We start from the raw sequence: 57,671 nt of genomic DNA on the forward strand, positions 1-57,671 counted from the left end.
ACCACCTAAAACGCCAGATTCACCAAAAGCCGCAGCTCCTGCTCCAGCCTCTGCCAAGGCCGTACCAGCCCCTGTACCCGTTCCTAAAGCTGAAGTCGCCAAAGATAAAGCCCCTGTGCCCGCACCGGCTAAAGCTAATGCTGTCCCACAAGGTGAAACAACCGTTCGTGTTGATACGGCGCGTTTAGATCAAATTATGAATATGGTCGGCGAATTGGTATTGGTGCGTAATCGTCTGGTCAGTTTAGGCATTACTCGTGAAGACGAAGAAATGTCAAAAGCACTGGCTAACCTTGATCTTGTCACCGCAGACTTGCAAGGCGCGGTAATGAAAACCCGCATGCAGCCAATTAAGAAAGTGTTTGGCCGCTTCCCAAGGGTTGTTCGAGATTTAGCTCGAACGTTAAATAAAGAAATTGATCTGATCATGATTGGTGAAGAAACTGATCTTGATAAAAATTTGGTTGAGGCGTTAGCCGATCCATTAGTTCACTTAGTGCGAAACTCGGTAGACCACGGTATTGAAATGCCGATCACTCGTGAAGCCAATGGCAAACCTCGAACAGGCACCATTACGCTTTCTGCGAGTCAAGAAGGTGACCATATCCTGCTTAAAATTGAGGATGATGGAGCAGGGATGGACCCTGAAAAGCTGAAACAAATTGCAATCACTCGTGGTGTGCTCGATGAAGATGCCGCATCGAGAATGACGGATAACGAAGCTTATAATCTGATTTTTGCGCCTGGCTTCTCAACCAAAGTCGAGATTTCTGATATTTCTGGGCGTGGTGTGGGTATGGATGTGGTTAAAACCCGCATCAATCAATTAAACGGTACTGTTCACATTGATTCAATGAAAGGCAAAGGCACCGTTCTTGAGATTAAAGTACCGCTAACCTTGGCGATTATGCCAACACTAATGGTCGATGTGTCAAAGCAAGTCTTTGCGTTACCGTTGTCGAGTGTGAATGAAATCTTTAATTTAGATTTATCTAAAACCAATATAGTTGATGGTCAATTAACGGTTATTTTCCGGAATAAAGCCGTACCATTGTTTTATCTTGAGCACTGGTTACACAGCAAAAAAACCAAATTTAAGCATGGTGATAAAAAGCACGGACATGTTGTCATTGTACAACTTGGCACGATGCAAATTGGCTTTGTGGTCGATGCACTTATTGGTCAAGAAGAAGTGGTCATTAAACCGTTAGGCAGTATGTTGCAAGGCACGCCTGGTATGGCTGGTGCGACCATTACTTCAGACGGTGGTATTGCGCTTATTTTAGATATTCCTGGTTTACTTAAGCATTACGCCAAAAACAAAAAATAAAAATAAAAGTTCCATAAGTTAAGGAATTAAATGGCCATAAAAGTACTAGTTGTAGACGATTCTAGCTTTTTTCGACGTCGAGTCAGTGAGATTGTTAATCAAGATCCTGATCTCGAAGTCGTTGCTGTTGCTGTCAATGGTAAAGAAGCGGTTGAGATGGCTGCAAAATTAAACCCTCAAGTGATCACGATGGATATCGAAATGCCGGTTATGGACGGCATTAGTGCTGTCCGTGAGATCATGGCTAACAATCCTACGCCTATTTTGATGTTTTCTTCTTTAACCCATGACGGGGCTAAAGCGACACTCGATGCGCTAGAAGCTGGCGCACTCGACTTTCTGCCAAAACGTTTTGAAGACATTGCAACCAATAAAGACGAAGCAATCAATTTGTTGCAACAGCGCATAAAAGCGTTGGGGCGCAGACGCATGTATCGGCCAAGTACTTTATCGACGCGAGATACACTCACGAGTAGCACACTAGACGCCCGTCGCTCTACTAGCGTATCAGACAGCGGTTTAGCCACACAGCGTCGACCATTAGGCTCAAGACTTAACTCAAACATTGCCACCGCTGCAAATGCCTCATTACCCGTTCGCGGTGGGTTAACGTCGTCTGCAATTGAGCGACAATCAACCTCGACTGTGCCATCCGTAACGACTATCAGAGCCAGTGGTAAACAATATAAAGTATTGCTAATCGGCACATCCACAGGTGGGCCGGTTGCACTGCAAAAAGTATTAACGGCATTCCCTGCCAATTACCCACATCCTATTGTGCTCATTCAACATATGCCGGCCGCTTTTACGCCAGCTTTTGCTGCTCGTTTAAACTCGTTATGTAAAATTGAAGTGAAAGAAGCGCAAAATGGCGATGTTATGCGGGCTGGTTGTGCGTATCTTGCCCCTGGTGGAATGCAATTAATGTTAGAGCGAGCAGGGATGACCGCACGCTTAAAAGTGTTGGCTGGAAATGCCGACATGAACTATAAGCCATCTGTAGATATAACCTTTGCGTCAGCCTCTAAAGCATATGGTGGTGACGTACTGGCCGTGGTATTAACCGGGATGGGCGCTGATGGCCGCGAAGGTGCCAGAATGCTTAAATCTGCTGGGGCGACTATTTGGGCTCAAGATGAAGCCAGTTGTGTAGTATATGGCATGCCACAAGCTGTAGCTTCTGCTGGCCTTGCTACGCATTCTATTGCACTTGATAATATGGCTGATGCGATATTAAAAGAGACCAGTCGTGGCTAATTCTGCGACAGCATTAATAACCAAGCTAACGTTAGGCATTTTTTTGTGCTTTGTTGCCATCCTTGTGTTAGGCAGTTTATATGTCGATTCACAGCGTAAAATGACTTTACTCTCCAAAGAGATTGAGCAACTCAAAGCCTCGCAAGTGTTATTAATGGTACCTGAAGATCAAGCGGAAAACATTGCCAATTGGCTGTTAACGCATCCTGAGCAAACCCAAGCCATGATTAGTAAAACGGGTAAGGATGAGGCAAAAAGTGTGTTAATTGGTCCAGGGGCCGATGCGAGTAATCATGACAAATTGTCATCACCGACTGACAGCTCACAGACATTGCCGACACAAGAAGTTATAGTCTCTGAGAATGCCCAGGGCGTTAAAGTGATTAGCCTGCCTAATGGTGGTATTCGAGTCACGACTCGAGAAGATAAGCAACAAAAACAACAATGAGCATTCCATCGGATAATGATAAGTTGAGAGGCTTTTTTTGAAAGTATGGACAGTAGCAAATCAAAAAGGTGGCGTGGGTAAAACCACCACAGTTGCCAGTTTGGCTGGAGCATTAGCTAAACGTGGCAAACGTGTGTTGCTGATAGATACCGATCCTCATGCTTCATTGGGCTATTACTTGGGTATTGATTCCGAGGAAGTGCCCGGGTCGCTTTATGATGTGTTTTTAAATCATCAAGCATTAACCCAAGAGTTGATTATGCAAAATGTCATACCCACTCAAATCGAAGGCTTAGATATTATTCCTGCCAACATGGCATTAGCAACGTTAGATCGTTCGTTAGGGCATCAAGAAGGAATGGGACTAGTATTACGTAATTTATTGTCATTAGTTGAACACAAATACGATGTCGCCATTATAGATTGCCCGCCAGTGCTGGGGGTATTAATGGTTAATGCATTAGCGGCGAGCCAACATATTATTATTCCGGTGCAGACTGAGTTCTTAGCGATAAAAGGTTTAGAGAGAATGGTGAAAACCATGGAGATTATGGGCCGTTCTAAAAAGACCCGTTACAGCTACACTGTGTTACCCACAATGTACGATAAGCGCACTAAAGCTTCACCGATTGCGTTGCAGTTTTTACAAGACAAATACGGACAAACATTGTGGCCTAATGATGTGATCCCAGTCGATACCAAATTTAGAGATGCCAGTTTGGCGCATTTACCTGCATCACATTATTCTGCGACAAGTCGTGGGGTAAAAGCATATAATCGGTTGCTCGATTTTTTATACGCCCGGGAGTTTACCCATGTCAAAATCGGTTGATGAAACTGTTTTTGATTATTTCAGTCTTTTATTACAGGAGCCGGCAGCAGCCCAACCTGAAATAACACCTGAAATTAAAGCAGATACTGCTCCTACCTCGAGTCATCCTAGTGCGTTAGAAAACAGTAAGCCCGAGCTAGATAATACCATTACACCGCGTCAATCTGTGCCTTCGGTTGCGTCTAAAACACCGCTGTCAAAAACAGCAGGCATCAGAAGTTTTGCTGAACCCGCAACGCAGGTTGATAAACTGGCATTAGAGAAGCTACTGTCTGCAGTATCACATGCAGACAAAGGCACCGACATAAAGCTGCAAATCAAAGCCAGTGCCGAAAGAGTACGACAAGCTATCGCCCAAACAGAGACGACACCTGTTGAGCAACCCGCGTCAAAAAGCACAAATATACAAAAAACGTCACTAACGGATAAAGAAATCAAATCGTTAGTCGATATAAAAACTGATAATAGTGCACTAGCTGAATTAAAAGACGCTATTATTAAACATGACAAGCTCGCTGAAGAGAAAGCAGCACAACAAGTGTTGCAGACGCAAACTGGCGCGACACCGCCGAGTATTACTCAAAATTTACAAGAAGTATTAGATGATGAGTTTCAGGTATTATTCTTTAATGTTGCAGGCTTAACCTTAGCCGTGCCATTAGTTAGTTTAGGTGGCATTATAAAGATAGAGAAAATTAACCATCTCATTGGTAGGCCGTCATGGTTTAAAGGAGTGCAAACTCACCGCGACAGTAAAATTAATGTGGTTGATACGTGTGCCTGGGTAATGCCAGAAAAATATACACCGGCGCTGGCAGAAACAGTAAACTATCAATATCTTGTTATGCTAGAAAACAGTGCTTGGGGGTTAACCTGTGAGTCATTGGTTAATGCCGTGAAGATAGACAAATCACACGTCAACTGGCGTGAAAAACCGGGCAAGCGTCCTTGGCTTGCTGGGGTGGTAAAACAACAAATGTGTGGCATTTTGCATGTACAAGCATTGATTGAAATGCTTGATGCAGGTTTAGGTTGTCAGGATTCGATTGACCGAGGTTAACTATGAGCGATTCTAGAAGTGTAGCAGCGGTTGCTGCGGGTAAAGACGATGCAGTTTTACAATGGGTAACATTTAAGTTAGACCATGAAACCTATGGCATTAATGTAATGCAAGTTCAAGAAGTGTTGCGTTATACCGAAATAGCCCCTGTACCGGGCGCGCCTGATTACGTACTCGGTATTATTAATCTTCGTGGCAACGTTGTGACCGTGATTGACACGCGTTCACGTTTTGGTTTGCAGTCAGCTGAGCTTGATGATTCAACCCGTATTGTGATTATCGAAGCCGAAAAACAAGTGATTGGTATTTTGGTAGACAGTGTTGCAGAAGTGGTTTACTTACGTCGCTCAGAAATTGATAATGCACCTAATGTGGGAACCGAAGAAAGCGCTAAGTTTATTCAAGGCGTGAGTAATCGTGATAATGAATTATTGATTTTAGTCGACCTAGATAAGTTATTGTCAGACGACGAGTGGGTTGAATTAACACAGCTTTAATTTTTAATTTGTAATCCTAAAGCCAACCATTGATTGTTGGCTTTTTATTTTGCTTTTAGTAATTGCAATGTAGGTATGTTAATGGGTGATGAATTGTTAATTGCTGCGCTAGTTTCTGTGGTTGCCTGCCTTGGCTTGGTGCTTTACTTACAAAAACAATCACGCAAATTAAAGACCAAAGTTGACGCATTAACCGTGCTGGTAAAAGAAAGTGATCGCCAACGCGAAGCGGTTAAACGTGAGTTACAAGAATTACGCAGCGGCACAATTGGTGTAGGCCGTCGAGTGGTTGAACTAGAAAAAAAGCTTGCTCAACAATCAGATATGATTGAAGAGTCCAGCCAACAAGACCCGCAAGCTAAGTTGTATTCTCGTGCCGTTAAAATGGTTGCACTAGGGGCGGGTATTGAAGAGTTAATTCAAGAATGTGAACTACCTAAAGCCGAAGCAGAACTCATTTTAAGATTGCATCGAAAGTAATACTAATACGGATTCAGAGTCATTACTTATTAAAACGAAATAATATAAAAAAACGCCATCAAACTTGATGGCGTTTTTGTTTTTACTGATAATTAGACTAACTAACATAGGCTAGAAGTCGCGCTTATTTTCGGCGCATTTTAGCAACGAACATACCGTCACTGTCTGCCTGTTGCGGCCATACAGTGAGCATGTTGCATAACTCACCAGTAAAAGGATGGATAACAGGCAATAGTTCAAACTCATTGGTTTGTGCTAAAAAAGCTTCTACAACGTGTTCGTTCTCACTTGGTGACAGTGAACATGTGGCATAAACCAGCTGTCCGCCAGCTTTAACGGCAGCAGCACTGCGCGTTAAAATATCCAGCTGCAGCGCGCGCTTATCACTAACAGCACTAACATCGTCTAACCAGCGCATATCAGGGTTACGTCGCCAGGTACCTGTACAACTGCAAGGCGCATCAACTAACACACCATCAAATATGCCTTCACTAACTGGTAAGGTATCAGATTTCCAAGGTGCGACACTAATGTTGTTAAAGCCGGCGCGTTTAGCTCGCTTACTCAGTTCTTCTAATGGTTTATTTCTGATATCGGATGCGGTAATCGTGCCAGTGCTTTTTGAGTTTTGTTGTAACATCAACGAGCGTAACTGTAAGGTTTTACCCCCTGCGCCACTGCATGCATCCCACCATATTTGATCAGCTCCTGGTTGACAGATTTGGCCAATCACTTGTGAAGCTAAATCCTGGATCTCGATATGCCCTTGCTTGTAGCTGTCAACTTCATTGAGGTTAATGCTTTTATGACCCAGGCTAATGGCATCAGTAAAGTATTGGCTTGCAACTGCCTCTATACCCGCTTTGCTTAGTTGACTGATGGCCGTTGGCGTTTTGATGCTTTGCACGCGTGCCCAAATGGGGGGGCGAGTGGTCATTGCTTCAACGACGGCAAGTTGTTCTGATGGTGCAACAGGGCAAGTTTGCCAAAACCAGCTCGGCAATAAATCGCTAGGTTGGCAGTCTGCTAGCCCAGATAACGACTGAAACAGTGCCAGTTTATCATTGAGACTGTTACTGTTCGCGGGAGGGTGTTCTGTTGTCGGCCATGCCGCTATGTTGTCCCATGCTTGAGTGATATCTTGCCAGGCATGTTGCTCAAGTGCTGCACATGCACTTAACTGTTTAAACCAGGTTACGTGTGGCTGCTCGCTTTGTAATTGGCTTAACCAGCCCCACCAACGGAACAGTGCAAATAAACTCTCGCGGATCACGCGTCTGTCTTTTGAACCATGCTTTTTGTGCTCACGAAAATATTGACCAATAATTCTATCGGCAGGCATTCTACTGTTCATCACCTGGTTAAACAGCATTTCAATGGTGGTGGCATAACTCAGCGCACGTTTTTGCGCGGGGGTAATAGCATCTATTACAACGCTGTCATTAAATACTGAAGGTAAGGGTTTAGCAGAACGTATTTGACTCATGAAATAACCTGATATGACTATAGCGCAACGGTGTTGGTGCAACTTAATGCAATATGGCGGTAGTTTACCATGTCTTGAGGCGAAAACAGCATAGGCCAACGGAGTTAGTTAGCCTTTACCGGCTTGAGTTTGCGTTTAGTGTATTAGATGTTAAAAGTCTAGCGACAACGCAAAGCACAAATAAGCCATTAATGAGCGAGTGTGCTCAAATTCTTTTGTACAAAACTCGACAAAGTCGTCACTGCATACTTGCTCAATCGATACCGGTTTTATGGCAATAAAGTCTTTACGTTTGAGTTCATCAATTAATGGATGTTGACTATCAAACCCTCGTGGAGGCCTCACCAGGCTATCACCAGTGAGTGTAAAACCAGCTTGAGTTAATGTGGCTAATGCTTTTTTATAGCCGTTTGGGTTTTCATCTATGCACTGTCTAATGGCATTTAATGCTTTGGCTTCTGGATGCCAAATGCCTGCAGCAATAAAGCATTCATCATTGGCGACATGCACATAAAACCCAGGTGCATGGACATCCTTTGCTTGAAAATGGCGAAACTGAATTCCCACATTGGTTTTATAAGGAGTTTTATCTTTGCTAAAGCGGCTATCGCGTTGCGGGCGCATTAAGCTGCCACCGACTTTTTTCGGCACCGCAGTAAAACGAGGCGATAATGCTAAAATCGACCCTTGCATCGCTTCGATATATTGCAGTGCCGGGGTTCTTACTTGATCTTCATAATCATTTTGATTGGCTTTAAACCACTCTCTATCGTTGTTGTTGGCCAGCTGATGTAAAAAATCAAAACTTTGTAGGCTAAACATAACAATACCTTTTAAACGGATTTACCTAAATAGAAACTCAACCATCATAATCAATGTGACAGACGAGTGAAACCAAGATCAAATGTCGAGGTCATAATTAAACCATTTAAGGGTGAGTGATATTTCACCTTTTTAAATTTTTCTTAGTAAATTTAAGGTGATTATCTCAAGTTAATGTGTGTTTTTGGTTATTTTATTGTCAAGTCTGAACGATGTAACTTACTGAGTTGATGTTTTATTTTTTCTAAACATTAATGTTAGTTTGATATAAATAAAGCGTTAGTGTTAAAATTGATTCAAAGGTTGTTTTATCCCAGTCTTGTTGTTTTTATTTGTCGTATTGCATCTTGTTAACTCTTTCCTAATTTGTATTCATTCATAATGACTCATCCATCCGCTGGATTAACATGTTAATGTAATGAGTACGACTTGCTGAGGTTAAAAATCAGTCAGTCTTTAGTCAATCAGTTGGTAAGAATATATTGAACGATGTCACATTGATGGCAACAAAGTCACAGATTGACGATAGAACAGTACATAATCATACATAGATTTTATTGATAGATTACACTTTGGAATGAAAATTCCTCTACAAGAAAGGATTGACCATGACTGAACACTCCCTCGGTATTGTGGGTTGGCGAGAGTGGGGCACTTTTCCTGAAATTGGCAACGAAAGAGTCAAAATCAAAGTGGATACTGGCGCAAAAACGTCCTGTTTACATGCGTTTAAAATTAAACCGTTTCAAAAAAATAAACAAAAGTGGGTCCGAGTCTGGCTTCATCCAGAGCAAGAGTCAGACCGTGAAGTAGTGTGCGAATTCCCTGTATTTGATCGTCGAGCTGTGAGTGACTCTGGCGGACATGTGACTAACCGCTACGTGATAAATACGCCGATTATTATCGGCGACCAACAATTTGACATCGAACTGACCTTAACAAACAGAGATAACATGAAATTTAGAATGTTACTTGGTAGGCGCGCATTAGAAGGGCGTTTTTTGGTTAATTCAGCAGAATCGTTTTTAGCAGGAGAATAGCAAAATGCAAATCGCCATTATGTCGAGAAACCGCAATCTTTACTCGACAAGTCGTCTTAAAGAAGCCGCCGAAGCTCGTGGTCATACAATTAAAATTGTTGATCCATTAAAGTGTTATATGAACATTAATATGAATGCACCTAGCATCCATGTTCGTGGCGAAGAGTTGCCAAAATTTGATGCGGTTATTCCGCGTATTGGTGCTTCAGTGACTTTTTACGGCACCGCTGTTTTACGTCAGTTTGAAATGATGGGTACTCATCCATTAAATGAGTCTGTGGCTATTACACGTTCACGCGATAAACTGCGTTCTTTGCAACTTTTATCTCGCAAAAGTATTGGTTTACCTGTTACAGGCTTTGCTAACCAACCTGCTGACGTACCCGATTTACTCGACATGGTCGGCGGCGCACCTTGCGTGATTAAGTTACTTGAGGGAACTCAAGGCATTGGTGTTGTGCTTGCCGAAACACGTAAAGCTGCTGAATCGGTTATCGAAGCCTTTATGGGCTTAAAAGCCAACATTATGGTGCAAGAATACATCGCTGAAGCTGGCGGTGCAGATATTCGTTGTTTTGTGATTGGCGACAAAGTGATTGCCGCCATGAAACGCCAGGCATTACCGGGCGAGTTCCGCTCTAATTTACACCGTGGTGGTTCGGCGAGCATTGTTAAATTAACCCCAGAAGAGCGCTCTACGGCACTTCGTGCGGCTAAAACAATGGGCCTAAACGTTGCTGGTGTAGATATTTTACGTTCTAAGCACGGTCCATTGGTGATGGAAGTGAACTCATCGCCTGGCCTTGAAGGCATCGAAAAAGCCACTGGCATTGATGTGGCAGAAAAAATTATTCAATTTATTGAAAAAAATGTGAAGCCTACTAGCTCGAAGACTAAAGGAGTCGGTTAATGGCAAAAAAGCACGAACCGTTTGTTATTGGTGATGTTAGCGTAGCGGCAGGTACACAGCTTAGTGTGAAACTGCCCGCAGCAAAACTGTATAACGATACGCCAATGGATTTGCATGTAGAAGTGTTTCACGGTACTAAACCGGGTCCCACTCTGTTAGTGTGCGCAGCTATCCATGGCGATGAGTTAAATGGCATTGAGATATGTCGACGCTTGCTCGGTCGTGTGAATGCTAAAACCTTAACTGGCACCTTATTAGTGGTTCCGATTGTTAACGTATTTGGCTTTATTCAGCAATCGCGTTACCTACCAGATCGCCGCGATTTAAATCGCTGCTTTCCGGGTAGCGCTAAAGGTGCCCTTGCCAGTCGTTTGGCGCACTTGTTTAGCAGCATGTTAGTTAAGCGTGCAACGCATATTGTCGATTTGCACACAGGTGCTATCCATCGCGAAAATTTGCCGCAAATTCGCTGTGATACCGATGATGAAACCATGCTTGCGATGGCCAATGCCTTTGGTGCGCCGGTGGTGATGTCATCAAAAGCACGCGAAGGCTCTATGCGTGGTTACGCCAACAGCCTTGATATTCCGTGTATTTTATACGAAGCGGGCGAGGCATTACGCTTCAGCGACATGTCGATTAAGTCAGGCCTTAATGGCGTGATTAATGTGATGCGCTGTATTGGCATGCTTAAAGGCAAAGTTAAAGCCACAACCAGTGTTAACGCCAGCCGCAGCTATTGGGTGCGCAGTGAAGCTGATGGCCTGGTTAACATTAAGCTAAAGCTGGGCGAGCGTGTATCAAAAGGTCAGGTATTGGCTAATATCGTTAACCCTTTAGGGGGCGAACCGTGTCCGCTATTAGCACCGTCTGATGGCATTATTATTGGTAACAGTAATATCCCGGTAACTAATGAAGGTGAAGCCTTGTTCCACATCGCCCAATTTAGTGGCGATGAGATTGAAATCATCAATGATAACCTGGATGATTTTATGCAGGAATATGCATAGCTCGACGAGTCACTCGTTTGACGAATTAACAGCTTGATTAGATTAAAAAATGGCGTGGAATCGTATTCCACGCCATTTTTTTATTCTGTAGTTTATCCCCAGGTGATGTTTGAATCATATGTAATACCATGGTCATTGCCAAATAATATTAACGTTTATCGTTCGATAGGGCTGAGGTTTTAATTGTTATTTATTTGACAAATTTCAAGTGGATACCATAATTAAACTTACAAAAAATATGGTTATGTGTTTTAACCGTTTAACGCTATATTATTCATCATTAATTAAGCTTTTTCTTATAATCTTTTGAACAGCTAGATTGCCGCTTTAGTTAGTGGTGTTAAAAATGTGCAAAAGATTAAACCTTCACTACTCTCTAAGACAAGGATGTCCGTGCCTATGCGCAATAATCAACCCGTTACACAAAAACAATATCATTTTGATGATGATTTACGCCTCATTTCTGGTACCGATTTACGTGGTCATATCACCTATTGCAATGATGCGTTTGTTGAGGTCAGTGGTTTTGATAAAAGCGAGTTGATTGGTAAACCGCATAACCTTGTGCGTCATCCAGATATGCCAAGTGATGTGTTTAAAGAAATGTGGGCATGCATTGCTGCGGGAAAAGTGTGGATGGGATTAGTCAAAAACAGACGTAAAAATGGCGACCACTATTGGGTAAGTGCATTTGTCACGCCTATTTTTGAACACAACAAAGTGGTGGGTTTTGAGTCTGTGCGTATCGTCGCATTACCCAGTGAAATCGCCCGTGCAGAAACGGCTTATACCCGGATTAGAAATAATAAATCACCTAAACCCCTAACTGCCAAGCTAAAACATCATGCTATTAAGCTGTTACCTTCGTGGTTACCCATGCTTGTTCTTAGTTTTGTGTTATTTGAGCTTTGGGGGAGTGGGGCCGGTGCTGTTGGTTTGTTGACATTGGTTATTTCGACAGCGTGGAGCGGCTATAAACAACAACAAGATTGGTTCGAAGTGGTTAAGCTTAACCCTAATTCATTTACCGACTTAACCGTTGCTGAAACGTATTTTGATGACTTTGGTGCGAAAGCACAGGCTAAATTAGCGCTAGGATGTGAAATTGCTCGTTGTCGTACAGCAATGACACGCATTGAAGATGCGGCTAAGTCATTAGATGGCATTGTTGAACACACTCAAATCGAAGCTGAATCGTCTGCAAAAGCAGTTGCACATCAAAGCCTTGCTACGCAACAAATTGCGTCGGCCATTACGCAAATGTCGACGGCGATTCAAGAAGTTTCAACCAATGTTGAACGCAATGCCGACAGCGCCAAAAATGCTTTAGACAACGTCAATGAAGGCGCAATGCTTGCTGATCAAGCAAAACATTCCATTGATGAACTCAATATTTCAGTTGCTGATATTGCCACTACGGTGCGCGAATTATCTGCGTCGACAGTTGAGATTGGCCAAGCAGCGAGCTTGATTTCCAGTATTGCCGACCAAACCAATCTACTTGCATTAAATGCAGCTATTGAAGCGGCTAGAGCAGGCGACCAGGGGCGCGGATTCAGTGTTGTTGCCGATGAAGTGCGTTCTTTAGCGGTAAAAACACGTGAGTCGACAGACAAAATTCACGGCATTGTCAATGTGCTAACCAAACGAGCTGAGAATGCGGTGCAAGTGTCGGTTAAAGGCGAGCAAGCTGCAATGAATGGTGTAGATATTGTTGATAAAACCCGCAATGCTTTAGCTTCGATTAATCAATCTGTTCAACAGATTACACAATTAACGTTAGACATGTCTGCCGCGGTTGAGCAACAAAGCGCAGTGGCGGAACACATTAATCAGCAAATTATCGATATTGCCGATTCTGCCGAAATTACCAAAGAGTCGTCACAAAAGTCATTGCTTAATAGCAACGAGCTAGGGAAGTCTGTGTTAATGGTACGTTCGATTATTCGCCGTTTTGCAGTCGGGACCTTAGGTAAAAAATAAGATTTTAAGTTATTGAACGTTAAAAAAGGCCCGGCATTAATCTGTCGGGCCTTTTTATTGTGGTTATTTTAGCCGGCTGCTTGTGGGTATTTGTTCATCAAAATACTGCCTTAAGAGCTTATTAATGCAGACCGTCTACCGTCTACCGTCTACCGTCTACCGTCTACCGTCTACCGTCTACCGTCTACCGTCTACCGTCTACCGTATACCGTCTACCGTCTACCGTCTACCGTCTACCGTCTACCGTCTACCGTATACCGTCTACCGTTTACCATCTACTGACTGCCGCCTAGCATCTAACCCTCTAGCACCTTGGTCATTAAAGCTTAAATCGTTCCACTGAGGTCGTTAAAGAATGAGCCAGTTGATTTAGCTGCTCACTACGTTGCGCCATGGTGGTCGACTCTTCGGCATTTTGCGTGGCGGCCTTTGCGGTTTCTGTCATGGTTTGTTCTATTTGTTGGCTGTAACTCACTTGCTGATCTGCGGCCTGGGTAATACTTTGACTCATGCCATTAATAATTCCTAATGCTGCTTCTATTTGTACAATCGCATCATGTAAAGACAGACTTTGCGCGACGCATTCATTGGCCTGATTTTGGCCCTGAGATATCGCATTGACCGCGTTAGTGGTTTCTTGTTGCAGCGCGCTAATCATGTTTTGAATTTCAGCGGTTGATAACTGAGTACGTGAAGCAAGAGATCGCACCTCATCGGCCACAACGGCAAATCCGCGACCGTGTTCGCCCGCTCTAGCCGCTTCAATGGCTGCATTTAATGCAAGTAGATTGGTTTGGTCGGCAATTGCACTGATGGTGGTCAAAATGCCGCCAATATTATCGCTGTGCTGACTGAGCTTAGTCATAATACTCACCGAGTCACCCAACCCCTTTGACAAAGCATCAATCCGATTACGGTTATCATTGGCGATGATTTTGACCTGAGCACCCTGGGCTGAGGCTAATTTAACGTGTTGCTCGGATTCTAATGCTTGTTCATTGACGGTCATTGAGCTGTGATGTATCTGTTCTGCCAGTTGTTTCGCTTGCTCAATTTGACTAATTTGCCCTAATGCTGATGTCGATATTTTTTGACTTTGATCTTGCGATCGAATTGCCGCGTCATCCAGTAAGTGGGCGTCGTGGTTGATGTCTTGTAATAAATCAGTAAGATCATCTGTTAATTTATTGATGTTATCCATGAGTTCCCCAAACTCATCGTCATTGCGTTTTGTTAAGCGCCGCGATAAATCGCCACTGGCAATGCGTGACAATGCACGATTACTGGCCTTTAACGGCCCTAACATAGCGTTAGATGTGAAGTAATAAATAAAGCCTGCCATCAATACAAACACAACGGCCATTAATATGGCTAACGTTTTAGCGATAGTCACCTCATCGATAGCGAGCATTTGCATATCGTTAAAGCCCTGGTTGGCTAATTGCACCAGCTGATCTAATTGTTGGTTTGTTGATTCAAATAGTTGATTTGATAGTGTATAACTTGATTCAGCTTGCTGAAATTGCTTTACCACTTTCATTTGTGCGTTATACAAGTCACCTGGATTATCAACTAACACCAAGATCTTTTCTAAATTGGCATCAAAGTCGGCTAACAATTGTGCCACTGGGAGTGAAGATGCTTGTTGTTTCAGGTAGTTTGTATTGGTGGTGATATTACCAAGCAACATTGCCACATCTTGCTTATGGACTTCAACGGCATCTGCCGTGGTTAAGCGACCCAGTTCGGTGACTGTGTTGCCCAGGGTAAATAACATGTCATCAATGCGAACACCTGAGCCAATAACGGCTTCTAGTAATTGCGCTTCTGAGGCGGGGGCTTCAACAATTTCTAGATCGATCATGTTGTTACTGGCATCAATTTTAAGATTATCAAATTGATTTTTGAGTGTACTGAAATCATTTTTACTTTGTTCGATGGCCAGCTTGGCACTAAACATGGTTTGCGACGCTTCGGCATATTGCAGGTAAACGTTTTTAGCCTGGTTGAGTGCTTGATTCATTTGAGGATGATTGGCCACTTTGGCAGATAAATCCGCTAAAGCACTCGAAAAATCTTGCTGCAACGCAGTAAATTGCTTAAAACTGATCGTAATATTGTTGTTGTCACTTTGCGAGTAGGCCAAGCTTTCTGTTTTGGCCATTTTCAGTAGGGTAATTTGTAAGGCATTTGATTGGTTTTGAACGGGTACCGCTAACACTTCAATGTTGTTGTTTGCTGTTTGAATTTGGTTGAGCGAACGGTAAAAGAAACTGCTTCCTGCAAGCAATAATATGCCAATAGAAGCAAACCCCAGTGCCACTTTTTGTTTAATTGTTAATGTTAGCATCGTCATGAGTGTCTCTTGTTGTTTTAGTGCTGTGCTGACAGCTATTTTCTTGAAGGCTTTATAATTGTTTTTGTTAATTAAATGTAAATGTAGTTTCGGGGTAATGCAATCGTGTTACGGTATTTATTGCCCGGCTTTAATAGCGAGCCGTTTAAGTGAGTGATATGGCAAGCGATGATAAAAAAGAGAAGGCAGAGAAACACTCCTGGCATATTTGAGATTAATACGAGGTTAATGTGAGTTCACACAGTGTTTTACTAAAGCAGCAAGCTGACGAGATAGCAATTTCACCATCAAAAATTGTCTGTATTGGGCGTAATTATGTAGATCATATTCATGAACTGGGCAATGACGTGCCAGATGAAATGGTGGTGTTTTTAAAGCCGAGTTCTGCTATTACTGACACTTTACATAGTGAGGTGGGTGAAACGCTGCATTATGAAGCCGAGCTGTGTTTTATGGTTAAGTATGGTCGATTTAGCGCGGTAGGCGTTGGGCTTGATATGACCAAGCGTGAGTTGCAGGGCAAACTCAAAAAGCAGGGCTTACCGTGGGAGCGCAGTAAAGCGTTTGACGGCTCAGCGTTGTTTAGCGAGTTTATTCCAATGACGTCGGCGCAACAAGATTGGTGTTTTCAATTGACCATTGATAACGTAATGACTCAACTTGGGCATCAGCAATTAATGACCTATCAACCCAACGCCATGTTTGCTGCCATCACTGAGTTTATGAGCTTAAATGACGGTGATATTGTGATGACTGGTACCCCAAAAGGGGTTGGCGCTGTTTCTGCTAATACTTCGTTTGAAATCAGCCTGTGGCCAAATGTACCCTTTGAAATATTTGAAACGGCACTGTCTGGTGAAAAATCAATGACCCAGCTTTGTGGCCCAGCGATGTTAGTTAAACAGTGGCAAGCAGTTTGAGTGAAGGAGTGTTAAAAGCAAAAAGACCCACTTAGCTAAGAGGGTCTTTTTATTCATAATCCAAATCAGTTTGGGTTATTTCATTAACGCGACGGCTTCCATATCGAGCTCAATATCAGTACAGCCTTTAGCGCAATAAATACCAGGCGCTTTCGCATTTGGCTTGGCATTTTTATTGTTGGGCGGCAATTGCAATGTCAGTGGTTTATTGCAGTCGGTACATGTGGCGCTGTTGCCTTTTAGCATGCGTTTAATCAGGTTTTTCTGCTGGTTAAATGACGCCAATGTTGGGCCATTTACCGCTGAAAAATCGAGTTTTTGTGTGTCGCTCATCATTGTTCCTATGCTGGCTATTTAACTTGATCTGCCGGGCGCCAACGTTGTAATGCAACGGGTAGGCTAACACCCTGTGCCGTTAATAGATTCACTCGGGCCAAATAAGCGGCACCGTGCATTAAATGTTTGGCCAAGTCTACTGCATGGCGCTGGGTGTAGTCATCTAAATAACTGCCTTTTGCCCAGGCGTTAAATGCGCCAAGTGCAGGGCCTGCCCAGATTTGATAATCCATTTCTCGGCCACTTTCACCAGTATTTGACCAACGGCTTGATAAGCCAAGGTACCAGCGGAAAATTAACGCCATTTTACGTTTAGGGTTATCTTTAGCTCGCTCTATTTGTTTTGGGTCGCGCTCATTAAAATGCGCCACTGTGCCGGCCCAAATGTCATCTAGGCTTGAGCGAAACACTTGTTTTTCAAGCTTTTCACGCTCATCAGCCGGAATGGCTTCTATTGAATCATAACGAGTATAAATTTCGTATAACTTGTTAGCGCGCATCGGGAAAAGGGTGCCGCGCTTAACCACTTGCAACTTAACGCCCATTTCGAACATATCAGCTGCTGGTGCCATGGTGACATCGGCCATTTCTGTGGTGGCTAATAATTTACGAGTATGTTCACTGGCGCCAGCTTCTACGCAAGCCTGGTTAATTGACCCGGTGACAATAAACGCCGCGCCCATATTGAAGGTCGCAAGAGCGGCATCGGGCGTACCCACGCCACCGCCCGCGCCGACGCGAATAGGGGTTTTGTAGTTGTATTGTGCCTGGACTTCATCTTTTAGCGCCAAAATCGTTGGCAACAAGGTCACTAATGGACGGTTGTCTGTGTGCCCGCCAGAATCGGCTTCGGCGGTTATGTCATCAGCCATCGGAACTAATTGGGCTAATTCCATTTGCTCGGAGTTGATCAAGCCATCATCAAGCAGTTGTTGCAGCATTTTTACCGGTGCGGGCTGCATAAATTTAATCGCCACTTCGGTGCGGCTAATTTTTGCGATGACTTTGTTGTCTATTTGAATTTCACCATGTGCATCACGGCTTAACCCTGCTGCGCGGTAATAGACAATTTGCGGCGTTAAGCCCAAAAAGGCCGAGGCTTCAACGGTGCGCACTTTGTGTTTTAAAAATAGCTCTACGCTACCACGCTCAAGTGCTGGCTCACTTGGGCTATGGATTAAGTTAAAAGCATAAGGCCCATTTGGCAGGGCGCTTTGAATGCGCTTAATAGCTTGCTCAACGCGTGACGGAATGAGTCCCGCTGCGCCAAATGAACATAAAATACCTGCCTGGCCTAATGCGATAACCAGTTCTTCAGACGCAATACCGTTGGCCATTGCGCCAGCGTAATAAGCGTATTTAACCCCATGTACGCGGCGAAAGTTACTGTCACCTAAACTTTGGGTGCCAAGGGCTGGGGCAAAAGCGCTGACAGGTAGTTCATTGGCAGCCGTAATTACATCGGTTACCACTTGTGCTTGTTGCGCGACGCCAAGGCCTTGTTGGTTATCATTAACCACATAACAGGCTTGCGATAAGTCTTTAAGCTTTTTGTTCATTCCTGCAGGGTCAAAACTGACGTGCTGCTGGCTGACTTGCCAAGGCCATGGAGAAAGCTTTTCGTTTTTTAATTGGGTTGTCATTATATTTTTCCTTGAAAAGCTAGGCTTCTTCAATACAAATAGCGATGTCTTTTACTTCGTAAATGCGTAAACCATCTTTACTTAAATTGGCATCACCCACGATGATGCGTTTACCGTTTTCGTCTTTCACTGCACTGATGTGCACATCTAAAGACATTTGTTTATTGAGCGGATTAATTTGGCCGCGGTATTTCCATTTTATATCCGACAAAATCTGGCCGAACTTAGGATTGGTAAAGCCAGCGCCTAAATCGTTAGTAATCGCGTAAGTTTGCATTAACTCGATGATAGCTTCAACGCCTAATGAACCTGGCATTACCGGATCTTGATGGAAATGGAATTGGAAGAACCAATCACTTGGGTCAATGGTGCGTGATGCTGCTAAATAGCCCTGCTTATACTTGCCACCGTTATTGACGATCTCTGCCGTATCGATAAAGTTAAGCTGACCACCGGCTAAGCGGTAATGTGGCTGATGTGCAGGCGCATTAAACACTCGTGACTGCTTATCGAGCAAGTTGATAATGCTGTCGGCTGCGACATTATTGTCGACATGCCAGGGTTGGGTAATTTTACCGTTATCAATGCCAAGCTGGTTTTTAAGCGCATCACCTTTAAAGTAGCCAAACACTGCGCCGCCGGTATAAAACGGTTCGCCATCGACACTTAAATCAAAGGTAAAGTTCTGAATAATATTGCTGCCTGCAATCACGGTCGACAATAAACGCGAATCGTTAACGATGGTTTTGCCGCGTAAATCGACATGACGCAATAAGGTGCCGTGACCGTCGAGGTTACGGAAAAACAATTCTTGCCCCGGAAAGCCTAACGTTGTGCCCATATAGCCAGAAATAAAGCCATTGGGTTGCAATGATATTTCCATTAACACCGAATATGGCATTACCGCCTGATGGCTGTTTTTGGCAAAATACCATGCATCTGTTGGTACTTCATATTCAGCAATACACGATGACGGTTTTTTCAGTTCGCCACGCTTACCGTTAATGTCGATAACGCGGGTGGTTAATTGCAAATCACCGCAAGGTGTACGCGGCGGGATCAGCCCTTTATAGATGTTAAAGTCTGGCCCAAAGCATTTTTCGATATCACCAGTAGCAAATTCAAACATATGATACGGCGTAAAAGGCACAGTATCGGGCACGCGGTTAGCGTATTTAGAATCAGCGCTGACTTGCGGTGCTGCAACGTGTTTAAGCGGGATAACGCCTTTATTGGTTGCTGCATTAGTGTCGGCTATTTTCGCCATTAACGGGGCGACATCTTTCTGGCTGGCTGAGTTGTTTAAGCCAGTTGGTGTTTGATTTGTTGTGTCCACCGTTGATTTTGTACTTGTATTAGCCGTTGAGTCGCCAAGGTAACGGGTGCATTGCGCTTCTTCTTTGATCATCACCCCGAGGTTTTGGAAATCGACAACTACTTTGCCATTAAGCAAAATATCAATATTGGCTTTAGCATATGGACGTGGCGAAATACCGATTTCGGTGACTTCCATACGGTAAGTTAACTCGCCGTGTTGCGGTAACACCTGGCCGCGACAACGCACTTTTTGAGAGGCATTTTCCAGCGGTTGAAAACGGCCGTTTTCAACTAACGTATGCATACCAATATGCAACATAAAGAATTGCAGTAATTGGCCACAGCCTTCAGCCATTAATGAGCCGGCCATCACCTGGTCGCCTTTAAAATGACACGGGAAATACCAATGGTCTGGCGCTAATTGTTTGTGGCCTTCAACTAACCCTAGGCCCCATGTGCCGCCGCCCACTTGTAAGTTGCTTACGCGCTCAATCATTAAGAACTTTTCAGACGCAAAACACAGCGATTTTTGCATGCCAGTTTGCAGCTGGTGGCCAACGTGTTCGCCGCCAAAGCAGCTGCCAATATCGCCGGTTAATAAATGGTGGATTTGGCCATAATCAAAGGCTGATTGTGCGCAGTGTAGTAACGGTGCAAATGTCGGTTTATTTGGGTTGTTAAGCACTTGCTGACGCAGTTTAATTTCATCTTCGGTTTGGATAACGCCTTTACCATCAGACAATTCTTTATCGGTAAAGAAGCCGGCACATCCGCCGTCCATTTTCAAAATCATCTTGTCGCCAACGAAACATTCGTACGAGAAGAAAAACAATAAGGTGTCGCCATTGCGGGCAAAGTTATTGATTTTAATGTCATAACGTAGGGTGTCGCCGCCACGCGGTAAATCACCAAGGAAGGTTAGGGTGCAATCGAGTAGGCGATAAACGCGCTCGCCTTTGTTTTCAAAATCGATGCCTAAGTAGCTAATTAACATTAAATCGCACTGGCCTGACTCAACCGCGACTGCCCAGGGAATTTGCCCGTCAACCAGATACGGCGCATCAACTGGGATGTCGTACTCTGTGGTCATTGAGCAAGGTTTGTATTGATTCATGCTGGCATCAAGTTTGGTTACGCGAGATACCAATAAGTAGTCGGTAGTGGGTAAGCGCACACGGCGTGAATAGCTGTCGATGATGGCATAATCTGGGCCAAATACTTTGCCGATATCACCTTCGGCATATTCCACTAAATCGGCGTAGTTCCAAATGCACGGTTTATCTGCCGGAATGGGGGCTGTGTAGGCCGGAACCTGCGCATGATTAGGTTTACGCTCTGCAAGTACCGGTTGAGCTTCAACGTAATGCTGAGTTTGCGCATTGGTTGTTATCGTTGGTGCTATTGTTTGCGCTGTTGCGGCAGACGTCATCGAAGCCAGTTGTGATTTTAACAAGCTGTCGGCAACTTTTAACCCTGCCTCACGACTGGCTAAAAACGCTAAGTGGGCTTGTTGTGCTAGCCATTGATTTTGCTGAAAAGCGGTTAAGTGTGAAGGTGGTATTGCCGAGCTAATCCCTTGAGTTGGATTAGTGTGATGTGCTGTTTGCGGCTGTGTATCTGGAATCTGTGCTGAATGGCTTGCAGGCATAGTGGGCTCGTTTATATTCATTTTTGTTGGGGCTTGTTCCACTGAAACGGGTTTAATCGATGCGCATTGGCTAACAATGTTATCGATAGCAGCAACTGGGCTGTCGACGATATGTTGATAAATATCGCGGCCACCTAAACTGACTTGTTTAATTAAACTCAACTTGGCACTTTTGGTTAGCTGTTCTGTAAGTGGCTGACTTAAGCGACTTGCAAGCGCCTGCTGCTGAAGTTGATTGAGCGATAAACCAATGCGTGAGTATTGGTTTTCACTGGCGCTTATCACCTGTGCATTAACGTCCGCTTGTTGCAATTGCTGACTTTGGATCAGTGCATTAAGCAAGCTTGCCATGCCAGAGGCGGCAAAGGTATGGCCTAACACATGCTGGGCACTTGTAATGCTATTTGGCTTAGCCATTTGAGTTAACTGACTCGTTAACTGCAGGCCAAAATCGGACGGTTGGCAAAGCGGGGCAATATTGAGTTCGTTAATATCGCAGGTTTGCTCGAGTTTGAGCTGCTCTTGCTTGGCAAACTGCACGGTATCAATGCTAGCAAAGCTATCGGTTGGATGATCTTGCTGTAATACAATAGCTCCAGCACCTTCACCTAAGTGGATTGTGCTTGTCTGCATTCCTGCTGCTTGCAGATGTGCATTGTTGAGTAAGCAGTTTTCAATACTGCCAGATAAATCAACCGCAGCAATAATCACCGCATCGAGCGGTTCTTGTAACGAGCCCATGGCAAATAAGTTTTGCGCCACATCAATGCAGCGATTAACCGATTGTTCAGCAGCCGAAATCGTAAAGGCGGGGCCGTTGAAGTCCCATAGCGATGAAATCCGCGACGCCATAATATTGCCAATAAAACTGGTGTACTGGTTTAATTTGGCGGCATCGAGCACGCTGTCCATAGCGATGGCTTCAAGGGCCTGGTATTCATCGTCACTGAGCTTAACACCTTGAGCGGCCAGGCTTTGCGCAAGCTGGCTGTGCAAGTTTACTCGGCCACGGAATTGATGTAATTCTAGCTCGGTTTCCATGGCCACTAATACGGCCACTTTGCTGCCGGGTTTAAGGTTGGCATTCACAATGGCTTCGTCGGCGACTTTGATCAGTAACAACTGCTGCGATATTAATCGGTCGTCTTCATTCGGCGGCACTTTAAAGCGTAAAAAGTCAAAGTCGAACTGATCAATGTAAGCGCCATGAGGCGCCTGCTCAATACCGTATTTGGCCAACAATTCTGGATGTTTGTTAATGCCTTTCCAGCGCAGAGTGGGCAATGGGGTAAATAGATTCTGTTTGGCGCGAATACGTTCTGCCAGTTGGTTGATGCTACTGCATTGACCAAAATGGGCTGCCATCCCAGTAATGTGCATCGGTTTTTCGCTGGCGTTGATCACCTGAGTCGGTTGTTGCGATGTTGCCGTTGTTTCGGAGTACGACTCTAATAACAGGTGAGCATTACACCCACCAAAACCAAAGACTGACACGCCAGCATGACGGGCGTTATTGCCGGCTTTAACTGGCCAAGGTAGCACTTCATTGGGCAAGGTCGCCTGACCAAATAAGCCATTAGGAGAGGCGATAGGTGCGCTGATATTAATACTCGGTGGTAACACACCTTCACGCATGGCAAAAATCATTTTCATGATGCCTGGCATGCCTGCTGCGGTGAGTAAGTGGCCCAAATTAGATTTAGCTGAGCCAATCAGTGGCGTGGCACTGCCATTGAGTTTGTCTTCAAAAAAGCGCTCCATTGAGGTTAACTCAACTTTGTCGCCTAATGGCGTCCCCGTGGCATGGCATTCAATCACTTCAATGCTGGCAGGGGTAATGCTTGAGTCTAATGAGGCGGCTTCACGATATGCTCGTTCGAATGCTTGCACTTGGCCTTTACTGTTTGGGCTAAGCACAAACTGGCCTTTACCGTCGTTTGATAAACCAATGCCGCTGACGAGGGCATAAATATGGTCGCCATCACGCTGGGCATCTTCAAGACGTTTTAGCACTAAGACGCCAGCACCTTCACCGGCAAACAAGCCTTTGCTGTTGCTGTCAAACGGCGCTGAAATGCCGTGGTCTGGATAGGCATGAAAAATCGAAAAGCCCATGTTGATAAAAAAGGGGTCAGCGCCCGATACCGCGCCAGCCAGCATCATGTCGGCTTTGCCTGTATGCAAATAATCACAGGCAAGCTTTAATGCATAAACAGAGCTAGCACAGGCAGCATCTAGGCTTAATTGCGCGCCGCCCAGCCCTAAGGCATCTGCTACTAGCTTTGAGGCATTGTGAGCCACCGCGCCATTGCGCCAATTATGTTGCTCGGTTTGTGCGGTTAAACCAAAATCTTGCAATACAAAATTAGGTTGTTGTAATTTGGTTTGTAAGGCTTTTTCGACCACGCTGTGATACAGCGGTACAAATAACTGGTTTGACTTAGCTGTGGGGAACGACAGGGCGCCCATCACAATACCGGTACGCTGTAAGCTAGGATGATTAAGATCGCTAATCCCTGCATCGACTAACGCATTACGTGCCGTATCTGTGGCCCATAAAAAGCTGTCGTCTAGGCCGTCAAACGCGTTGCTATCAATATGATAACCATCAGAATTAAAACTGAAATCCTGAATGTAACCGCCTTTGTCGCAATAAAAACGGTCTGACTGACCCTGCACACCGATGTAATCGCTAGGCGATGCATTGAGTTTTTGCGCATTTATTTGGCTACGCGAATCTTTTTTGTTGATGAGGTTTTGCCAAAATTTTGCCGGAGTGTCGGCATCGGGATATTGATTGGCTAAGCCTACAATGGCTATCTTGGGAGCAGCTTGAGAACTCAATGAGGCTCTCCTTCTAATAAAGTGTCACCATGTTCAACAGCAAGGCTGTTGGCGGCAATGAATAAGGTTTGTTGTTCGATGGCTTCGTTTAAGCTTTGCATAAACGGGGTTAATGACATGGGTACTCTGTGAGTCATTAACTGGGCTAAACATTTCAATAAACTGTTGATGTCGTCAGCGCCTTTGGCATTGACGGCCAATGCTTGAGCTTGCGTATCAGTTGTTTGTTGGCCAATAATTTTATCGATTAAAGTGGCGGTTTGTCTGTCGGCGCCGACTTCAACAAATAAACGACAGCCCTGGCTAATTGAGTCACTGATAAGCTGGCTAAAGTCCAGTGGATGACAAAATGTGTCGGCAATTGACTGAGCAATGGCGTGTGATGTTAATTCAACTGGCTGTTTTTGCGCTGCCGATAAAAACTGAGTCGATGTCGGCAGCGTTGCAGCTAATGGCTGCAAGTAAAACTGCTTTACATCGTCAACAATATTGAGTGCCGCAGGGGTATGCATTGCCGTGACTCTATTGGCGGCAATACCACGTTTACCCGCTTGTTTGAGTAATGCTTTACAGCTCTGCTCGCAGCCGGCTAACACTAAGCTGTCGCCCTGAATAATAGCAATGTACGCCCGTGGGTAATCAGCTAAGTGCGGGCTAAGGTCTGCAACGGTCGCGCGGGTCACAAAACTGTTCCACACTATCGGCTCATCATTTGCTAATTGCCAGGCTTGTCTCACACAGCGAAGCTCACCTGAAATATCTTGATTAAAAATACTGCTATTTTGGGTTGAATCGATTAACTGGTGCGGGGCTTGCCATACACCTAAACTGGCCCACATGGCGGCTTCGCCCATGGAATAGCCTAAAGCGAAGGCCGGTGTTATCTCAAATTCATCCTGCAATATTTTGCTAAGCATGTAACTTGCTCCCACACCCGCAATGGCAAGCTCACTGAGGCTCATGTGGTTGTTGTTTTTCTCTGCAGTGGCATAAATCGCTTGAGTTTGCAGCATGGCTGGCAAGTCGCCTTGCGCTTCTAACTTAGCAAATAGCTTAGGAAAAACATGACCGAGCTGGCTAAACATCTGCGGGTAAACCGTGCCGACACCTGGGTAGACAAAACTCAGCCCGTTGGCACCTAATGGTGACGCGGTAAAGCAACTACCTGCAGGCGTTTTGTAGTGTAATCTTGTGTTGTTAAGCGTTGTGCTGTGCTGAGTTTGTTGTGTTAGTTGAGTATCAAGTGCCGCGAGCATGGCGCATGCTTCTAGCTGTAAACCGCTTTGACTCGTCGCCATTAACACCAAGGCATAAGGCGCTTGCGATTGGTATTGTTGCCATTGTTGGTGGATAAATTTAAGCAGGCCTAGCTCTAGCTCATCGCATGGCTCGCTGAGTGCGTTGCTAACGGCGGCTAACTGTGTGCGTAACTGGGTAATATTGTGTGCTGATAATGGCAGCATTAATCGGTTCGCTGCTAATAATGGTTTAGCACTCAGCAATTGACTGCCCTGAGTGAGCACGAGTGCGAGCACACCGATGTTACTTGGGTAACACAAGCTTGCCACACGGCTTTGGTGTGCTGGTGTAAACCAAAAATCTTGGCTGTTGGGCACACGTCGATAGGCAATGTCTTCGATAAGCGCGACCAATGCATTGAGTGCATTATTAGCCTGAGTTAACTCTACCGCTTGAGGTTGAGTATGTTGTCTTTTGGCATGAGCGAGTGCTTGAACCATTGCTTGCTCGGTGTTATCACCACACCCTATTCCGTTTAAATAGGCATGAGCATGTAAGCCATTTTTAGCCGCAGTGATTGCCGGCATAATCCACAGTTTATCGTTAATACTTACAATATCGTAGCTATGATTGCCAAGCAGACCTGCCGCGTCTAACAACAGGGCTTCTAACGGCTGAGAATCTATCGGCTGATGCTTTGTGGATAACTTGCTTACACTGTTGGCATCAGGCGCAGCCAACAACAAGGCCAGGCGCATTGGCTTGGCTTGTTGTTGTTTGAGATCAGCGGTTAACTTTTCGGTTAACGCTGCTTGCTGAACGGCGGACATCGCGTTTACTGAAAAGGTCACACGGTATCCTTGCTGTGCTGATTCGCAGGCTGATTCTCATGTTGATTGATAAAGGCCTGATTCAGTGTTTTGCTAATGGTGATTTTAGCATCACGCATTTGACAGCTTAAACGTCCATCTTGATGATACAAACTCACATTGGCCAGTAACATTCTGCCGCTGTGTTTTACCACCTCAAGCTGGATGTAACCCTGATCGCCACTGGAAAAAGGTGCTACCGTGATAAATTGCCCCATTGATGATGGCAAACTGGCAGCATCGTATTTGAGTCTTGCCCAAACCAACATGGCCTGTAACAGCAAATCTTCGGCAAATATCTGACTACCACCGGATACTGCCGACGGTGTAAAGCCTGGGCAGTCGGCAGGGTCAATTGGCGGTAACTTAACCTGACACACCAGCTCGGCATCATCAAAGCTCAACACTTGCTTAATACCCTGCAAACGCGGCCCATGGAACAAGGTGCCGTTTTGATACAAGGTGTTGCCAGCATGTATTGCGGGCATCTGTGCTAGCTTTTGCAGCACGGTTGCAGGTAACGATGACTGAGCAACCGCGGTGGGCGTTAGCGCGTCATTGACAACTAATGTTGCCTGATATTGCGGCTTCATTGTGCTGTCAGGCTCGTCTAACACACAGCTCGAAATCAATGCACTTAAGCCTGTGTCAGTGTGTGTGAGTTGCAGCTGCAGTAAATGTGCCTGATCGGTATCAAAAATAACCCCTTTAAGCAATTTATAGTCAGCAATACTCAAAGGAACATGGCATAAGGTTTGTGCAGTTTCGCGCATCCACTGGATAGCACACACCGTCGGCAACACTGGGTTGCCGGCAATGCGGTGATCGTTTACAAATGCAAGCTCATTGGGTTGCAGCACCCGTGTCATCGTAATGGTTTGGGTATCAGCAGCCCAATATGGCGCAGAAAACGTCAGCGAACCCTCTGCGTGTGGCAAAGTGTTCGCATTAGGCTTTTTTGCAGTTGCATCCTGTGAGGCTGAGCCTTGCATGTCTGAACCAATTAACATTTGCACGCCTTGCGTGCTGAGTAAGCTATGAGCAAATAAATTGGCTCCAGCTTCAAGCGGGATGACGTATACGCCACGTTCGACGAACATTTTTTTCAGCGCTGAACTCACCATTCCGCCGTCCCATGGGCCCCAGTTAAAGCTCATGACTTTGGCTTGTGGCAATTGTGCGGCCAATTTTAATGCGGTTTTATTAAGGATTTCATTCGACATCGCATAGTCGCTTTGACCTGTGTTGCCATAAAACCCTGCCGCCGACGAGAACATGGCAACCAATTTGATTTGTTGTGGTTCAAGCGCATTAATAATGCTTGCCACACCAGTCACCTTGGTGCTGTATACGCGGTTCAGTTCATCTAATGTTTTGTCTTGAATGTGCTTATCCGCTAATACGCCAGCACCATGGATGACACCATTGATGACTAACTTTTTATCGTTAGCATCGGTTAACTCTGCCAGTGCGTCGATAACGCCTTTAGCATTGCTGACATCCATAGCAACATATTGCGCGCTGGCGCCTACCTTAGTAAAGGCGGCGAGGGCACGGTCAATCTCTAAGCTACTTTGCACTGGCCACACTAACGCATCAATTTGCTTTGGTGTGGGTTTAGCGCCTTGCGATTGAATGTAACCAATGGCGGCGGCTTTAAGCTCAGAGGCTTGTTTACCTTGAGCCCAGGCTGGCATGTCATTGCCTAGGTGTTGACTACGACCGGCTAATACAAAATGCGATCGGCACTGTTTGGCCAGTGTTAACGCACATTCAAAGGTCACACCCTTAGCGCCGCCAGTCACTAACACATTGTCTTGCTGTGTCAGTTGGGCAGCAGGATAGCTTGCACTGGTGTTGGGTTGGCTCGCTGCGGTTAACGTCACGCGACCTTGTTGGCTAATGCCGACTTCGGTAATGCGTTTAGCACTTGGCGCTGCACCATTAACATCAAACAGTTCAGCAATAATGGCATTGGCAAACGTTTTGGCATCAATATCATTGGCGATATCAAGCGCGCGGCAGAACACATTTGGCCATTCATGGCTTAAGGTTTTGGTGAGCCCAGACAGTGCTGCCTGATTAAGCTCTGCTTTACTGAGTGCTGCGCTATCAAGATAACCAAAGCCACCATCGATACGGCTTACGGTAAAGTAACTCAAGCGTGATTGCAGTGTTTTTGCAAATTCAGCATGCAGATGTTTTGCCCATAAAAAGGCGTTATCAACAGCGGCTTTTGCTGCCTCATTGCAACTGACCAGGTTTTTGCTGTCAGCGTTAAACTGCGGTTGTAAGTGCACAAAACCCGCAATAGGGTGTTTAGCGCTAATTTCACTTAACACCTTGGCAATGGCTGCATCATCAATGCTGGTTAAGGCATAGCTGCTGATGTCGCTGCTTAAAGGCGAGTGAGCTGTGCTGATGCTTTCTGGGTTACGAATAACGGCGACGGTTAATCCTTTGGCATGAAGCTTTTCAGCAAGTACACCGGCATTATGACCGTCATCTGTGATGACAATGCAGCTGTTTGTTGAATAACATGCATCGAGTTTATCCGCCGCTGGCAACTTTTTTAGCGCTACCCCGCTGTGTGGCGGTAAGTCAGAGCTATCAAGTGTTGGCTTAGCTGTTATGCTTTGCTCTGCTGTGGCTGCTGCGGTTGAATTTAGCGCACCTAGGGTTGCTTGCATGTAGCTGACGATTTCGCCCAATGTACGACATTCGGCTAAGTCTTCTGGGTTCAGCTCAGGTAAATCGGCTAACTCATCCTGTACGGTACCTAAAATCTCTACACGCTTGATTGAGTCGATACCCAAATCAGCTTCCATGTCCATGGTCAACTCGAGCATTTCTGCTGGATAACCGGTTTTATCTGCAACCACTGACATCATGGTGGTTAACACGGTTTCCGCGCTTAAGCCTGATGTTGGCGCTAATGTTTGAGCCGTTGATGCGATTGGCGAAGCTGATAATTTAGATTGCATATAGTCAACAATCTCGCCTAGGGTGCGGCACTCGGCTAAATCTTCTGGATTAAGTTCTGGTAAGCCTGGTAGCTCATCTTGCACTGTGCCTAAAATCTCGACGCGCTTGATTGAATCGATACCTAAATCGGCTTCCATGTCCATGGTCAGTTCAAGCATTTCTGCTGGATAACCGGTTTTATCGGCAACCACTGACATCATGGTGGTGAGTACGGTTTCTGCACTTAAGCTTGATGCTGGCGCTGATGCTTGAACAGGAGATGTTGGCACCGTTTGCACTTGAACTTGTGCAGCCTCTGGCGCTAGCTTAGATTGCATATAGTCAACAATCTCGCCTAAGGTGCGGCACTCTGCTAAGTCTTCAGGGTTGAGTTCTGGCAAACCTGGTAGCTCATCTTGCACTGTGCCTAAAATCTCGACGCGCTTGATTGAGTCGATGCCTAAATCGGCTTCCATGTCCATGCCAAGTTCAAGCATTTCAGTTGGGTAACCGGTTTTATCGGCAACCACACTTAACATGGTGCTAAGAACCGTCTCTGCACTTAAACCTGACGTTGATGACGATACTTGTGCTGCGGGCACGCTAGCCGTAGTTGTAGATATAGCAGGAGCGGCTGACAGCTTAGATTGCATATAATCAACAATCTCGCCTAAGGTGCGACACTCTGCTAAGTCTTCAGGGTTGAGTTCTGGCAAGCCTGGTAGCTCATCTTGTACTGTGCCTAAAATCTCGACGCGCTTGATGGAGTCAATCCCTAAATCGGCTTCCATGTCCATGCCAAGTTCAAGCATTTCAGTTGGGTAACCGGTTTTATCAGCAACCACAGTTAACATAGTGCTTAGTACAGTATCTGCACTTAATCCTGACGTAGGTGCTGCTGATACTTGCGTAGCGGGTGCGCTAACCAGTGGCGTTGATTTAGAGGCTGGCGAGGCTGATAATTTTGATTGCATGTAATTCACAATCTCACCTAGGGTGCGACACTCTGCTAAATCTTCAGGGCTGAGCTCTGGCAAGCCTGGTAACTCATCTTGTACGGTACCTAAAATTTCAACACGCTTGATGGAGTCGATACCTAAATCGGCTTCCATATCCATGCCAAGTTCAAGCATTTCAGTTGGGTAGCCAGTTTTGTCGGCTACCACAGCCATCATAGTCTGTTGAACTGTATCTGCTGACAATGCTGTAGATGCACTTGCAACAGATGCCGTTGCTGGCATAGATGTTGTTGGTTGAGCCACTTGAGCGATAGACGCTGATACTGCTGGCGCTACTGTAGTGGCCGCGGCTGCAACAGGTGCTGGCGCAGCGGCTTGTGTCATCACAGGTGTTTGCGGGGCAGCTACAGGCGTTGCAACCATTTGTGGTGCTGTTGCGGTATTGGCAAACGTGCCCACTGAAGCATTTGGTACTTGACCTTGTAGCATGGCCAATGCAGCCTGGCTAGTTTGTGCTTGTAAGGTTAAAAATTGTGTGTGGCTTTGCAGTGTTTGCGCTTGATGCTGGTGGAATAGTTCCATTGAGCGTTGCAAGCTTTCTGGGATAGCAACCCCTGATGAGGCCATTTGTGCTTGTGCCGTCATCAAATGATTAAAGGTATCGCCATACTGCTGAGGAATAGCTAAAAACTGCTGATGTAATGTTGCCGTTTGTTGTTGAGCGGCAAAGAATGCACTTAAGCTGTCGTGACTAACAGCGGCATTGGCGTGTACAGGTGCTTGAGCTGTTATTTGGCTAGCGTGTGCTGGCTGCGCCGTTGCTTGTGTAAGAGGCGCTTGTGCGATAGGCGCTTGAGCTGATGCAGTAGGTGCACTAGCCACTTCAACGTATTCGGTTTTGATCACTTGTTTTTCCACTATTTTTTCCACGATCTTCTCGACAGGCACTTCCACTGTCTTGCTGGTGACTTCGCCGCTTTGCAATGATTTTTGCATTTTAGCTTGTGTGCTTGGGCTGATGTAGTTACTTGCGGTGAGCTTAACGTTCATTGGAGACACTTTTGCAAGTTCAGCCAACGGCGCTTGATAAGGGTCAACCTCAATTAATGCCACACCCAATACCGCTAATTGCGTTGCCGCTAGACGTAGCTGGGTATCGCTGCTGCCTTTAGGATTAGGGTTCAGGCTGATAACCGTGACCGCTTCTGACTTGTTGCCTAATATCGCTTCAACCAGTTTTTGTAAAATGTTTTTAGGTCCAAATTCAACAAATACACGTGCACCGGCATCGTACATGGCAACGAGTTGCTCACTAAAACGTACCGATTGCAACATATGTTCGCTAAAGGCAGCTTGAATCGCTTTGCCATCGCTTGGGTGACGTTGGCCTGTGCCATTGGCATATAACGCCACTTTAGGCTTAGCAAACTTAACCTTGCTAATGGCTTTAGCAAATGGCTTTTGCGCGTGGGCGACTAATGGCGTGTGGAACGCACCTGATACTGGCAATGCAATCGCTTTAAAGCCTAACTCTGCAGTAATGGCTTTTGCTGCATCAGCACAAGCGTCTGTAGGGCCCGCAATCACTAATTGCGTTGGCGCATTGTAGTTAGCAACTTTTACTCCATCAAAAGCACTGATGCAGTTTTCTAATTGGCTTACTCCTTGTTCTGCTGCTTGTGGCGGCACAATGATAGCGTACATGGCGCCTGGGTCTTGATCGGCTGGTGTGGCAGCCATTGCCTGGCCACGAGCAAAGGCTAATTGATAATAATCATCCTGGCTGATAACCCCTGCTGCACATAAGGCCGACAGTTCACCAAAACTGTGGCCTGCAACCATATCAGGGCTAAAACCGGCTTGAGTGAACAGTGCGTATTGACCCATGCTGACCGCACCAATGGCGCTTTGAGCATAGGCGGTGTTGGTTAAGGCTGCTTGTTGCGCAGCAATACCATCGGCCGAAAACGCCGGAATAGGGTACATAATTTGCGACAATGGTGTTTGCTTGTGCTTGGCAAATACTTTGTCTGCTTGCATTAATTGTTGACGCATTTCAGGGTAGAAACACGCAAGCTCGGTAGCCATGTTAACGTATTGTGCGCCTTGACCCGCGAACAGTGCCGCCACTTTTGGCTTAGCACCTTTGTGCACTAAACTGGCGCTACGATAGCTTGTGCCAGACGGCAATTGCCAGTTATCGGCATCATTGTTGGTTAACTGCGCTAGGGCTTGAGTGAGCTGCACTGTTAAGTCAGCAATTGACGTCACAACCAGGCCTAAACGTGCAGCCGTTGGCGCAATGTCAGTGATGGCAAAGCGCTGGGCTAGCTCGGTTAATGCCAGCTCCTGACTATTGGCTTTGCTTGTATCGATTGTGGCTATTTCAGCTTGTAGCTCGGCCAATTTACTTTGCAGGCCTGCTTTGTTATCAGCACTGATTAACAAGCTTTGTGGTACCGCGCGTTGACGATATTTGTCATTACGGGCGTGATCTTGACGATACTCTTCCAATACAATGTGGAAGTTAGTGCCGCCAAAACCAAACGAACTAATTCCCGCACGACGCGGCGTATCGTCTGCACGAGGCAACCATGGGCGCGTTTCGGTATTGAGATAAAACGGTGAGTCAGTAATACCCAGTTTAGGATGTGGCTCACTCACGTTAATCGTTGGTGGCAATACCTTATGGTGCAATGCTAATGCCGCTTTAATTAAGCCAGCCGTCCCAGCGGTTGATTTGGTGTGACCGACTTGTGATTTAACTGAGCCCAGGGCGATGTGCTGGAAGGTATCATTGTCTTCAGCAAATACCGATTTTAAGCCGTTAAACTCGGCGACATCACCTGCAGCGGTACCTGTACCGTGGGCTTCAATGAGTCCCACAGTATGCGGCGCAAAACCGGCATCATCATAAGCGCGTTTAAGTGCTTTAGCTTGACCTTCAGGGCGGGGCGCATAAATACTCTTAAACTTACCGTCAGATGAGGCACCAATGCCTTTAATTACTGCATAAATTTTGTCGCCATCACGCTCAGCATCTTCAAGGCGCTTGATTGCCACCATGCCAATACCTTCACCAATCATCATGCCTTTTGAATCGATATCAAAGGGTTGAATCGTTTCATTGGTGGTAAATGCTGGGGTTTTTGAGAAGCTCATGTACATCGACGGTGAGTTGTCGGTACACACGCCGCCGGTGATCATCATGTCACTGCGACCTTCAACTAGTTCGGTAATGGCCATGCGCATGGCCGCTAACGAGCCAGCACAAGCCGCATCGACCACGCAGTTCATGCCACCTAAGTCAAAACGGTTCGCAATACGACCGGCAATCACGTTACCGAGCGACCCTGGGAACGAGTTTTCTTCCCAGTGAATATATTGGTCTTGAAACTTCTTAATCAACATTTCGCTATCTGCGTCACTAATACCACTGTTTTTGAATACTTTTTTAAGTACAGGATATTGTAAGCGACCACTTAAGCTGTGATTGATTTTTTGGCCGCCGCCCACGCCCAGCGTAATACCAATACGGTCGGTATCATATTGCGCATCGACACCGGCGTCGGCTAACACTTCTTTGGCAACCACTAATGACAATAGTTGTGAGGTGTCGGTTAATTCTAAGATGTTAGGTGGCAGGCCAAATTCCATTGGATTGAAATCAACTTCAGGTAAAAAACCGCCACGTTTACAGTAACTTTTATCTGGCGCAGATTTATCGGCATCGTAGTAATCGTCTGCGTTCCAATGGCTGTCTGGAATATCCACAATGGCGTCGATTTTTTCGCTGATTAAATCCCAAAACTTATTCAGGTAACGCGAATTGGCAAAGATGCTCGCCATGCCGACAATGGCGACGGGCATGTCTTTTAAGCGTTTATTTAAACGCTTATCGATATTACTGGATTGGCTCATATGAGTCTCCGTTGGACAACTGAGGTTCAGTTATCTGGTGTTGGGGTGCAGCTGCATTTGCGGCTGATTGACTTGCTCCAGGAAAACGAGCAAGAAAAGTGTGATAGTTACGTACTAATAATTTACGTAAATGAAACGGTCCGTGCTTTAGCACATAAGCCATGTAGCGATTACTCGCCTGGGTATGGCTGTCTTGATAAATGTCTAGGTAAACCCAGTCAGACTTAAAGTCGACCCCCAATAAAACAGAATAAGCTTGTTGCTCTGTCAGTTGCGGGGGGATGCTCAAGGACACCACCTGGACCACGTCGTCAGGATCTGGACTTGGTAGTGCCAAGGTGTCAGCTAAAGTCTGCGGGTTTACGGTATACGTTTGAATATCAGCACCTTGAGTAACAGGTAGCTGATTGAAGAATTTTTCGGGTACCGATGGGCTGTCAAATTCATCGAGCTTTGACACGCCATAACGCTTTAAACAGCGAGCAAGGCCTGAGCGAGACACATTAGGATTAATAAATTTTTGCGTGACGGTTAATAATCTGTCTAATGGCATTTTGAGTTGATAACGCAGCCCTAACATCACGTACTCTTCCATAGGTGACAACGTGGTATTGAGTTTATGTGGGGTATTTGGGGTGTTATCGATTGAGTCACGTTTGCGCCATTTACGCACGGTGGCTTCGCTGATATTAAGAATTTTAGAGAGTTGACTGACGCTATAATCGGATTGTTGGATAAATTGACGCATCTCTGGCGTGGTCGTCGCATTACGGTGGTTAACCGTTTTTGGACGTGGCCGACTCTCTAGTGAGTTGGGTTCAGGATGTGAATTTATCTTTTGTGTCATCTAGACAGGGGTTCCAAATAATCTATTGGGACGTTCGCTCGCTAGACTCACTCAAGTTAGCTCAAATATCCATTTATGCGTATTAAGAACAAGCAGATTACCTGAGGTTTCACCTCGATACAATCACCCGACACTAAAAAGCGTGAGCAGGATAATTAAATTATCTTTAAGTCTCTTTAAAAAGTGGACGGGAGGTCGGATGTGACAGATAAAAAAACAGGTAATGATTGATATTACCTGTTTGGTTTTATTTTCAATATTAACTCTTATTAACTCGGGAAGAAGTCGATAGACCAAATGGTGGTCATTACCGCAACACTTTCAGCCGGAAAAGCAATTGAACGTAATACCAGGGTTAGCTGGCGCTCTAATTTAGCGTCATTTAGCTCGCTAGATTTAATGGTCACCTTGCTGATACTGCCATTGGGTTGAATGACAATTTCAAACATCACTTTGCCTTTTAAGAACGGATCTTTTCTCAAGGCGCGGTTATAGAGCGAATAAAGCCGAGATTTATTGGCTTCTAATGTGCGTCTTAATGCCGCCTCTGAACGTTGCCCACCTTGACTGGCCTGGCTGGCTTTTTCTGTTGCGGCGCCCTGGCTGGCTAACACTTCTTCTTTTGCGAGACGAACTTGCTGGGTTTCGTTGCCTGTTAACGAGCCTGAAGCAACAGTTTTACTGATAGTTGATTTTGCTAAGCTATCAGTTTGTTTATTGGCCGCACCGGCTAGTAGATCACGTTTTACTTTGACCTCTTGGCTCGTGGTTTGGTCAAGTTTACGCTGTGCCGTCGGGGTAACATCAAAGGCTTCGCGCATCGAAAATAGCTCATCTTTCATGGCGGCTAAGCCTGATGTGCTGGCTTTTTCTTTGGCTGCTTCACGGGTTGTTGGCTGCATAACTTGAGGTTTTACCACTGGCTCTACCGGCTTCTCGACTACCTTTTCTTCTGGCGGAGCTGGTTCTGGCTCAGGCAGAGGCTCCGGCTCAGGTGGCTTCACTTCAGGTTTAACCGGTGGCGGTAGTTGCTTTTCTTGCAAGATGATTTTCGCCAGTTGTGGCGGCACTTGCTCTTTTACTTCACGTGGCAGTTCAACTTGCTCAAGCATCGGCACCACAACGGCAAACACCAAATAAACCAGCAGCAATAGCCACAAAATCTGTTTAAACAGTTTGTCTTGTTTGCTGGGCTTAAATAAGTCGCCTAAATCATTAAAGCTATTGCTTGTGTGCTGATTAAATTGAGCGGTTCCAAGGGTAGCTGTAGTCATGTTAGCTCTCCCCATCGGCTTGTTTGGCCTGTTGTTCAACCGCTAACGAAATATCACGATAACCAGTTGCTGCACAAGCTGCCATTATTTGCTTTAACACCACATAAGGTGTTGCCGCATCGCCAATAATGGTGACCGCGCGGCCGTTTTGTTGTTCGGTTTCACTCAGGTCGGTGCGCTTACTGGCTTGATAAGTTAGCTCGGTGGTTAAGGTGTTAATAAACTCAGGGTTTTCTTGCTCAGTGAGTCCTTGTCCATCTTCACTTTTTTGCCATATAGCCCGATCTTGAACTAACACTGTGTCGGCGATGACTGTGATAACAAGATTTTCAACGGGCAAGGTTTCAGCTACAGAGACTGGCAAGCTAAGCTTTTCAATATTTTGTAATACGCGCACTTCAGACTGATTCACAATTAAGAAAAACACCAAAATCGTGAAAATATCCATTAACGCGACAAGGTTAAGCTTACTACCCGCTTTTAAGCGTTTGTGATGTTTAACTAATCTGCGGCTTCTGGCCGATTGTTTCATCATTGCTTGGCTCCTATTGCTTGTCCAATAGTGGCCTGTGACTCTGAGTCACTAACAGCGGGAGCATCACCAAGTGAGACCATTGGAAACAACTCAGCATCAACCAAATTAGCGGCAACTACGGCTTTAAACGATCGCACTGTGTCCATGGCCGATACTATGGTTTGGTAGTCAATGGTTGGGTCTAGCAGTAATACGATGTCGTTTTTCTCAATGCCTTGTTGCTGAAATGTCAGCTTTAAATCTTGCAGGTACACCGACAGCGCGGCAAAGTCATAGCCGGTCTCTGTTATATCAAATTGTTTAAGTGCCATACCTGCCGGATAGTTAAGAGTTAAGCGGCTAGGGGTGATCACTAATTCGAGTATTTTGGGTTCTTGTTCATCTTGCGCTTGCTCTGCTTCTGACAATACCGGCAATTGTAAATTAAGAATGCGCACTTGTGAGAACACCAAACTCAGCAGTAACACGGGTACTAACACGATCATTAAGTTCATAAATGAGGTGATATCCAGTTCTGCATCTTGGGTATTGGGGCGACGGTGGCGTCTCATACTCATTAGCCTCGGTTGTTATCCGTTTGCTGCTTAAATGACAACGAATTAAGCAGTTTGATACCTGCCATTTCAATTGAGTCAACAATGGTGGCCGTTTTAGTTTGTAGACTCGAGTGAAATAAAATCAGTGGGATAGCGGTGATCAAACCAAATGCGGTGGTGTTCATCGCCACCGAAATACTCGATGACAATAAGTTGGCTTTTTCAGCTGGGTCGGCGCTGGCAACGGCCGAGAACGCTGCAATTAAGCCCATAATGGTACCAAGTAGACCCAATAATGTGGCGATGTTTGCCAGTGTGGCAATAAAGGGGGTGCGTTTTTCAAGGCGCAGCATGTATTCCATCACGGTTTCTTCCATGGCGTATTCAACATCTTCACGGCGACTGGCACTTGATATACGCGCAATACCTGAGCGCAATACGTCAAATACTGGTGCTTTATGGTTTTGTGCATGTTGACTAATGGTATTGATATCACCTGTTTTTAGCGCATTTTTTATCAGCGCGAAGGCTTGCTGGTTGGTGCGATGGGCTGAGCTTAAATATAACCAGCGCTCAATGGTAATAGCCAACCCGACCACTAACACTAAGGCGATAGGGTAGATAAATGGGCCGCCATTTTGTAAAAACGCAATGATATGGTCGGTAAAACTCATGTGATGTTCCTTCTGTTTTTGTTGTTTGTCCCCAGGTGTTTATGGCTGCATGGGGCAATTGTCTTGTGACTCAGATTGTTAATGTATTCTGGTGTTTAGCTGTATTTATTTTATTGAGATTACTCTGTCTGTTGATTGCTATTGGCAAAGTCTCTCACCTGTTGCCTAAATGCTTTGGGGTTAATGGGTTTAAATTCAGGCAGGGTGAGCCGCATGTCTTTGTTATTAATGTCTATTGGATTAGTGATTCCTTGCCACGGCATGATGTACAGCACTTTAGGTTGCTCTTGAGAGCCTGTGACTTGGCTTTCGATCACCACCGGCTTGTTGTTTACTGCCGTTGTGTTTGGTTTGCCGGCTTCATTGGCAAAACTTGTTTGAATAGCCGCCGCCCAACACAAACAAACAGCAATCAATTGCAGCGCTTTTATCGTGTTCATTTTAGCCTGCTCCGTTGGTGTTATCGGGTAGGGTTAACCCTGCACGTTGAATTTTAATTTCGACGCCAGCAAGCCAGCGTTTTGCCTGTTCATCGTCTGGTTGATTGACTAAGTAAGCCAAATAAAACTGTTTTGCTTGTAATAACTTACCGCGATAAAGCTCTAATAATATCGCTAAATTGATTTGAGCCTGAGGATATTGTGGCCACAATGCTAGTGCGGTTAAATAGCCCTGTTCAGCTTGGGCATATTGGCCTTGTTGTCTGGCAAGATTGGCCTTAATTTGATGCGCGTATGGGTTACTGCTGTTGGCCTTAATGGCTTGTTCTAACAGGACATCAGCTTGATCAAACGCTTGTAGGTTAATCGCTATGAGGGCTTTATTGACATAAGCGCCCGACAACTGTGGCTGCGATGCGATGACGTTATCAAACAGGCTATTAGCGTTTTGCCATTGCTGGTTTTTCATCGCGTTAATCGCTTGCTGATATTGTGCCAACACCGCCGCGGGGACTTCGGCTAAGCGTTGCTGCGCTTGCTCCAGGTACGCATTGCGTGTATCTGTGCTACCGGCAATATCACTTAGGCTGTTATTTACGCCTTTGCTATTCAAATTGACTAAATCTACGATGCCTTTGTCCGCCGCATTCACTGAAGGTTCAGAGCGGGTTTGAGTGCTCGAATTTTTACTGCTTGGCGTTGTACTGCAACTGGCTAATAAAACCACACAGAACAACGCAAGTAATGCGCTTTGCACAAGTGATGAGGGTGAGATTGATTTAATGAATCGCATCGATAACCTCGTGTGTTAATTCTGATTTTTGGTACAAGGCAGGTGACATCTCTGCCAGGCGAGTAAAGCTTTTATCAACCCATTGATCAACAATATCTTCCCATGCCCGTTGAGTGTTACTGATGTGAATGTCGATGGCTTTTTCTTCAAACGGGTAGGCGAGTTCTTCGAGTAAGATTTCGTACTCTTCAAGGGCAAGCTCGTCTAAATCATTAGGGCGCTGAGAGTTCATCATATCGCTTGCCAATTGACGGTACATTTCTGCCAGATTATAAGTGGCATGCGGCACGTATTTAGCTAATTGAAAACCGAGTACTTGTTGATAATAAGCAATGGCTTTTTTCATGGCGTCTTGTTTACGCTTTAAGCTTTTTTGCAGTGGCGCATTGAGCTTAATGGCCGCAAAGCTACGCTGCTCTGCTTCGCCTAACGCAAAGGCGGCCATTGAGGCGAGTTCGACCTGGCGGGCCTGAATGGCGTTGGCATCACTTTGCAGTTGCTGGCGATCAAAGCTGAGTATTTGTCTAAACCAGTAATATTGTTTATTAGCTTCACCGCTTTGGCGATAAAACTCACTCATTTTAAAGCGCACTTCCTGGGCCACATCAAATGGCTGCGGGTAGGTTTTGGCATAGCTTCTGAAGGTGGTGAGGGCGTTGTTGCGATCGCCTGCTTTTAAATAATATTCGGCCGCGGTGTACTGTGCTTCACGCTTTAACGGGCCAGGTTGCTCGTTGGCGACAATAATTAATAATTGTTCTGCGGCTAAGTCCCACTGGGCTAACGCTTCGTAAGATTGAGCTAACTTTGCGGGAATGGCCGCGCTAAACTCATGGTTTGGATGTTGTTTTTGAAACGGTTTTAATACATCAATTGCTTCTTGCCAGCGCTGTTGTGCTAGCAATAAATTCGCGGCATCAAGTTCTGCGTTTACCGCATATTGTGATTCTGGCACCACTTGAGAGACGCGCAATAACTGATTAACAGCCAATAGTGGCTCAGTTTGTTTAACGGCTTGGGCTTGAAAGTAGATACTCGAGGCCAGTAAGTTGCGCATTTCGCTCCAGGCGGTCGCGCTGTTATCTGTGTATTGCAGCGCAAGCACGTAAGCGTCTTCTGCCTGTGCATATTGCTCTTGTTGATACAGGCTATTGGCATACAGTTGGCTGACAAACTGCACTTGTTTACGGGCATTGTCTGATAATGGCGTTGCCGTTTGCGCTGCGCTAGAGCTTGCTGTCAGTGGTGCTATGCCATGAGCTTGCAAGACAAAATCGGTAAAGTATTTCAAGCTAACGTAGTCTTGGCTGTCAAACGAATATTGCGCCGCATTGCCGGCCAATTGTAAGGCGCGTGCATCTTGCTGATATTGCTCAATAAATTGTTTATCTAATTGATTACGTTTGCTAATTAATGGTGTGACAATCTCTGCTGCATTTGTGTTTTGCTGTGTTATTAGCTCACGAATGGTCACCGTTGTGGCGTAGGCGGATTGCTGCTGGATTTGGCTTAACGCTGTTGATGCCTTTGCGTCTGTTGGCTCATATGCAATGGTGTAATAGCTGTTTAGCGCAGCTTGATACTGCCTGGCTTCAAAGTTCGCGTCAGCAAAAAGATACTGGTCGTGAATAATGTCTTTGCTGAGTAATGGCCTGGCTTGAGGCAGTTGGGCCAGCTGCAAATAAGTGTTTAATGCAGTGGCTGCCTGGGCAAAGGCGTTTATGCGTTCATTGCCTTGCAAGGTTTGAGCCTCGGCATATAAACGGCGGCTGTGCTCGTCACTAAAACTCAGTAAATTAGGTAATAATTCACCTTGATGAGCTGTTGAAGCATTTAGCCAAAATGCGCTGTTTAAGCCATATTGGTTTACATAATCATTTTTGAGCTTATGCATGGCGGCAAATTTGCCTTGACGCTGATAAAGGTCAAGCAAGTCGAGTGAAAATCGCGCCGCCCAAATATGATTAGGGGCAAAGTCGATATAAGCCTGGTAAGTTAGCTCCGCATCATGGTCGAGCTTTTTGTCGAGTAAAAAGGTGGCTAGGTTGGCAAATAACACGTGCTGATATAAGCCAATATAGGGTAGCGATTGATTGTCATTCACCAATGCCACCAACGACTGTGATTGCAGTTGCTGGCTTAATGAAATACTCAGTACTCGTTGAGTATCAATGGCCAGGTTTTGCGCGCGGCTGCCAAGCTTTTCAAAGGCAAAATCATCCGCGGTTAAGTTGGCCACCTGTGGGTTATTTTGTTGGCTAGCAACTAGTGCTTCAAACACTTGTAAAAATGCGTTATCGGCATTAGCGAGTCGGTTGAGCTTAAATTCAGACCAACCAAGCATATACAGGCTATTGAGCTGATATTTTTGATTATTGCTGGCAGTTAATACCTGTTTATAAGCTTGAATCGCCGCGGTGTAATTTTGCAAATTGTAGTAAATCTCGCCGCGCCTAAAGTTCAGTTCAGCCAGGTAATCGGTTTGAGGATATTGGCTTAATAGTAATTCAACCTGTGCCAGGCTAGCGTCTAGATTGCCTTGTAAGTCGAGTGCTTTAGCTAATTGGTAGCGTAAATGTTCATTTTCAGCCCGCTGCGGATAGCGTTGGAGTAGTTGCTGGTATTGCTCAATTAATTGCTGCAATGCGGCATCATTTTTACTGAGCTGGGCCAATACCTGACTGTCGGCTTGTGCTGGATCCGTTAACTCATCACCTAAGTCTGCATAAGATTGGGCTTCAAAGGATTCGGTATTAATTTGCGCCAGGCGATATTCCACATGAGTGCGCACTTCAGGATCGGGCTCTAAGGTCAATAATTGTTGATAAATCCCGGCTAAAGCGGCACTTCGTTGCTGTTGACTCATTTCAACGGCGGTGACTTTTCTGCTAGTGCTTTTATTGGCTAAATCGCTCAAGCTGGCCCGTTTGGCTTGCTGGTTATAATCAGTTTGCCCACTACTAAAACAACCCGATAACAGTATGCCACTGACGATAATTAATGCGCTTGATACATTAGATGAGGCAGACATTAGCGCACTCCTTGTGAAGCGCTATCAACACCTGATACCGCAGGGGATGATATGTTGTCAGCTTGCGCCATTTGCTCTAATACATTGGCCATTTGATGACGACTGGTGAGCAATAATTGCTGTAATGTATATTGCTGTTGCTGGGTGAAAATACTGATTTTGCCGCGGATCTCTCGGCTGGTTTTGAGGTTCAACGCCTCGATATTAAAGGTCATTTTATTGATGTCGGTTTGTGTTTGCTGTTGGCGCACGTCAAAGTTAGACAGTAAACGCGGGTTAGTGGATAAATCACTAAAACGACTGGCTTGCAGCTCAAGCATTTCAAGTTGTTCTGTTAACTGTTTAAGGCTTTGCTTGTGCTGCCAAAGCTGTTGTGGGAATGTGCTTTGTAATTGCCATTGCAACACGCCTTTGACTTTATCGAGTCGCTGCTGTTCATCATCGGTATTACGTTGTGAAGCCAATTTATTCAGCGTCGCCTGGCTGGTATCAATACGATTTAACCATTGCTGCTGCGTTGGGTTGGCAAATACCTGTGGGTTTTGCTCGATTTCTGCCTGGGCGATAATATCCGCAATACGCTGCTTTTGCGCCGTTAAGCTTTGGAGCATCTCACGGTAAGCCAACTGCTTTTGTTGTTCTATAACTCTAGCTTGGCGTTGGTTGTTGAGTGCTAATGTGTCTTTAAGCCATTGGCTGTTGGTTTGTTGGGTTTTGATATTGTCGCTGAGTAACTCAAGGCTAAGCAGGGTTTGGTAATCGGTTGCCAGTAACGGATCGTTTAGCGCTTTTTTAAGCCAGGGGGCGTCGGTGTTAAAACGCTGGGTTAATATAAGTGCAAGCACATCTGACTTTGGTGTTAATAAGGCGTTTTGCTCATCGTTAGCCTTAGTGGCAAAATCCATAATGTTTTTGCTGTCGTTGAAGGTCTCGCCGAATTGTTTTATCTCGGCAATTTTTTGCAAATATAACTGCTCAGCTTGCTGATATAAGGTTAAGCCTTGTGCTAACGATTGCTGCTCACTCACTTGTTTGGCACTAAGTAATGCGGCTTGCCAGGCTAAATTTGAGTAGGGGTATTGCTGTTGTAATAACGTCAACAGTTTGAGCGACAGGTCATATTGCTGTTGTTGCTGGGCCGAATAGGCAAACAAAAAGAGCGCCGATTCGGCATAAGGGCTTTGCTGCGGAAAATCAACCAGCTCATTGTAGGCTAAATCGTATTGCTGATTGGCAACATAGAGCTGCGCCAGTAATAATTTGGCGTAGTCGTTAACCGCTTGCTGTTGCAATAGGGCATCTTGCACTTCAGGTTTGAGCTGGTCGTTGGCGTCAAAAATATCGGGCTGTGCAAAAGGATTAAACAATTTTTGCCAAAAATTAACCTCTGGAGCCTGCCATTGCTGCTCTTTAAGCTCAATTAATATGGGTTGAGCTGCACTGTATTGTTGCTGCTCCATATGCAATAAGGCTTGATTTAAGGCAATGTAAGCGGCAGATGAGTTAGTTGCTAAGGTGTTATCTTCGGAGTTTGCTTTTTGCTGTACCTGGGCCGTTAATGGCGGCGTGTCGGGCCAATAAGCTAATTGGCTTAATACATGATATTGCTCAAGATAGTCAGGTAGTACTGTGGTTATTCTGCCTAAGGTCAGCTTAGCTGTTTCAACGTCGCCTTGATCAATTTGTTGCTCGGTTAATTGCAACAAGGCAATTAACAACAGCTCTTGTGGTGAGGTGGCCGACTTGGCTTGGCTGCCATTGCCTGTGTCTGTTTGGTTTTGTTCAAAACGCGTTAAGGTTTGCGTGGCTTGGTCGTGTAACCCTATGGCCACTTGTAGTCCTGCTTCAAACAGCTGGCTGCGATCAGAATCTATGCCCTGACGTTGACGGTTTAAACTAATTTGCCTCAGTGCTGAGCCATAATCACCCGCAAAGTAAAAGTACAAGGCTTGGCGATAGAACTTATCTTCTAAGTCTGTTTTTGCTGTTGCGCTGCCCTCGGTTTGCTCTGCTGCATGGACTGTTTGCTGGGTAAATAATGCGCAAGTTAATAGCGCAGCTGCGCTCACCGGGCGCAAAAGTTGGCCAATGCGGTAAGCTCGCTTTGTATTAACAGATTGAATGATAACGGCCATTATGATTTACAACGCCCACTGTTCGACTTTGATATCAGCGCGATAGCTTGATTCACTGTCTTCGACTTTAAGCTCAATCATCACGGTTTCATCGGTTTTATCGAAGTTATGGCTAATCGCGCGTTGCACAGTACGACCTTCTGCATCATTACCGGTAAAAATAGCGGTTAACAGGTGAGGGCCCATTTTTAAATTGCCTAAGTAGATGCGTTGAATACCGCCTTGCTCTAGTGCCTTACGTTGACGCTCGGTATATAAAAAACCGCTAACATTATTGTCGTCAATTTTAAGCTCAACACTGTCGAGTTTAAGAAAACGCCCTACATCAACCGAGACAAAAACCGCAATTTGAGTGCTGGCCGGAAACAGTAAATCTTCTTCTAAAATAAACAAATCGCGATTGAGCTTTAGCACCTGGCTTTTAATGTCTTCAAGCTCAGATGCCAGCGCGCCTTTATTGGCGTCTTCAGCATGCACTGGCATGGCAAAAAAGCTTGCAAGCACTGCAGTGACAGCAAATAAGCGAGTTAAAAATGCACAACATTTACGCACGGTAGTCATAGGGTTAAGGCCTTGGCAATTTCGTTGTAGGATCAATCTTTTATCGATAACGTTAAATACAGACATTAAAAGTACACGCTAACAAAGGCGCGGATCACATTGGCTGAAAAACCATAAAAAGGTTCGCTACCGACTCCACCTTCTGCATTAGGGTTCCTAAAGTTATTGTATTGAAAATCTATATAATCCCATTGCAAAGACGCCTCTGAACGGGTATCGCCAAATGACATCGACGCGGGCAGCATATAGGTGATCCCTAAACCATAGGTAATGTCGCTAAAGTCACTTAACTCTTTGTCGCGCGCCATATAATTTTGCGCGTCACGGTAGGGGAATAAATCGCTGTAAAACTCCGCCTGAGTTTGCTGGTAGTAACGCACTTTTAGTTCTAGCTCTAAGCTGTCACCAATGGGATGGCGATAACCTACTTCAACGTCGCTGGCGGTGATTTCCCAACTGTCGTTAAAATGGCGGTAGTGAAAAAACAGCGCAGCGCGGTAAGGTAAAAAGTAACTGGCCGATAATTTTGCCGCAAACGAATTGCGGGTTTCTGGGTAGACTTCGGCTTGATACCCCACCCCCGATGGAATGCTGTTGTCGACATAACGCACGGTGCGATAAGGATTATTTAAGTAACCACTGTCGGCAATGGCCTCAACGTTGAAACTGGCTGTGAGGTTACGGGTTAAAATTTGATTAATGCCTGCGCGAATGCGGTATTGCTCGCTTTGTTCTTCAAAGATGTCATCGCCATTACGCTTAATCTCGTTGTCGCCGTAAGATAAACCCAAATTAAGATTGGTTAAGTCGCCAAAGGTGTCTTGTGACACATTAATGCTAAATGATTGGGCTAAATAATCGTCTTCATTGCTTTGGCGCAAATTAAGCGACATTAAGGTTTTGTCGTACAGGTATTCAACCCCGACCTGGCCTTCATGGCGTTTTTCGGTGTACGGACTGGCGGTGCTGACCACATCAACAGAGGCGGATGAAATGCTGTCCATATAATAGTAGGCGGTAATCGCCACCGATTCTGAGGCTTTTTTTCGCAGCATGACGGACGGACCATCAATGGTCATGCCTCCACCTTCGTAGCTGTGATAAAGCATATCGGCGCGATCGGGATCGAGCACCGCGGCTTGAGCCGTTAAGCTACCTATTCCAATAAATAAGACCGCGAAGAGTTTAACGCTTTTATTGAGCATATTAGTTACAACCACAACCACCCCCTCCGGTGCCTTCTGCGCCACGAGCTGATTCACGGCCTTCAAGTACGTGAGCCACATGCATACTGGCACTAGGGTGACGATTTAAGCGCATTATCGGATCGGCCAAATTTTGACGCTCGTAGGGCTTAACCCAGGGCTCAATGCCCATGCTCGAACAACCACTTAAACCAATAAGGCTGAGTAGGGCGATGCCTTTAAGCGACAAGGCGGTGAGGCGAGGTGATAAAGTGAATGTCATCGTCTATTTACTCTCTGATCAGCTGTTTAATGGCTGCGGCGTATTTTTTTTCATAGCCATCTTGATAGCCTTGAAACACAAAACGCACCTTGCCGTTACGATCAATCATCACCGTCGTCGGCATGGCTTCAACCTGATAGGTTTTAGACAAGGAGTTGGTTTGGTCAAAAAAGATAGAGAAGCTCAAATCAAGATCGGCAAGAAAGTCTTTACCGGCCTGGTTTTCTTGCTCGACGTTGACGCCCCACACTTGCACGCCTAGGTCTTGATACTTGTCTTGTAGCTTTTGCAGTACCGGCATTTCTTTACGGCAAGGGCCGCACCAGGATGCCCAAAAGTTGATTAAGATAATTTCACCGCGTTGTTCGGTTAAGTTAAGGTTAGTGCCTTGCTGGTTTTTTAAGGTGAAGTCGGGCGCCGCGTCACCAATAGTGAGCGCGTGTGCTTGCATCGACAACATCTGTACCGACAATAACAATACACCTAAGGCAATAAGACATTTACCGCTAAATCGACTGAACAACATTGAATTTCCTTATTGGTTTTTCTTTTGCGTACTGATTTGGCATCAATAACACTTAAAAATAAAAAGACACACCGGTAGCAAAATTGAGGTTATGGGTGGTTTTAGATTCGCCAGTAACCTCGGTGTTAAACAGGTAATCACTCATGCTTAAATCCCATGCTATCCAGTCGGTTAAAAACACCCGATAGTTGGCGGTTAAGTTAACGGTAAATTGCTCGTCACCGGCAAAGTCGGTGTTACCGCCACCGAGTTCAACTGAAAACACGCTATTAAAAACGGTGTCTTTACTGAAAAAGATTTCACCAGGTAGCAAGTTATAACCAATGTTTAAGCCGTAATAAGTTAACTCTCGCTCGTCGTCAGTTAACAATGGCGCGGCATTGGCCAGTTTTTCAAAACTGGTTTCACCGGCTTTAGCCTGGGCGTAGCGGGCTTTAACATAAAAGTGCTCGCTGATGTGATAACCCACATGTGCGCTGACCCAAGGGCTTGATTCAAAGTCTTCAATCGACATAATGCCGCCTTGAATACCCACTTCAAAATTTTCAGTGTCGAGCAGGTCGTCAAGCACATCGCGGCGCTCTACATCAGCTTTAACAGTGTTAGCGGTATCATCAGCGGCAAAGGCAGCTGAGCTTGGGGTTAATGCGCTCAACGCCAAGGTGCTGGCGGTCAGTAATGGCATTAAAAAAATACGCTGAATCCTATTTTCCATGTTTGGATCTCTTCATTTTCATCTCGGTCGGTTAAGGCTAACGAGAGTTTGTATTCGGCGCGTAATATAAAATTACGGGCAAGGTGGTATTTAACGCCTGCAGCGGCGCTCATTAGCGTGCTGCGACGTGATTCGGTGTCGGCTAAAACACTATGAGGTTCGGTATTAATGATCCCAGCGCCAACGCCGATGTAAGGCACAACAAGTAAATCGGGTATTGGGTGACTTAATAACATCACTTCAAATACATCACTGTCTGAAATGCTACCCAATGCTTTACCCGCTGATAACTCAACGCTAAAGACGGGGGTAAAGGCATAACCAGCAAATAGATTATAAAAGTTGGCCCCTTCTAGATCGCCATACATAACCCCAGCTTCAAATTGACGGTTTATCACGTCTTGTGCTGTGATTTGTGTGGCGCTAATGGCTTGACCGTCTTGAGATAAGCCCAATAAATCATCTTCATGAAACCAGCCTTCAACACCGCGTTTGTCTTTTACTTTTAACCAGGAGGTGCGTTTAAGTAATACGCTGACCATCTCGTTTTTTTCAATAACCGATACCACAGGGTAACCCGCGCTAGGGCCAGATCTGAGTTCAACAAAAGGTACGTCGATGCGTAATCTGGGATTGTCGTCAGCCTGCAATATTGGGCTTAAGCACAATAGTGTCAGTAGCAGGCAGGTGTTGCGTATGTAAGTCAGCATAATTCCCTATCGCAAAGTCTATTGCGCCAACGGATTTGGTTGGCACTGTGCTTTGTTAGTCCTGTGAGTAAAATGGCGTGTTGTAATATTGCGCGCCAATGTCTAGCCATTCGTTGAGCAATTTGAGCTCATCTGCCGACAACATTGTTTGATGCGTGGTGTTGTTCATCACCTCAAAAAATGTGTTGCTTGAGCGAGCGCCGTTAGTCGACAAAATGGCGGGTACATTGACCGTGGTTAGCACTGGAATAGGATTACCATCTGCGTCGAGAATAAGCTCGCCATTACTGTCAACCTGGTACACCACGTTGCCGTCAGCATCGAGGACTTCAATTAACCTGTCGATTAAAATGCCGTCGACTTCTTCTTGCTCTACATCGTTAAACAGCAGTTCGCGGTATGAGGTTAAATGGGCTGGCTCGTCGCTAGACGTTGAACTGACTAATGACAATTGCCCTGCAGGCACCTGGGCTGCGCCGTCGGCATCGACAATATTGTGGCAACTTGTACAGGTATTGTCGGCAACGATCATTTGAGTTGCTGTGTCGACAACAGGCCTTGCAAGATCCCACAGAGGTTGAATGTGCTCGACATAATTGATTTGTATGCGGCAATACGCGGTCCAGTTATCAAAACATTGGCTGCCATTTGGCGCTGGCGTGGCTAAATTGCTGTAGTTGAAATCAATGCTTGGATTGACCGCAGACAATACTGGATTGGTCCATATATCAAGATAGGAAAGACCCGCATTTAACTCGGCAAGACCATTGACCATTTCATCGGCCTCGGCCATGGTTTGCCCTTGCTCAGGAATAATATTACTGCTGGCATTAGGGTAAGCAGAGCCGCCAGTCGCACCTGCATTAATGCTGGTTGCCTGTGCGTCTAATCGCCCGTGAGGCAACTGACTGTTGGCGGTATGACAGCCGATACATTCTAAGGTTTCACCAGGAATTAATGTGATCCATTGGCTATGACGACCGCCGATACGCTGGCCATTAGCATCTAACACACTAATGGCTAACGGCACGTTGGCTGGCACTTTAATTTTCACCGAGCCATCGGGTTGAATAGGGCTATAACCTATGATTTCGCGCATGAGTTGATTGTTGCTGCGGCCAAAATCCGTGTTTGGAATGTCGCGCACCTCATCAGGCGGCATGGGCACGCCGCGAACAATACGTAAAAAACGTGCTGGTAAATTAGCAGCAGGCGTTTGAGATGGGTCACTTAAACGGCTTATCCCACCAATATTGGTTGTACTGTCAATACCGTCAAAGTCATACACGCTGCGAATGTGGATTGAGCTTGCTAGCTCCTGGCTAAGTTGTGAGTCGAGTTCATTACCAACCACTTTATCGGCAATAAAGCTTTTAGGCTGCGAGCTTGGTTGCAACACCACTGACTCAGTTAACACGGTTCCTTGAGCGGTTGTAGCAACTAACTGTTGGGTGTTTTCGGCGTTATCAAGTAGCCATAATTCGTATAACGGGTCGGCTTGAATGAGGTTTTCATCGGCCAGTTGCTCTGCGGTTAACTGGCCGCAAGCACGAATAACATCGTTGACCACCACTCGGCATAAATCCCAGCTCATTAAGTAACGTTGGCTGTTGTCGGGAAGGGGGAATAAGTGATTCAAGCGGCCGGTTTGAGACAGTTCCGTTGAAAATGAAAAGCTAAAGTCAGATAGTTCAGCGTCAGTAATGGCACTGCCCTCAGCACCCGATGTGGCTGTGGCTTGCTCAGCATCAATATAGTCATCAATGTTAATCAGCACGGGGCGTTTTTGAATCACGCTGTTATCTTGTGAGGTGAGTAGCATTAAAATCTCACCACCAGGCAGTTGTTGCGGCTTAACAAAATCAATTGATTCAGTTTGATCATCTAAACTCAGTTGGTGCGAATGCCAGCCAAAAACCAGTTCGTTGTCGCTGCCATCTGGGTTCATGCGGTATAAATTAACCCCATGATTAGCGCCCATTCGGTCCCAACGGCTGTATAAGATTTTGCCGCTTTGCAGTACTAGCGGATAAAAGTCGTGGCTTAAATTAAATGTCAGCTGCTTAATGCCAGTGCCGTCTGGGTCCATTACATGGATGTTGAAGGTTTCATTGGTACGGCTTTCATCTAATGCCGTGTATTGCGGTTTGCCTTCGTCGAGTAAAATGGCGCGCGATAAACGCTGACGAGTTGAGGCAAAAATAATTCTGCCGTCAGGCAAAAAGCTTGGCATTAAATCATCACCTTGCTCTGCCGTAACATCGCTAGTTATTACGCGTGTTAAGGTTTTGCTGGCAACGCGATAACGCCAAATATTCCACTTGGGCTGCTCATCATCGTCTGCATCGTCAATTTCTGGAGCGCGGATCGCCATCAGCATTTGTTGGCCGTCGTCAGAAACTGAAAGATCGCGAATATCAATAAGCTGATCTTCACCAAATAAGCTGGTTGTTAAGTTAGTGGCCGGAGAGTCGGCAAAGGCATTTCGTTTAATTAATAATTGCGCGCCAGGATTAAAATGAGCGGGATTGAAAGTGTCAAATTCTGCGGGTGATTGATCGACAGCGGTTAAATTGCGCTCGATATAAGCCACCGGATATTCCACAAGCACGGGATCAGGCTGTTCATCTTTAATTGCTGTTTCAGTATTACATCCTAGTAACAATGCAGTAACTGTAAACATCATTATGTTATAGCCTGAGGTCGGCCTCATTTGTTTTCCTTAACCGTTATTATTATTGTGAGAGTCTTAGCTAACCCCGATTAGACTTGACATTATTGCCTTGTAGGCTCAGTGTTTCAAGGCTTTTTATTAAATAGTTGCAATACTTTTTTTTGACGGTTCAAGGCACTTTTTTGACGTCAATCAATTGGCTGGCAGTGTCAAAAAAATTAACAAAATAAAAACTTTTAATGTGGCCCGTTGAATGATTTAATCAGCACCATTCGTTAGTAGTGCTGCTTAAAAAACACTCAAAGTAAGTCAGGGTAACAACATTTGCTCATTAAAAGAGATAATCAATGTTGATAAAACAAATTCGCAGTGCGGCACCGCAAGTTTATGGCTAAGACGTCAGTGTGAAAAAGGAGACAGTATGAAGGTTCGGCTTCGTACGGTAACAAGCCAGCGCTTATTATCTTATTTGGGAAAAACCATGCAGGTTAAGCATTTTATCAATCTATCGGCACTTGGGGCATTAAGCCTACTTTCTGCCAATGTAGTTGCAGGAAGTTTAGAGCAAGCTAAACAATTACATGACCGCATTGCAGGTGTTGCCGCGTCGGAAACAACCTTGCAAAGCATGGCGACATTACTCGATGACGGTAAGCCTATTGAAGCCGCTTATTTGGCAATGGAAACCCCTGCGTTTTACTCCACCACACTGAAACTATTTGCTACGCCGTGGACCAATATTGAACAAGATATTTTTGCGCCATTAAATGACTATTCTGCCACAGTGATTGGGGCCGTTAGAGATGATGTCGATTTTAGAGAAATCTTGCAGGCTGATATGGTGTATGTCGGTAAAAACAGTTTAAATTTACCCGCTTATAACCGTAATGATAATGCGCACTACCAAGCATTAGAAGACCAATTTATTGATTTAAAAGATGGTCTTGAGCGCACCACGCAATCAAGTTTAAACGGTTTGCCTTCATCGGCTACCGCTGGGGTGCTCACCAGCCGCGCCGCGGCCAAAGAGTTCTTTTATTTAGGCACTAACCGCGCCATGTTCCGCTTTACCTTAATGAACCATTTATGTACCGATTTAGAGCCGCTTAAAGACAATACGCGTTCAACTGACCGTATTCGCCAGGATGTGAGCCGAAGCCCTGGTGGCGACAGCCGTTTGTTTATTAATAACTGCTCAAGTTGTCACAGCGGTATGGACCCATTAGCACAAGCATTTGCTTACTATAATTATGAGTTTAATCTCGAGCAGGATCCAACGGGTGAAAGCGGTTCAATTGCTTATAACACCAGCGGTCAGACCGATCCCGACACGGGCACTCGCGTACAAGGTAAATACCACATTAACTCGACCAGTTTCCCTTATGGGTTTGTGACGCCAAACGATGAGTGGCAAAATTATTGGCGCCAAGGGCCCAATCAAAAATTGGGTTGGGACAATAGTTTATCTGGCCAGGGTAGCGGCGCTAAGTCGTTAGGGCAAGAGCTGGCTAACAGCAATGCCTTTGCACAATGTCAGGTGAAAAAAGTATTTAAGTCAGTGTGTTTGCGTGATGCAGAAAGCCAGGCCGATATTGCGCAAATTAGCGCAATAACAGCCTCTTTTAAGCAGAATGCTTACCAGCTTAAGCGAGTGTTCGCTGAAGTTGGCAACTATTGTATGGGAGAATAGGCATGAAATTTTTAATGATTAAACGCCTTGTTATTGTCTCATTATTATTTGGCCTAACTGCATGTGGCGGTGGTGATGTTGAAGAAAATCCACCTGCTCAGCAAACTCCAACTTCTGACGTATACACAGGTCCAGCAGCGGCAACCGCGGATATTCAAAAATACAAAACGTCATTGTGGGACAATATATCGACTCAGGATAAGTGCGGTGCATGTCATACAGAAGGTAACCAAGCCCCTTATTTTGCCAGCCGTAATGATGTTAACGACGCTTATGCCGCTACCAACCCATTGGTTGACTTAACCGACCCAAAAGCTTCGCGTTTAGTCAGTAAAGTCACAGGTGGGCATAACTGTTGGTTGGCCAGTGATTCAGCTTGTGGCGAAACCATGACTCAGTGGATTAAGTTATGGGCTGATGACCGAGTGAGCACAGCCAATACTATTGAATTAACAGCCCCCGTTATTCGAGATCCAGGTTCAAGCAAAAACTACCCAGATGACAGCAGTTTATTTAGCCAACATGTTTATCCGGTTGTGTATCAACATTGCGCTTCTTGTCATAGCGAAGGCGTGCAAGCGGCACAGTCGCCCTTTTTTGCCAGCAATGATATCGAACAAGCGTATGAAGCCGCAAAAGGGGTGATGAATTTAGATACCCCAGCACAATCACGATTAGTGGTGCGCCTAGGTTCGGAGTTTCATAACTGTTGGAATAACTGTTTAGACGACAGTATTGAAATGCGCGATGCGATTACTGCGTTAAGTGACGGCATTGAACTCGATGAGATCTCACCGGATATGGTGGTGTCTAAATCGTTACGATTAACGGATGGTATTACCGCATCAAGCGGTGGCCGTTTTGAAACTGACGTGATTGCGCTGTACCAATTCAAAACCGGCGAGGGCACCATTGCCTATGACACCTCGGGTATTTCTCCTGCGGCAAACTTAACCCTTAGTGGTGATGTCGATTGGTTAGGCGGCTGGGGATTGTCATTTACCAATGGTAAAGCGCAGGCTAGCACCGCCAATAGTAAAAAATTGTACGATTTAATTACCGCAACGGGTGAGTTTTCGATTGAAGCCTGGGTCACCCCTAATAATGTGACTCAAGAAGGGCCTGCCCGCATCGTCACTTATTCAGCCGGTGATGACGCGCGTAACTTTACCCTTGGGCAAACCCAATATAATTATGATTTTATGCTCAGAACTGAAGCATCAAGTAGCAATGGTGAGCCAGCATTGAGCACCCCCGATGCCGATGAAGTGCTGCAAGCGACGTTGCAACACGTAGTGATGACTTACAACGCCACTAACGGTCGCAGTATTTATGTGAACGGTCAGCTGATTGATGCGGTTGATGAAGATATTGCTCCATTAGCAAATTGGGATGACAGCTTTGCGCTAATTTTAGGCCGTGAAGCGTCTAATCAACATGTATGGCAAGGCGATGTTCGCTTACTTGCGCTTTACAACAGGGTTTTAGCACCTGAGCAAGTGCAACAAAATTATGAAGTGGGCGTTGGTGAAAAGTTCTTTTTACTGTTCTCAATCAGTCATCTCATCGATTTACCCAATACTTATGTGATGTTTGAGGTAAGCCAATTTGATAATTACAGTTATTTATTCAGCAATGCTGCGATTGTAAATATTGACGGTACGCCAGTGAGCGACAGTTTTGAGGTAAAAGGCTTACGTATTGGTATTAATGGCAAAGAAAGCGCTCAAGGTCAGTCGTACGTTAATCTCGACTTGTCGGTATCATCAGGCCAGGTGCTTGCTGAGCCGTTTTCTATCTCGGCACTTGGCACCATTATCGCACTTGAAAAAGGCGCGAGTCAGGATGAGTTTTTCTTAACCTTTGAGCAATTAGGCGAGCACAGTAATGTGGTGCTACCTGGCGTATTTGTTACCCCAGCAGAAGTACCAGCCACAACTGAATCAGCTCAAGTGGGTGTGCGTAACTTTGCTGAAATTAATCACAGTATGAGTGTGCTAACCGGAGTGGCACAGCAATCAACCAAGGTGTTTGCCACTTATGAGTTGGTTAAACGTCAATTACCTAGCCTTGAGAACATTGAAACCTTTATTTCAGCGCAGCAAATGGGCATCACCCAATTAGCGATCGCTTACTGTGACTCGGCAATTGAAGATAACACTATACGCAGTAATTGGTTTCCTGATGTTGATTTTACTGCAGTGCCTAGCGTGGCATTAAGTGCGGCTGATAGAGGTAACTTGCTTAATCCATTAATCAATCAGTTAATGCCATTGTCATTGAGTAACCAACCTAGCCAAAGCGATGTGTATGCAGAATTAGACAGTTTGGTGACCGGCTTGTCGGTGTGCAGTGGTACGTGTAATGCCGAGCGCACTCGAACCATTGCTAAATCAACCTGTGCTGCGGTATTGGCCAGTGCTGTCATGCTAGTGCAATAGGGGCCGCAGATGATAAATATATTAACCACCGCGCAATTGGGCTTTGTTCAATTGATGCATGCACCACTGAACAGCACTGCAAATGTTGCCGTAAAACAGAGACAAAAAGGATCCAACAATGACTAAATCAAAGCATCTTCATCCAGACAGTCCATTGTTGTTTGCCGACCACCGTAAACCCATGACTCGACGAGAGTTTATTTCAACGGGTTTATACAAAGGTGGTGCGGCGGTTGCGGGATTATCCTTGTTTAGCATGTTTGCTAATCCTAACAATGCGCATGCGGCATTGTCTCCAGATCTTGAAGCATTAAGAGGTTCTTGCGGCATTAGCGTTCAAGGTGCGGGTAAAATTCCATTTATTAGTTTTGATTTGGCTGGTGGCGCTAACATTGCCGGCTCAAATGTATTAGTTGGCGGCGCGGGTGGCCAGCAAGACTTTTTATCTACAGCTGGTTACAACAAGCTTGGTTTACCGGGTGACATGGCGCCATCGATTGCTAATCCTAATGCTGGCATGTCTGATTTTATCAATACCGATTTAGGTTTAGCATTTCATTCTGACTCGGCGTTTTTACGCGGTATTTTAGAAAAGGTTTCTCCAGACACTGCATCGCGCATAAACGGTGCTGTGATCCCAAATCGCTCAGATAACGATACCGGTAATAATCCACACAATCCTATGTATGCTATTGCGGCAGCAGGCGCGAATGGCTCGTTAATGCCGTTGGTGGGTTCGCGTAATTCTGACTCGGGTGGCAATTCAATGGCGCCAACCAGTTTTATTGATTTAAGCATGCGACCAACCAAAATTGACAGGCCGTCTGATGTCACCGGTTTGGTGGATGTGGGTGACTTATTTAGTTTACTGTCGCAACGTGATGCAGTGGCGGTGATGGAGAGTATTCAACGCATTAGCGCACAAAAAATGGCGGCGGTAAATACTCAGGTTACCCGTGGCGATGTGATTAAAGATTTAGTCAATTGTGGCTATGTTAAAAGCGCTGATTTAGCAGATCGCTTTGGTGACCCTTCAACCTTAAATCCGTTATTAGATCCAGATATTGTTGGTCCTGGTGGCATATTTGGCATAAACGAATTTGATTCTGAATCAGAGTTTCAAAAAACAGCATCAATTATGAAGCTAGTGGTGAATGGCTTTTCTGGTGCTGGTACGGTCACTATGGGCGGGTTTGATTATCACACTGGCGAGCGGGCAACCGGTGAGTTACGCGATTTACGTGCAGGTCGCTGTATGGGAGCCTGCTTAGAGTATGCATCGCGTCGCAATATGCCGTTAATGTTGTATGTGTTCAGTGATGGCTCTGTTTCAAGTAATGGCCGTATTGATGACTCAATGGAAGGCCGTGGTAAAGGCGAGTGGACGGGCGATAATTCTTCAACCGGAGCCTCGTTCTTTTTGGTGTATAACCCGTCTGGTAAACCCCAATTAATGGGCGGCAATGACGACCAAATGGCGCAAAAACAACAAATCGGCTTTATGCGCTCTGATGCGTCAGTCGATACCGCCTCCGCCCCGTCGGCTAATAATGTGAATTTGTTGGTGGAAACGGTACTGCTTAATTACATGGCATTACACGGAGAACAAGGCCAATTTACCTCAGTAGCCCCAATGCAAGGGTTAGGTAATGCCACTATGCTCGACTCGCTAACCGCGTTTCAACCGATAGTGTAGGGAGTGTTACTGCGCCAGAATTTTATACTGGCGTATTAAAACACTTTTTAATATATCGCTAGCTCGCATGGATGCGGCTGAATCACCTCAAGTTCAAACGCTTCTGTAACACGCTGCAAGTACATCCTTGTAAGCTCGGCCATGACGTCCATGTCATGGACGGTCACAGCCGAGCTTGCAACCGAGGCTCTATTTCTTCGTTGCTGGCTTTGTATCGGCTTGATGTGTTGCTAAATTGGCTCATGGATGTGGCAGAATCACCTCAAGTTCAAACACTTCAGTGACACGCTGCAAGTACATCCTTGTAAGCTCGGCCATGACGCCCATGTCATGGACGATCACAGCCGCGCTTGTACTCAAGGCTCTATTTCTTCGCTGCTGGCTTTGTATCGGCACAGAAGTGTAGCTAAATATTGGCTCATGGATGTGGCAGAATCACCTCAAGTGCAAACACTTCTGTGACACGCTGCCAGTACATCCTTGTAAGCTCGGCCATGACCTCCATGTCATGGACGGTCACAGCCGAGCTTGCACTCGAGGCTCAATTTCTGCGTTGCTGGCTTTGTATCGACAAGAAATATTAGCTCGTAGATGTGGCTGAATCACCTCGAACAAAGGGGAGAGATTAACCTCAAGCATCACATGCTGCGCATGTAAAAAAATCAAAAGCGTTAAAAATAAAATCAGTATGAATACTTTTATATGGTATGTACTGATTTTATGTACAGTTATAATGGATTTTCATCGATTTGCGC

Annotated in this window: 40 protein-coding genes (1 of these 40 only partly in view); 16 read left to right on the forward strand and 24 right to left on the reverse strand. The window is 45.4% G+C overall.

The window, feature by feature from the left end; translation table 11 throughout:
- From GQA99_RS14085 to GQA99_RS14115, 7 genes are all read left to right on the forward strand, one after another.
- Nucleotides 1-1,330, forward strand: the 3' portion of a protein-coding gene (locus tag GQA99_RS14085; RefSeq protein ID WP_160054639.1) for a chemotaxis protein CheA. 905 nt of this gene lie to the left of the window's left edge; 1,330 of the gene's 2,235 nt are visible here — the last part of the coding sequence; its start codon lies off the left edge, out of view; the stop codon is at nucleotides 1,328-1,330.
- A gap of 30 nt (nucleotides 1,331-1,360) precedes the next feature.
- Nucleotides 1,361-2,587 carry a protein-glutamate methylesterase/protein-glutamine glutaminase gene (locus tag GQA99_RS14090; protein WP_160054641.1) on the forward strand — a complete coding sequence of 409 codons (1,227 nt, stop codon included), beginning with the start codon at nucleotides 1,361-1,363 and terminating at the stop codon, nucleotides 2,585-2,587.
- Nucleotides 2,580-3,035: a membrane anchored protein in chemotaxis locus gene (locus tag GQA99_RS14095; RefSeq protein WP_229785930.1), complete on the forward strand. Its 456-nt coding sequence runs from the start codon at nucleotides 2,580-2,582 to the stop codon at nucleotides 3,033-3,035. Before GQA99_RS14090 ends, GQA99_RS14095 begins: the two co-directional genes overlap by 8 nt.
- 37 nt (nucleotides 3,036-3,072) lie before the next feature.
- Entirely contained in the window at nucleotides 3,073-3,867 is a 795-nt protein-coding gene (locus GQA99_RS14100) for a ParA family protein (RefSeq protein ID WP_160054643.1), read from the forward strand.
- A complete protein-coding gene (locus tag GQA99_RS14105) occupies nucleotides 3,851-4,927 on the forward strand; it encodes a chemotaxis protein CheW (RefSeq protein ID WP_160054645.1) in 1,077 nt (358 codons plus the stop codon). Before GQA99_RS14100 ends, GQA99_RS14105 begins: the two co-directional genes overlap by 17 nt.
- A gap of 2 nt (nucleotides 4,928-4,929) precedes the next feature.
- Nucleotides 4,930-5,424: a chemotaxis protein CheW gene (locus GQA99_RS14110; protein WP_160054647.1), complete on the forward strand. Its 495-nt coding sequence runs from the start codon at nucleotides 4,930-4,932 to the stop codon at nucleotides 5,422-5,424.
- Between the two features lie 81 nt (nucleotides 5,425-5,505).
- Complete coding sequence (locus GQA99_RS14115; protein WP_160054649.1) at nucleotides 5,506-5,904, forward strand: DUF2802 domain-containing protein; 399 nt, start codon at nucleotides 5,506-5,508, stop codon at nucleotides 5,902-5,904.
- A gap of 124 nt (nucleotides 5,905-6,028) precedes the next feature.
- Here GQA99_RS14115 and GQA99_RS14120 read toward each other — a convergent pair whose 3' ends face one another.
- Both GQA99_RS14120 and GQA99_RS14125 read right to left on the reverse strand, forming a co-directional pair.
- A complete protein-coding gene (locus GQA99_RS14120) occupies nucleotides 6,029-7,390 on the reverse strand; it encodes an RsmB/NOP family class I SAM-dependent RNA methyltransferase (RefSeq protein WP_160054651.1) in 1,362 nt (453 codons plus the stop codon).
- A gap of 150 nt (nucleotides 7,391-7,540) precedes the next feature.
- Nucleotides 7,541-8,212 (reverse strand): DUF2461 domain-containing protein, encoded by a 672-nt coding sequence (locus tag GQA99_RS14125; RefSeq protein WP_160054653.1) that lies wholly within the window; start codon nucleotides 8,210-8,212, stop codon nucleotides 7,541-7,543.
- 608 nt (nucleotides 8,213-8,820) lie between these two features.
- Here GQA99_RS14125 and GQA99_RS14130 point away from each other — a divergent pair.
- The 4 genes from GQA99_RS14130 (at nucleotide 8,821) to GQA99_RS14145 (ending at nucleotide 13,155) form a co-directional block, all read left to right on the forward strand.
- Complete coding sequence (locus tag GQA99_RS14130) at nucleotides 8,821-9,252, forward strand: ATP-dependent zinc protease family protein (protein WP_160054655.1); 432 nt, start codon at nucleotides 8,821-8,823, stop codon at nucleotides 9,250-9,252.
- 4 nt (nucleotides 9,253-9,256) lie between these two features.
- The gene (gene rimK, locus GQA99_RS14135; protein ID WP_160054657.1) at nucleotides 9,257-10,162 is read left to right on the forward strand and encodes a 30S ribosomal protein S6--L-glutamate ligase; all 906 of its coding nucleotides are present in this window, start codon (nucleotides 9,257-9,259) and stop codon (nucleotides 10,160-10,162) included.
- Nucleotides 10,162-11,172 (forward strand): succinylglutamate desuccinylase/aspartoacylase family protein, encoded by a 1,011-nt coding sequence (locus GQA99_RS14140; RefSeq protein WP_160054659.1) that lies wholly within the window; start codon nucleotides 10,162-10,164, stop codon nucleotides 11,170-11,172. Before rimK ends, GQA99_RS14140 begins: the two co-directional genes overlap by 1 nt.
- 399 nt (nucleotides 11,173-11,571) lie before the next feature.
- Nucleotides 11,572-13,155: a methyl-accepting chemotaxis protein gene (locus tag GQA99_RS14145; RefSeq protein WP_160054661.1), complete on the forward strand. Its 1,584-nt coding sequence runs from the start codon at nucleotides 11,572-11,574 to the stop codon at nucleotides 13,153-13,155.
- Between the two features lie 319 nt (nucleotides 13,156-13,474).
- Here GQA99_RS14145 and GQA99_RS14150 read toward each other — a convergent pair whose 3' ends face one another.
- Nucleotides 13,475-15,511 (reverse strand): methyl-accepting chemotaxis protein, encoded by a 2,037-nt coding sequence (locus GQA99_RS14150; RefSeq protein ID WP_229785931.1) that lies wholly within the window; start codon nucleotides 15,509-15,511, stop codon nucleotides 13,475-13,477.
- Between the two features lie 230 nt (nucleotides 15,512-15,741).
- On the opposite strand from GQA99_RS14150, the gene GQA99_RS14155 reads away from it, so the two are divergent.
- Nucleotides 15,742-16,431, forward strand: a complete 690-nt coding sequence (locus GQA99_RS14155) for a fumarylacetoacetate hydrolase family protein (protein WP_160054663.1) — start codon at nucleotides 15,742-15,744, stop codon at nucleotides 16,429-16,431.
- A 75-nt stretch (nucleotides 16,432-16,506) separates the two neighbouring features.
- On the opposite strand, the gene GQA99_RS14160 is transcribed toward GQA99_RS14155, so the two are convergent.
- The 21 genes from GQA99_RS14160 to GQA99_RS14260 form a co-directional block, all read right to left on the reverse strand.
- The gene (locus tag GQA99_RS14160) at nucleotides 16,507-16,764 is read right to left on the reverse strand and encodes a hypothetical protein (protein ID WP_160054665.1); all 258 of its coding nucleotides are present in this window, start codon (nucleotides 16,762-16,764) and stop codon (nucleotides 16,507-16,509) included.
- Between the two features lie 17 nt (nucleotides 16,765-16,781).
- Nucleotides 16,782-18,410, reverse strand: a complete 1,629-nt coding sequence (gene pfaD, locus GQA99_RS14165) for an eicosapentaenoate synthase subunit PfaD (protein ID WP_160054667.1) — start codon at nucleotides 18,408-18,410, stop codon at nucleotides 16,782-16,784.
- A 19-nt stretch (nucleotides 18,411-18,429) separates the two neighbouring features.
- Nucleotides 18,430-24,219, reverse strand: coding sequence for a hotdog fold thioesterase (locus tag GQA99_RS14170; protein WP_276615963.1), 5,790 nt, complete (start codon nucleotides 24,217-24,219; stop codon nucleotides 18,430-18,432).
- A complete protein-coding gene (locus GQA99_RS14175; RefSeq protein WP_160054669.1) occupies nucleotides 24,216-26,309 on the reverse strand; it encodes a PfaB family protein in 2,094 nt (697 codons plus the stop codon). The genes GQA99_RS14170 and GQA99_RS14175 overlap by 4 nt, the downstream gene beginning before the upstream one ends.
- Nucleotides 26,306-34,171, reverse strand: a complete 7,866-nt coding sequence (locus GQA99_RS14180) for a type I polyketide synthase (RefSeq protein ID WP_160054671.1) — start codon at nucleotides 34,169-34,171, stop codon at nucleotides 26,306-26,308. Before GQA99_RS14180 ends, GQA99_RS14175 begins: the two co-directional genes overlap by 4 nt.
- Nucleotides 34,155-35,018, reverse strand: coding sequence for a transcriptional regulator (locus GQA99_RS14185; RefSeq protein ID WP_160054673.1), 864 nt, complete (start codon nucleotides 35,016-35,018; stop codon nucleotides 34,155-34,157). The genes GQA99_RS14180 and GQA99_RS14185 overlap by 17 nt, the downstream gene beginning before the upstream one ends.
- A 269-nt stretch (nucleotides 35,019-35,287) precedes the next feature.
- Nucleotides 35,288-36,292: an AgmX/PglI C-terminal domain-containing protein gene (locus GQA99_RS14190; RefSeq protein ID WP_160054675.1), complete on the reverse strand. Its 1,005-nt coding sequence runs from the start codon at nucleotides 36,290-36,292 to the stop codon at nucleotides 35,288-35,290.
- A 1-nt stretch (nucleotide 36,293) separates the two neighbouring features.
- Nucleotides 36,294-36,827 carry an ExbD/TolR family protein gene (locus GQA99_RS14195; RefSeq protein ID WP_160054677.1) on the reverse strand — a complete coding sequence of 178 codons (534 nt, stop codon included), beginning with the start codon at nucleotides 36,825-36,827 and terminating at the stop codon, nucleotides 36,294-36,296.
- Nucleotides 36,824-37,378, reverse strand: a complete 555-nt coding sequence (locus tag GQA99_RS14200; RefSeq protein ID WP_160054679.1) for a biopolymer transporter ExbD — start codon at nucleotides 37,376-37,378, stop codon at nucleotides 36,824-36,826. Before GQA99_RS14200 ends, GQA99_RS14195 begins: the two co-directional genes overlap by 4 nt.
- Nucleotides 37,379-37,383: 5 nt before the next feature.
- Nucleotides 37,384-38,037, reverse strand: coding sequence for a MotA/TolQ/ExbB proton channel family protein (locus GQA99_RS14205; protein ID WP_160054681.1), 654 nt, complete (start codon nucleotides 38,035-38,037; stop codon nucleotides 37,384-37,386).
- A gap of 119 nt (nucleotides 38,038-38,156) precedes the next feature.
- Nucleotides 38,157-38,477 carry a hypothetical protein gene (locus tag GQA99_RS14210; RefSeq protein WP_160054683.1) on the reverse strand — a complete coding sequence of 107 codons (321 nt, stop codon included), beginning with the start codon at nucleotides 38,475-38,477 and terminating at the stop codon, nucleotides 38,157-38,159.
- Between the two features lies 1 nt (nucleotide 38,478).
- The gene (locus tag GQA99_RS14215; RefSeq protein ID WP_160054685.1) at nucleotides 38,479-39,270 is read right to left on the reverse strand and encodes a tetratricopeptide repeat protein; all 792 of its coding nucleotides are present in this window, start codon (nucleotides 39,268-39,270) and stop codon (nucleotides 38,479-38,481) included.
- Nucleotides 39,257-42,301, reverse strand: coding sequence for a tetratricopeptide repeat protein (locus tag GQA99_RS14220; protein WP_160054687.1), 3,045 nt, complete (start codon nucleotides 42,299-42,301; stop codon nucleotides 39,257-39,259). The genes GQA99_RS14215 and GQA99_RS14220 overlap by 14 nt, the downstream gene beginning before the upstream one ends.
- Entirely contained in the window at nucleotides 42,301-44,436 is a 2,136-nt protein-coding gene (locus GQA99_RS14225; protein ID WP_160054689.1) for a hypothetical protein, read from the reverse strand. Before GQA99_RS14225 ends, GQA99_RS14220 begins: the two co-directional genes overlap by 1 nt.
- A 6-nt stretch (nucleotides 44,437-44,442) precedes the next feature.
- A complete protein-coding gene (locus tag GQA99_RS14230) occupies nucleotides 44,443-44,997 on the reverse strand; it encodes an AraC family transcriptional regulator (protein WP_160054691.1) in 555 nt (184 codons plus the stop codon).
- 65 nt (nucleotides 44,998-45,062) lie between these two features.
- Nucleotides 45,063-46,217 carry a DUF3570 domain-containing protein gene (locus tag GQA99_RS14235; RefSeq protein WP_229785932.1) on the reverse strand — a complete coding sequence of 385 codons (1,155 nt, stop codon included), beginning with the start codon at nucleotides 46,215-46,217 and terminating at the stop codon, nucleotides 45,063-45,065.
- A complete protein-coding gene (locus GQA99_RS14240) occupies nucleotides 46,204-46,464 on the reverse strand; it encodes a DUF4266 domain-containing protein (protein ID WP_160054695.1) in 261 nt (86 codons plus the stop codon). The genes GQA99_RS14235 and GQA99_RS14240 overlap by 14 nt, the downstream gene beginning before the upstream one ends.
- 7 nt (nucleotides 46,465-46,471) lie before the next feature.
- The gene (locus tag GQA99_RS14245) at nucleotides 46,472-46,990 is read right to left on the reverse strand and encodes a TlpA family protein disulfide reductase (RefSeq protein WP_160054697.1); all 519 of its coding nucleotides are present in this window, start codon (nucleotides 46,988-46,990) and stop codon (nucleotides 46,472-46,474) included.
- Nucleotides 46,991-47,042: 52 nt separating this feature from the next.
- Nucleotides 47,043-47,705 carry an outer membrane beta-barrel domain-containing protein gene (locus GQA99_RS14250; RefSeq protein WP_229785933.1) on the reverse strand — a complete coding sequence of 221 codons (663 nt, stop codon included), beginning with the start codon at nucleotides 47,703-47,705 and terminating at the stop codon, nucleotides 47,043-47,045.
- The gene (locus GQA99_RS14255) at nucleotides 47,675-48,415 is read right to left on the reverse strand and encodes an outer membrane beta-barrel protein (protein ID WP_160054699.1); all 741 of its coding nucleotides are present in this window, start codon (nucleotides 48,413-48,415) and stop codon (nucleotides 47,675-47,677) included. Before GQA99_RS14255 ends, GQA99_RS14250 begins: the two co-directional genes overlap by 31 nt.
- A gap of 55 nt (nucleotides 48,416-48,470) precedes the next feature.
- Nucleotides 48,471-51,101, reverse strand: a complete 2,631-nt coding sequence (locus tag GQA99_RS14260) for an HzsA-related protein (protein ID WP_160054701.1) — start codon at nucleotides 51,099-51,101, stop codon at nucleotides 48,471-48,473.
- A gap of 409 nt (nucleotides 51,102-51,510) precedes the next feature.
- Between GQA99_RS14260 and GQA99_RS14265 the strand changes: the two genes are divergently transcribed.
- The 4 genes from GQA99_RS14265 to GQA99_RS14280 all read left to right on the forward strand — a co-directional run bounded on the left by GQA99_RS14265 (nucleotide 51,511) and on the right by GQA99_RS14280 (nucleotide 57,378).
- Nucleotides 51,511-52,779 carry a hypothetical protein gene (locus GQA99_RS14265; RefSeq protein WP_160054703.1) on the forward strand — a complete coding sequence of 423 codons (1,269 nt, stop codon included), beginning with the start codon at nucleotides 51,511-51,513 and terminating at the stop codon, nucleotides 52,777-52,779.
- A 2-nt stretch (nucleotides 52,780-52,781) separates the two neighbouring features.
- Entirely contained in the window at nucleotides 52,782-55,220 is a 2,439-nt protein-coding gene (locus GQA99_RS14270; RefSeq protein ID WP_229785934.1) for a LamG domain-containing protein, read from the forward strand.
- A 118-nt stretch (nucleotides 55,221-55,338) separates the two neighbouring features.
- On the forward strand, nucleotides 55,339-56,916 hold the full coding sequence (locus GQA99_RS14275; protein WP_160054705.1) for a general secretion pathway protein GspF: 1,578 nt from the start codon (nucleotides 55,339-55,341) through the stop codon (nucleotides 56,914-56,916).
- A gap of 246 nt (nucleotides 56,917-57,162) precedes the next feature.
- Nucleotides 57,163-57,378, forward strand: a complete 216-nt coding sequence (locus GQA99_RS14280; protein ID WP_160054707.1) for a hypothetical protein — start codon at nucleotides 57,163-57,165, stop codon at nucleotides 57,376-57,378.
- The last annotated feature ends 293 nt before the right edge of the window (nucleotides 57,379-57,671 follow it).

Origin of the sequence: Shewanella litoralis, assembly GCF_009828585.1 — a bacterium.
In the GTDB taxonomy this organism is placed as follows: Bacteria; Pseudomonadota; Gammaproteobacteria; order Enterobacterales; family Shewanellaceae; genus Shewanella; species Shewanella litoralis.

Bases quoted from the DNA above. Each gene is read 5' to 3' on its own strand.
- GQA99_RS14090 (WP_160054641.1), top strand. From the start codon at position 1,361: ATGGCCATAAAAGTACTAGTTGTAGACGATTCTAGCTTTTTTCGACGT.
- GQA99_RS14105 (WP_160054645.1), top strand. From the start codon at position 3,851: ATGTCAAAATCGGTTGATGAAACTGTTTTTGATTATTTCAGTCTTTTA.
- GQA99_RS14110 (WP_160054647.1), top strand. From the start codon at position 4,930: ATGAGCGATTCTAGAAGTGTAGCAGCGGTTGCTGCGGGTAAAGACGAT.
- GQA99_RS14115 (WP_160054649.1), top strand. From the start codon at position 5,506: ATGGGTGATGAATTGTTAATTGCTGCGCTAGTTTCTGTGGTTGCCTGC.
- GQA99_RS14120 (WP_160054651.1), bottom strand. From the start codon at position 7,390: ATGAGTCAAATACGTTCTGCTAAACCCTTACCTTCAGTATTTAATGAC.
- GQA99_RS14125 (WP_160054653.1), bottom strand. From the start codon at position 8,212: ATGTTTAGCCTACAAAGTTTTGATTTTTTACATCAGCTGGCCAACAAC.
- GQA99_RS14130 (WP_160054655.1), top strand. From the start codon at position 8,821: ATGACTGAACACTCCCTCGGTATTGTGGGTTGGCGAGAGTGGGGCACT.
- rimK (WP_160054657.1), top strand. From the start codon at position 9,257: ATGCAAATCGCCATTATGTCGAGAAACCGCAATCTTTACTCGACAAGT.
- GQA99_RS14140 (WP_160054659.1), top strand. From the start codon at position 10,162: ATGGCAAAAAAGCACGAACCGTTTGTTATTGGTGATGTTAGCGTAGCG.
- GQA99_RS14145 (WP_160054661.1), top strand. From the start codon at position 11,572: ATGCGCAATAATCAACCCGTTACACAAAAACAATATCATTTTGATGAT.
- GQA99_RS14150 (WP_229785931.1), bottom strand. From the start codon at position 15,511: ATGACGATGCTAACATTAACAATTAAACAAAAAGTGGCACTGGGGTTT.
- GQA99_RS14160 (WP_160054665.1), bottom strand. From the start codon at position 16,764: ATGAGCGACACACAAAAACTCGATTTTTCAGCGGTAAATGGCCCAACA.
- pfaD (WP_160054667.1), bottom strand. From the start codon at position 18,410: ATGACAACCCAATTAAAAAACGAAAAGCTTTCTCCATGGCCTTGGCAA.
- GQA99_RS14180 (WP_160054671.1), bottom strand. From the start codon at position 34,171: ATGAGCCAATCCAGTAATATCGATAAGCGTTTAAATAAACGCTTAAAA.
- GQA99_RS14185 (WP_160054673.1), bottom strand. From the start codon at position 35,018: ATGACACAAAAGATAAATTCACATCCTGAACCCAACTCACTAGAGAGT.
- GQA99_RS14190 (WP_160054675.1), bottom strand. From the start codon at position 36,292: ATGACTACAGCTACCCTTGGAACCGCTCAATTTAATCAGCACACAAGC.
- GQA99_RS14195 (WP_160054677.1), bottom strand. From the start codon at position 36,827: ATGATGAAACAATCGGCCAGAAGCCGCAGATTAGTTAAACATCACAAA.
- GQA99_RS14200 (WP_160054679.1), bottom strand. From the start codon at position 37,378: ATGAGACGCCACCGTCGCCCCAATACCCAAGATGCAGAACTGGATATC.
- GQA99_RS14205 (WP_160054681.1), bottom strand. From the start codon at position 38,037: ATGAGTTTTACCGACCATATCATTGCGTTTTTACAAAATGGCGGCCCA.
- GQA99_RS14210 (WP_160054683.1), bottom strand. From the start codon at position 38,477: ATGAACACGATAAAAGCGCTGCAATTGATTGCTGTTTGTTTGTGTTGG.
- GQA99_RS14215 (WP_160054685.1), bottom strand. From the start codon at position 39,270: ATGCGATTCATTAAATCAATCTCACCCTCATCACTTGTGCAAAGCGCA.
- GQA99_RS14220 (WP_160054687.1), bottom strand. From the start codon at position 42,301: ATGTCTGCCTCATCTAATGTATCAAGCGCATTAATTATCGTCAGTGGC.
- GQA99_RS14225 (WP_160054689.1), bottom strand. From the start codon at position 44,436: ATGGCCGTTATCATTCAATCTGTTAATACAAAGCGAGCTTACCGCATT.
- GQA99_RS14230 (WP_160054691.1), bottom strand. From the start codon at position 44,997: ATGACTACCGTGCGTAAATGTTGTGCATTTTTAACTCGCTTATTTGCT.
- GQA99_RS14240 (WP_160054695.1), bottom strand. From the start codon at position 46,464: ATGACATTCACTTTATCACCTCGCCTCACCGCCTTGTCGCTTAAAGGC.
- GQA99_RS14245 (WP_160054697.1), bottom strand. From the start codon at position 46,990: ATGTTGTTCAGTCGATTTAGCGGTAAATGTCTTATTGCCTTAGGTGTA.
- GQA99_RS14250 (WP_229785933.1), bottom strand. From the start codon at position 47,705: ATGGAAAATAGGATTCAGCGTATTTTTTTAATGCCATTACTGACCGCC.
- GQA99_RS14255 (WP_160054699.1), bottom strand. From the start codon at position 48,415: ATGCTGACTTACATACGCAACACCTGCCTGCTACTGACACTATTGTGC.
- GQA99_RS14260 (WP_160054701.1), bottom strand. From the start codon at position 51,101: ATGATGTTTACAGTTACTGCATTGTTACTAGGATGTAATACTGAAACA.
- GQA99_RS14265 (WP_160054703.1), top strand. From the start codon at position 51,511: ATGAAGGTTCGGCTTCGTACGGTAACAAGCCAGCGCTTATTATCTTAT.
- GQA99_RS14270 (WP_229785934.1), top strand. From the start codon at position 52,782: ATGAAATTTTTAATGATTAAACGCCTTGTTATTGTCTCATTATTATTT.
- GQA99_RS14275 (WP_160054705.1), top strand. From the start codon at position 55,339: ATGACTAAATCAAAGCATCTTCATCCAGACAGTCCATTGTTGTTTGCC.
- GQA99_RS14280 (WP_160054707.1), top strand. From the start codon at position 57,163: ATGTGGCAGAATCACCTCAAGTTCAAACACTTCAGTGACACGCTGCAA.